This is a genomic window from uncultured Ellagibacter sp. (assembly GCF_934643285.1).
In the GTDB taxonomy this organism is placed as follows: Bacteria; Actinomycetota; Coriobacteriia; order Coriobacteriales; family Eggerthellaceae; genus Ellagibacter.
On sequence record NZ_CAKUBT010000005.1, the window covers coordinates 1 to 57,671 of the forward strand.

General features: G+C 62.1%; 45 protein-coding genes and 1 tRNA gene. 13 read left to right on the forward strand and 33 right to left on the reverse strand.

All coding sequences use genetic code 11. The annotated features are described in order from the left end of the window. Window positions 1-186: 186 nt before the first annotated feature. Window positions 187-1,578: a M18 family aminopeptidase gene (locus tag Q0I65_RS04115; protein WP_296060209.1), complete on the forward strand. Its 1,392-nt coding sequence runs from the start codon at window positions 187-189 to the stop codon at window positions 1,576-1,578. An 81-nt stretch (window positions 1,579-1,659) separates the two neighbouring features. On the opposite strand, the gene Q0I65_RS04120 is transcribed toward Q0I65_RS04115, so the two are convergent. The 4 genes from Q0I65_RS04120 to Q0I65_RS04135 form a co-directional block, all read right to left on the reverse strand. After that, window positions 1,660-3,846 carry a YhgE/Pip domain-containing protein gene (locus tag Q0I65_RS04120; protein WP_296060211.1) on the reverse strand — a complete coding sequence of 729 codons (2,187 nt, stop codon included), beginning with the start codon at window positions 3,844-3,846 and terminating at the stop codon, window positions 1,660-1,662. Beyond that, the gene (locus tag Q0I65_RS04125; RefSeq protein WP_296060412.1) at window positions 3,847-7,053 is read right to left on the reverse strand and encodes a YhgE/Pip family protein; all 3,207 of its coding nucleotides are present in this window, start codon (window positions 7,051-7,053) and stop codon (window positions 3,847-3,849) included. 440 nt (window positions 7,054-7,493) lie between these two features. Further along, a complete protein-coding gene (locus Q0I65_RS04130; RefSeq protein ID WP_296060214.1) occupies window positions 7,494-8,555 on the reverse strand; it encodes a hypothetical protein in 1,062 nt (353 codons plus the stop codon). A gap of 214 nt (window positions 8,556-8,769) precedes the next feature. Next, a complete protein-coding gene (locus tag Q0I65_RS04135; RefSeq protein WP_296060216.1) occupies window positions 8,770-9,213 on the reverse strand; it encodes an Rrf2 family transcriptional regulator in 444 nt (147 codons plus the stop codon). A 182-nt stretch (window positions 9,214-9,395) separates the two neighbouring features. Between Q0I65_RS04135 and sufC the strand changes: the two genes are divergently transcribed. The 7 genes from sufC to Q0I65_RS04170 all read left to right on the forward strand — a co-directional run bounded on the left by sufC (window position 9,396) and on the right by Q0I65_RS04170 (window position 16,886). Further along, the gene (sufC, locus tag Q0I65_RS04140) at window positions 9,396-10,175 is read left to right on the forward strand and encodes a Fe-S cluster assembly ATPase SufC (protein WP_296060218.1); all 780 of its coding nucleotides are present in this window, start codon (window positions 9,396-9,398) and stop codon (window positions 10,173-10,175) included. Window positions 10,176-10,187: 12 nt separating this feature from the next. Continuing rightward, on the forward strand, window positions 10,188-11,600 hold the full coding sequence (sufB, locus tag Q0I65_RS04145) for a Fe-S cluster assembly protein SufB (protein WP_296060220.1): 1,413 nt from the start codon (window positions 10,188-10,190) through the stop codon (window positions 11,598-11,600). Then, entirely contained in the window at window positions 11,600-12,880 is a 1,281-nt protein-coding gene (locus Q0I65_RS04150; protein WP_296060223.1) for a SufD family Fe-S cluster assembly protein, read from the forward strand. Before sufB ends, Q0I65_RS04150 begins: the two co-directional genes overlap by 1 nt. Before the next feature lies 1 nt (window position 12,881). Next, window positions 12,882-14,237, forward strand: coding sequence for a SufS family cysteine desulfurase (locus Q0I65_RS04155; protein WP_296060227.1), 1,356 nt, complete (start codon window positions 12,882-12,884; stop codon window positions 14,235-14,237). Then, entirely contained in the window at window positions 14,230-14,649 is a 420-nt protein-coding gene (sufU, locus tag Q0I65_RS04160; RefSeq protein ID WP_296060230.1) for a Fe-S cluster assembly sulfur transfer protein SufU, read from the forward strand. The genes Q0I65_RS04155 and sufU overlap by 8 nt, the downstream gene beginning before the upstream one ends. 205 nt (window positions 14,650-14,854) lie before the next feature. Next, a complete protein-coding gene (locus Q0I65_RS04165; protein ID WP_296060233.1) occupies window positions 14,855-15,847 on the forward strand; it encodes a bile acid:sodium symporter family protein in 993 nt (330 codons plus the stop codon). Between the two features lie 424 nt (window positions 15,848-16,271). After that, window positions 16,272-16,886, forward strand: coding sequence for a TIGR04100 family radical SAM protein (locus Q0I65_RS04170; RefSeq protein ID WP_296060235.1), 615 nt, complete (start codon window positions 16,272-16,274; stop codon window positions 16,884-16,886). A gap of 95 nt (window positions 16,887-16,981) precedes the next feature. On the opposite strand, the gene Q0I65_RS04175 is transcribed toward Q0I65_RS04170, so the two are convergent. After that, window positions 16,982-17,284 (reverse strand): hypothetical protein, encoded by a 303-nt coding sequence (locus tag Q0I65_RS04175; protein WP_296060238.1) that lies wholly within the window; start codon window positions 17,282-17,284, stop codon window positions 16,982-16,984. An 84-nt stretch (window positions 17,285-17,368) separates the two neighbouring features. Here Q0I65_RS04175 and Q0I65_RS04180 point away from each other — a divergent pair, with 84 nt between their 5' ends. The 3 genes from Q0I65_RS04180 (at window position 17,369) to efp (ending at window position 19,843) form a co-directional block, all read left to right on the forward strand. Further along, complete coding sequence (locus Q0I65_RS04180) at window positions 17,369-18,679, forward strand: DNA repair protein (protein ID WP_296060240.1); 1,311 nt, start codon at window positions 17,369-17,371, stop codon at window positions 18,677-18,679. Then, the gene (locus tag Q0I65_RS04185) at window positions 18,676-18,960 is read left to right on the forward strand and encodes a hypothetical protein (protein WP_296060242.1); all 285 of its coding nucleotides are present in this window, start codon (window positions 18,676-18,678) and stop codon (window positions 18,958-18,960) included. Before Q0I65_RS04180 ends, Q0I65_RS04185 begins: the two co-directional genes overlap by 4 nt. A 322-nt stretch (window positions 18,961-19,282) precedes the next feature. Continuing rightward, window positions 19,283-19,843: an elongation factor P gene (gene efp, locus Q0I65_RS04190; protein ID WP_158050224.1), complete on the forward strand. Its 561-nt coding sequence runs from the start codon at window positions 19,283-19,285 to the stop codon at window positions 19,841-19,843. Window positions 19,844-19,962: 119 nt separating this feature from the next. Here efp and Q0I65_RS04195 read toward each other — a convergent pair whose 3' ends face one another. The 13 genes from Q0I65_RS04195 to Q0I65_RS04255 all read right to left on the reverse strand — a co-directional run bounded on the left by Q0I65_RS04195 (window position 19,963) and on the right by Q0I65_RS04255 (window position 34,382). After that, on the reverse strand, window positions 19,963-21,096 hold the full coding sequence (locus Q0I65_RS04195) for a Xaa-Pro peptidase family protein (RefSeq protein ID WP_296060246.1): 1,134 nt from the start codon (window positions 21,094-21,096) through the stop codon (window positions 19,963-19,965). Between the two features lie 58 nt (window positions 21,097-21,154). After that, the gene (gene aroQ, locus Q0I65_RS04200; RefSeq protein WP_296060249.1) at window positions 21,155-21,652 is read right to left on the reverse strand and encodes a type II 3-dehydroquinate dehydratase; all 498 of its coding nucleotides are present in this window, start codon (window positions 21,650-21,652) and stop codon (window positions 21,155-21,157) included. A gap of 442 nt (window positions 21,653-22,094) precedes the next feature. Next, the gene (gene aroB / locus Q0I65_RS04205; RefSeq protein WP_296060252.1) at window positions 22,095-23,204 is read right to left on the reverse strand and encodes a 3-dehydroquinate synthase; all 1,110 of its coding nucleotides are present in this window, start codon (window positions 23,202-23,204) and stop codon (window positions 22,095-22,097) included. After that, window positions 23,186-23,737 (reverse strand): shikimate kinase, encoded by a 552-nt coding sequence (locus Q0I65_RS04210; RefSeq protein ID WP_296060255.1) that lies wholly within the window; start codon window positions 23,735-23,737, stop codon window positions 23,186-23,188. The genes aroB and Q0I65_RS04210 overlap by 19 nt, the downstream gene beginning before the upstream one ends. After that, on the reverse strand, window positions 23,734-24,909 hold the full coding sequence (gene aroC / locus Q0I65_RS04215; RefSeq protein WP_296060258.1) for a chorismate synthase: 1,176 nt from the start codon (window positions 24,907-24,909) through the stop codon (window positions 23,734-23,736). Before aroC ends, Q0I65_RS04210 begins: the two co-directional genes overlap by 4 nt. 216 nt (window positions 24,910-25,125) lie before the next feature. Beyond that, complete coding sequence (locus tag Q0I65_RS04220; protein ID WP_296060261.1) at window positions 25,126-26,433, reverse strand: LCP family protein; 1,308 nt, start codon at window positions 26,431-26,433, stop codon at window positions 25,126-25,128. A 36-nt stretch (window positions 26,434-26,469) separates the two neighbouring features. Further along, window positions 26,470-27,414, reverse strand: a complete 945-nt coding sequence (locus Q0I65_RS04225; RefSeq protein ID WP_296060263.1) for a shikimate dehydrogenase — start codon at window positions 27,412-27,414, stop codon at window positions 26,470-26,472. Between the two features lie 2 nt (window positions 27,415-27,416). Further along, window positions 27,417-27,950, reverse strand: a complete 534-nt coding sequence (locus tag Q0I65_RS04230; RefSeq protein ID WP_296060266.1) for a YqeG family HAD IIIA-type phosphatase — start codon at window positions 27,948-27,950, stop codon at window positions 27,417-27,419. 33 nt (window positions 27,951-27,983) lie between these two features. Beyond that, on the reverse strand, window positions 27,984-29,156 hold the full coding sequence (gene mltG / locus Q0I65_RS04235) for an endolytic transglycosylase MltG (RefSeq protein ID WP_296060269.1): 1,173 nt from the start codon (window positions 29,154-29,156) through the stop codon (window positions 27,984-27,986). A gap of 3 nt (window positions 29,157-29,159) precedes the next feature. Further along, window positions 29,160-29,588 carry a Holliday junction resolvase RuvX gene (ruvX, locus tag Q0I65_RS04240; RefSeq protein WP_296060271.1) on the reverse strand — a complete coding sequence of 143 codons (429 nt, stop codon included), beginning with the start codon at window positions 29,586-29,588 and terminating at the stop codon, window positions 29,160-29,162. A 3-nt stretch (window positions 29,589-29,591) separates the two neighbouring features. Continuing rightward, window positions 29,592-32,225: an alanine--tRNA ligase gene (alaS, locus tag Q0I65_RS04245; protein ID WP_296060273.1), complete on the reverse strand. Its 2,634-nt coding sequence runs from the start codon at window positions 32,223-32,225 to the stop codon at window positions 29,592-29,594. A gap of 87 nt (window positions 32,226-32,312) precedes the next feature. Beyond that, window positions 32,313-33,632, reverse strand: a complete 1,320-nt coding sequence (locus Q0I65_RS04250) for an AI-2E family transporter (protein WP_296060415.1) — start codon at window positions 33,630-33,632, stop codon at window positions 32,313-32,315. A gap of 12 nt (window positions 33,633-33,644) precedes the next feature. Then, window positions 33,645-34,382, reverse strand: a complete 738-nt coding sequence (locus Q0I65_RS04255; protein ID WP_296060276.1) for a DUF948 domain-containing protein — start codon at window positions 34,380-34,382, stop codon at window positions 33,645-33,647. Window positions 34,383-34,857: 475 nt separating this feature from the next. On the opposite strand from Q0I65_RS04255, the gene Q0I65_RS04260 reads away from it, so the two are divergent. Continuing rightward, window positions 34,858-35,442: an MFS transporter gene (locus tag Q0I65_RS04260; RefSeq protein WP_296060278.1), complete on the forward strand. Its 585-nt coding sequence runs from the start codon at window positions 34,858-34,860 to the stop codon at window positions 35,440-35,442. Window positions 35,443-35,530: 88 nt separating this feature from the next. On the opposite strand, the gene Q0I65_RS04265 is transcribed toward Q0I65_RS04260, so the two are convergent. The 6 genes from Q0I65_RS04265 to Q0I65_RS04290 form a co-directional block, all read right to left on the reverse strand. Then, window positions 35,531-36,310 (reverse strand): ABC transporter ATP-binding protein, encoded by a 780-nt coding sequence (locus Q0I65_RS04265; protein ID WP_296060279.1) that lies wholly within the window; start codon window positions 36,308-36,310, stop codon window positions 35,531-35,533. Further along, window positions 36,303-37,343 (reverse strand): iron ABC transporter permease, encoded by a 1,041-nt coding sequence (locus tag Q0I65_RS04270; protein ID WP_296060418.1) that lies wholly within the window; start codon window positions 37,341-37,343, stop codon window positions 36,303-36,305. Before Q0I65_RS04270 ends, Q0I65_RS04265 begins: the two co-directional genes overlap by 8 nt. 18 nt (window positions 37,344-37,361) lie before the next feature. Then, window positions 37,362-38,363 (reverse strand): ABC transporter substrate-binding protein, encoded by a 1,002-nt coding sequence (locus Q0I65_RS04275; protein WP_296060283.1) that lies wholly within the window; start codon window positions 38,361-38,363, stop codon window positions 37,362-37,364. 128 nt (window positions 38,364-38,491) lie between these two features. After that, window positions 38,492-39,496, reverse strand: coding sequence for a putative heme d1 biosynthesis radical SAM protein NirJ2 (nirJ2, locus tag Q0I65_RS04280; protein WP_296060286.1), 1,005 nt, complete (start codon window positions 39,494-39,496; stop codon window positions 38,492-38,494). A gap of 206 nt (window positions 39,497-39,702) precedes the next feature. After that, window positions 39,703-40,443: a MerR family transcriptional regulator gene (locus Q0I65_RS04285; RefSeq protein ID WP_296060289.1), complete on the reverse strand. Its 741-nt coding sequence runs from the start codon at window positions 40,441-40,443 to the stop codon at window positions 39,703-39,705. Between the two features lie 477 nt (window positions 40,444-40,920). Then, window positions 40,921-42,411: a replication-associated recombination protein A gene (locus Q0I65_RS04290; protein ID WP_296060292.1), complete on the reverse strand. Its 1,491-nt coding sequence runs from the start codon at window positions 42,409-42,411 to the stop codon at window positions 40,921-40,923. A 610-nt stretch (window positions 42,412-43,021) separates the two neighbouring features. Here Q0I65_RS04290 and Q0I65_RS04295 point away from each other — a divergent pair. Continuing rightward, on the forward strand, window positions 43,022-43,417 hold the full coding sequence (locus Q0I65_RS04295; RefSeq protein ID WP_296060295.1) for a hypothetical protein: 396 nt from the start codon (window positions 43,022-43,024) through the stop codon (window positions 43,415-43,417). Window positions 43,418-43,822: 405 nt separating this feature from the next. On the opposite strand, the gene Q0I65_RS04300 is transcribed toward Q0I65_RS04295, so the two are convergent. From Q0I65_RS04300 to Q0I65_RS04340, 9 genes are all read right to left on the reverse strand, one after another. Further along, window positions 43,823-44,635, reverse strand: a complete 813-nt coding sequence (locus Q0I65_RS04300) for a UTP--glucose-1-phosphate uridylyltransferase (protein WP_296060296.1) — start codon at window positions 44,633-44,635, stop codon at window positions 43,823-43,825. Window positions 44,636-44,854: 219 nt separating this feature from the next. Beyond that, window positions 44,855-47,695, reverse strand: coding sequence for a S8 family serine peptidase (locus Q0I65_RS04305; RefSeq protein WP_296060298.1), 2,841 nt, complete (start codon window positions 47,693-47,695; stop codon window positions 44,855-44,857). Between the two features lie 138 nt (window positions 47,696-47,833). Then, complete coding sequence (locus tag Q0I65_RS04310; RefSeq protein ID WP_296060300.1) at window positions 47,834-48,100, reverse strand: hypothetical protein; 267 nt, start codon at window positions 48,098-48,100, stop codon at window positions 47,834-47,836. Window positions 48,101-48,585: 485 nt separating this feature from the next. Beyond that, on the reverse strand, window positions 48,586-49,821 hold the full coding sequence (locus tag Q0I65_RS04315; protein ID WP_296060302.1) for a LysR family transcriptional regulator: 1,236 nt from the start codon (window positions 49,819-49,821) through the stop codon (window positions 48,586-48,588). Between the two features lie 215 nt (window positions 49,822-50,036). Beyond that, window positions 50,037-51,449, reverse strand: a complete 1,413-nt coding sequence (locus Q0I65_RS04320; protein WP_296060305.1) for an SLC13 family permease — start codon at window positions 51,447-51,449, stop codon at window positions 50,037-50,039. A gap of 79 nt (window positions 51,450-51,528) precedes the next feature. Then, window positions 51,529-52,350 (reverse strand): 4Fe-4S dicluster domain-containing protein, encoded by an 822-nt coding sequence (locus Q0I65_RS04325; RefSeq protein WP_296060307.1) that lies wholly within the window; start codon window positions 52,348-52,350, stop codon window positions 51,529-51,531. 19 nt (window positions 52,351-52,369) lie between these two features. Continuing rightward, window positions 52,370-54,976, reverse strand: coding sequence for a molybdopterin-dependent oxidoreductase (locus tag Q0I65_RS04330; protein WP_296060309.1), 2,607 nt, complete (start codon window positions 54,974-54,976; stop codon window positions 52,370-52,372). A gap of 177 nt (window positions 54,977-55,153) precedes the next feature. Further along, window positions 55,154-56,470, reverse strand: a complete 1,317-nt coding sequence (locus Q0I65_RS04335; RefSeq protein ID WP_296060311.1) for an MFS transporter — start codon at window positions 56,468-56,470, stop codon at window positions 55,154-55,156. 1,064 nt (window positions 56,471-57,534) lie between these two features. Beyond that, window positions 57,535-57,610 (reverse strand) — tRNA-Ala (locus tag Q0I65_RS04340). Between the last annotated feature and the right edge of the window lie 61 nt (window positions 57,611-57,671).

Consider the following 57,671-nt stretch of genomic DNA (forward strand, 5'->3'; position numbering starts at 1 on the left):
TCGGGTCGGGTCGGGTCGGGTCGGGTCGGGTCGGGTCGGGTCGGGTCGGGTCGGGTCGGGTCGGGTCGGGTCGGGTCGGGTCTGGTCGGGTCGGGTCTGGTCGGGTCGGGTCGGGTCGGGTCGGGTCGGGTCGGGTCGGGTCGGGTCGTGCTAGACTGGGGCAGACGATTCGAAGGGACGGTCGAAATGACGCAAGAGAACCAAAGCAGCACCGAGCAAACGCCGCAGAGCACCCGCGCAGGCGGCACCAAGCCGATGCCTCAGGACGCCCGCACAGCACAAGAGCTCCTCGACTTCATCGGCGAATGCCCGAGTATGTTCCACACTGCTGCAACAATCGGAAAACGCCTGACCGCAGCGGGGTTCACCTATCTTTCCGAGACCCAGCCGTGGAACATCGAGCAAGGCGGCACATACTACACGACGCGCAACAACTCGAGCGTCATCGCCTTCAAGGTGGGAACCTCGCTCGACAACTACCACTTCCAGATCACCGCATCGCATGGCGACTCGCCCACCTTCAAGGTGAAGTCAAACGCCGAGCTCACAGGGCCAGGCGAATCGCAGCGACTCAATGTGGAGGTGTACGGCGGCGCCGTCGACTACACGTGGTTCGATAGGCCCCTCGGAATTGCGGGCCGCGTGATGGTGAAAAGCGGCAATCGCGTGGAAAGCCTCCTGTACGAATCTGCCGAGCCGCTCGCGCTCATCCCCAGCATGCCGCCGCATATCCAGCGCGACATCAACCAGCAGTTTTCGCCGAATCGCCAGGTCGACCTCTGCCCGCTCTTCTCCGCAGGCGCGCTTGGCAAAACCACCTTCGACGCGATAATCGCCAATGAGCTGGGGATCTCCGAAAGCGACATCGTCGCGCGCGACCTGTTCCTCGTCAACCGCCAGCAGCCGTGCATCTGGGGCGCCGCGGGCGAGTTCGCCTCCTCCCCGAAATTCGACGACCTGGCCTGCGCATACACCGCGCTCGAAGCGTTCCTTGCCGCCGAAAACGATCGCAGCATCTCGGTTTTCGCGTGCTTCGACAACGAGGAGGTCGGCTCGAACACCAAACAGGGCGCCATGTCGACGCTTCTCGCCGACACGCTTTCGCGTCTGAATGCGGCACTGGGCCTCTCCTGCGAGGACCTGCGTTGCGCCATCGCGAAATCGATGCTTGTGAGCTGCGACAACGCGCACGCCGTAAACCCCAACCACCCCGAACGCTTCGACGAGGGCAACCGCGTGTTTCTAAACCGGGGCATCGTGGTGAAAGAAGCGGCGAACCAGAAATACTGCACCGACGCCTTCAGCCGCGCCGCCTTCTGCGCAATCTGCAACGACGCGGAAATCCCCTACCAGGCCTTCGCGAACAGGAGCGACTCGCCAGGCGGGTCCACGTTGGGGAATTTGTCGAACACCCAGGTGAGCATGCATGGCGTCGATGTCGGCCTGCCGCAACTCGCTATGCATTCGAGCTTCGAGACGATCGGCGTCCGCGACGTGACGCTCGCAACCCGCGCGCTCAAGGCGTTCTTCAACGCCGACCTGCGCGTCGACGGCGCGGACAGCATAGAACTCGGCTAGCAGGCGCCACAGTCCGATCGGAATCATGTGCTGCGAGCCCCAGCCAGTCACGACGACCCCAGAGGCCCGCAGCCCAAACGCTTACGCTATCATCTTCGACTCTTCGACCTTCTCCACAAACCAGCTCATGAAGCCTTCGAGCGGCTTGCGCAGCACAAGGCCCAGCAGAAGCGACGGCAGCACGAACAGGAGCAGCATGCCCATCGACGTGTAGTAGTCGCCGTTGTAGATGCCCATCATGGCCGCGCGCATGGCGTTGATGGTGTGCGTCGCCGGCATGAACGGGCTTGCGATCTGGAAGAACTCGGGCAGCACCTGCAGCGGGTACGCACCGCCGCCCGCCGTCACCTGCAAGATGAGGAACAGGACGGCAATCGCCTTGCCCAGGTTCGCGAATGCAAGCACCAACGTGTAGATGAACAGGGAATACACCAAACCCGATACCCAGAAACACAGCATGAACAACAGCGGATGGCTCACCTGCACCCCCAAGAACAACATGTTGCCAAGGCCCACGCAGGTGGTCTGCAAAAGCGACAGCACCGCCACCACGCAGTAGCGCCCGAAGTAGAGCTCGCGCGGCTTGGGGTTGTCGAGCTCGGCGAGCCCTCGCTTGGAGACTGCCGGCTTGATCGCCACCATCATGAGCAGCGAGCCGATCCACAGCGCGAGCGTCGTGTAGAGCGGCGCCATCTGCGAGCCGAAGTTGTCGGCCGGGAACACCGCATGGCGATCGAGCGCTACCGGCGTCGTCACGGCAGAGGCAAGCACCGCGGGGTTCGAGCCGATGACCTCGCGCAGCTTCTCAACGTCGCCGTTCGCAAGGGCCGATCGCAAGTTGCTGCTCAGCGTCGTGAGCTCGCCAGCCGTCGAGGTGAGCTCGTTTTGCGCATCGGCGAGCTTCGCCTTCGCACCGGAGAGCTTGGACGCGACGGAATCCGCATCGCCGCTTATCTCGCCGCCCGCAGCATCGAGCTTCGCGGCGCTGCCCTGAAGCGTGGAAACCATGCTCGACACCGATGCAGAAAGCTCGTCCAAACCCGGCTTGACGTTGTCGTTGAATTCCGTTTTCGCATCGTTGAGGCTGGCCGCAGCCTTGTCCGCGAGCTCTTGGATCTCGGCGCGCTGCGCGACGGCGTCATCGTAGCCCGACTCGATGTTGTCAGCCGCCTGATACAGCGAGTCCGAAAGCTGCTGGAGGAGCGACACCGACTGCTTCAGCTGGGCGATCATGCTCTCGACTAAGGGGGCGTGCTGCCCATCGACGCTATCCTGAATCCCCTCGAGCGCGCTGATGATCGAATTCAAGTCCCCAATCTCGGCCTCCACAACTGCCGCCTGATTGCGTAGGTGCTGCGAAGTGTCGCCCGTCAGATCGCCCACGCTGTCGTACACGTCGCTGATCTGGGCGCTAATGCCCTTGTAGCTCTCGGCGGATGCGGAAATAGCCTGCGAAAGGGAATCTGCCGACGCCGAGAGCGCACTCGCGATGTCGGAGACGCCCGCGCCGCCGTCCTTCGCGATGTCGCCGACCTTCGCCGCCTCGTCGCGTGTCTGCCCGAGCAGCATGCCCGACTGAGAGATAAGCGACTGCGACGAGTCAATGAGCTGGGAATACATTCCCAAAACCGACGCCGCACCCGTCATCTGCCCCGCCATGTTGTCCACATGGTCGGCAAGCGTTCCCACCGCGCCAGAGAGATCGGCGTCTTGGGAATACTTCGAAAGCGACGAGACGATGGAGAGCGCCACATCGGAAAGCGTTTCCAAGAACACCTGGTTCACCTGGTTCGACACCTGATCGGCACCCTGGTCGGTGACCTTCGGCGCAATGGCATTCTTCTTCTCGTTGGCGTAGTAGATGATGTTCGCGTGCTCGACCTCGTCGGAATAGAACGTCATCATGTCGCGGCTGAAGCTTTGGGGAATCACCACGGCAGCGTAGTAACGCCCGGACTGCGCGCCGTCGATCGCGTCCTCTTCAGTTGTGAACGTCCAGTTGAGCTGGTCGTTCGCACGAAGCGCGCTCACCACCTTGTCGCCGACGTTGATCTCGAGCGGAACAAGGTCGCTCTCGTAGCCCTCGTCGGTGTTCGCCACGGCGACGGTGAGGTTGCCGGTGTTGCCGAACGCGTCCCAGCACGCGATGACGTTGTACCACGTGAAAATCGAGGGCAAGAACACGAGCCCGATCACGATGATCACCGTGATCGAGTTGTTGAACAGGTGTTTCATGTCGGTCTTGAAGATGCGCCAGATATTCCTCATCTATCGCACCTCCCCATTCTCATCCGACTTCGATTCAGACGCGGAAGGAGGCGTGGAACCTCCCGCGACAGCGTCGCCACCAGGTGCGGAATTGCTCGCAGCAACCTCGCCACCAGGCACGAAATCGCCCGCAGCGGGGGTATCCCCTGCAGCAGGCACACTGCCGAGTGCGTCGTTTGGCGCCGCATGCGCCCCCGACGTTGCCTTTCCCTTGTGCACAGCGGCATGGGCGCCTGTGGAAGCCTTGTCAGCATCCGGGGCGGCATGCGCGCCTAGAGGAGCGCCGTCCGACCCGGGAATCGCGTGCGCGCCCATAGGAGCCGTGTCGTCATTAGCAGCTTGAGAGCCCGCTACCTGCGGTTTCGCGTTGCCTTCAGAAGGAGCGCCCGCAGCACCCGCGACATCAGCAGCACCCGCGACATCAGCAGCACCCGTGGCACCTGCAGCGCCCGTCGGCTTCCCAGCGACCACAGCACTCGCAACTTCCCCGCGCGCCGTCTTGCCATGGGCGTGCCGGCCGACGACCTCCTTGCTCCCACGCGAGAGCAGCTCGGCCATAAGCGCGTCGAGCGCAGCGCTGTCCTTCTCGTCGAGCGCGCTCGTCCGCGAATAATCAGTCGCAGAGCTTCGCGCCGAAGCCCCACCGGCGGGCGCGCCCACCATGGTAGGCTGCATGAACACCTTGCGCGCCGCGAACAGCGTGCGGACCTCGTCATCGGTCATGGCGTTCAACGACGCCTGACGCTCGATGTTGTCGCGGATGAACTCAACCACCACCAGGAACGTGAGCACGAGCACGAGCCACACGAGCCACAACGTCAAGGCGACGACCTTCTCCATCGCCGTCACCGCAAACACGATGGCGATGACCGCCGGCACCGCGATGCCGACGATGAACGCGCCGCGCTTCAGGCGCGGATACCAGCAGATGAACCGCGCGGCATGGTCGGCAATATGGTGGCGGAAATCCTCGCGGTCGGAAAGCACGCGCACGAGCTGGGCGACGCGGAAACGGCGCTCGGGCAGGTGCACCTCTTCGCCGTTGATGATATCGGAGCGCTCGATCTCGCGCGCGAACATACGGATAAGGTTCGAGAAGTACGGCCTCAGAGCCAGCCCGATCGCCAGGAAGATCGCGAAGAAGATCCCCAAGTGAGCCATAAACGATCCCCATTCAAGGCCGTAGAACCCGGCAATCGTCTCACGCAGGGCGTTGATGCCGTAAGTGAACGGGAAGAACGGGTAGATGAACTGGAAGAACGGCGAGGTCATCTCGATAGGGTACAAACCCGTCGCACCCGGAATCTGCACGAAGATCAAGATGACGCAGATGCCCTTGCCGATATGCTGCAAGGTGGTCGACAGGGTAAGCTGGATAGCCAGGTACGTAAGCGATGCGAGCACCGCCGTCAGGAGGAACAGCGCCACCGACTCGCATTGCACGCCGATGGCGAGGCACCCGACGCAGCACACGATTGCCTGCAGCGACACCATCCCCCCGAAGAACAGGTAGCGCGCGATGTAGCGCTGAGCGGCCGTGAGATTCTCGATGCCCTCGTCGTCCACCTCGATGCGCATGATCACCATGAGCATGAACACGCCAATCCACAGCGACATGTTGATGAACAGTGGCGCCATGCCCGAGCCGTACGCGTTCAGGGGGAAGAGGTACTCGGTCTTCACCTCGGTCGGCGACTGCATGAAGCTCGCCACCTTCTCGGCGTCGATCGTCGTGCCGTCGCCGAAGAAATCGGTGATCGCCGTCGAGGTCTTCAGCGCCACGAGGTCGGTCTTCACTGTGTCGATGCTCGTCTGCAGGTCGGCAAGCACGCCGTCGGTCTGATCGAGCGCGCTTCTCGCCGTCGTGAGCGTCTCGGAAAGCTGGCCTGTGAGCGATATCGCCTGGTCAACAAGCACGCGCTGCGCCGATGCGGCAGCGGCCAAATTCCCCACCGCGACGTTCAAGTTCCCCACGCCCGCGTTGATGGCGGGGAACGTGTCGGAAGAGAGCGTCTCACGATAGGAGTCCACGTTCGAGATGGTAGTTTGCACGGCGGTGTTCACCGAGTCGGACGCCGAAGAGACCGACTCGGCCACGCGGCCCATGTCGGCGCTCATGTCGGAGAGCTCGGAGAGCGATTGCGAGGCGTTCGTGTTCGACTGCTTCAGCCGCTCGATCACCTTCTCGAGGCTCGCCTTGTTGGGATCGCTGTCGTCCATCTGGGCAACGAGCGCCTCCATCTGGGCCACAACCGCCTGGCTCGCCGACACCATGGCGTTACCCTGGGCGATCGCGCCATCGACGCGCCCCTGCGCCTCGGTCACAGAGCCCGCAGCGCCGCCGATGGCCGTGTTTATCTTGGCGGCCGACTGAGAAAGGAAGATCGACCCCGAGTCCATCGCGCCCATCAGGCCCGATGTCAGCTTCGAGACGTCCGTTTGCGTGGTGCCCATGAGCGATTGGACGATGAGCATCTGGCCGCTCAGATCGTCGAGTACCTCGTCCGCATCGGAGAGCAGCGAGGCAGCGTCGGCCACCTTCGCCTGCGACTGGTCGGCCGCGTCGCGAAGCCCCTGGACGGAATCGCGGGCGCCGGAGATAGACTGTTGCGCCTTGTCAACCCCGGCGAGGGCGTTCGTGTGCGCATCGTCGATCTTGCCCTGCGCGACGCCGACTTCCTCGCCAAGCGCGTCGGTGACCGTTTTCGCGACGGTAGCGACGAACGTGGAGTTGATCGTGGTGTCGAGCGTGTTCGCGCCCGTGTCGGTGATCTTCGGCGACACAGGGTTCATCTTCTCGTTCACGTAGTATTCAAGCTGAGGCTGCTGGAAGTCGCCGGAGAGCAGCGTAAGCAGGTCAGAGGAGAAATCGCGAGGCAGCACGAACGCCGCGTAGGCATGCCCCGATTTCACGGCCTCCATGGCGGTGTCGTAATCGACGAAATCCCACCCGAGCTGGTCGTTGTCGTGCAATTGCTCGACGACCATATCGCCAAGGTTGATCTCACCCGTAAGATCGCTCGACGACCCCTCGTCCTCGTTCACCACGCAGACGCGCAGATTGCCGGTGTTGCCGTAGGGGTCCCAAAAACCGACGACGTTGAACCACGTGTAAAGGGAAGGCAAGACGATGAGCGCGAGCACGACGACGATCGACGCCGGTGCTTTCAGAATGCGAAGGAAATCGCGTTTGAGAACGCGCAGCACGTTTTTCAAGCCCGCCCCTCCTTCTATAGTTGAGATTGCGTTTGATTGGCGGCGTTATGGCGCAGCTCTCCCCAGGGAAAGCGCGTTTTCTGCATTGTATAGGGGAATCAGCCCCGCACAAGCGTACAGATAGTCAATTCCACAAGTGTGGCATAACTTTCAAAGGACAAGAACCGGCGAGCACCTTGCAAAGTTGCCCTCCCCCTCTCCCTCCATAGCCACAAGCAACCTGGAGACGTCGCTGCCTCGGGGCGCGTGCACAAATATGCGCGAAGTGCGTACCCTTGGAAGCACCTCCTCATTAAATCAAGAGACTTTACTCTGACGAACTGGGCTTTTTCACGTCGCTGGAATCAGCAGACTAGTTTACGCGCTAGTAGGGTACGCACTTCGCGCATATTTATGCATAGGAACGCCCCGATGCAGTAAAAGCGCACAATTTAGCGCCCGAGAGTTGTCCAATCGATAAAGATGTTGCGCCTCAGGTCGATCTCGCAGCGAATCTCTTTGGGGCTTTTGCTTCGATACGCGACTCCGATTTGCCTTGCGACCATCCTGCGCACCGTATCAAAGTTTGCCTGATCGGATATCTGCCGATAAGTAAGCGGCATGACAGTAAAACCCATTTGTTGAAGCGCGGTCGTCCTGTCGGAGTCCGAAATCGCCGAATCGTAGTCGTCGTGGACCACTTTTCCCTGGCATTCGACGATAAGCGGGCTTGCGCCGTTGGGAACGTCGAACAGCAGGTCGGCGTAGCACGTCGATTTCCCATAGATGCGCCTTGCGCTTGTCGAAAGCGGAATTCGCTCGTTGTTGACGAAGCCCGAAAAGCCCTCGCCGCCCTTGCATCTTTGCGTCGAGAAGAGCATCGAAGCTTGGACCTCGAACGGCGAAGCGGTAACCCCAGTCACGCGTTTCGCGGCGCGCGCGAAACGCCGCCCGCCGCGTTCACTTTTCATGACGTCGGCGAATTGTCCCAATTCGCCCAGCTCAATAAGGGGTTCGCGTCTCCAAAGGTCGGTCTTTCTCCCCGAAGAACTTTTGACTCGCCGCCACCCGAATGACCGGGGAAACAGGTCGGAAGAGTCGATGCTTTCGAGAAGCGCTTCAACAACTGAGCTCGGCCGAAATACCGAAAACGTGCCGCAGAATTCGTACATCGCCATAACAAGATGGTTTTCGTCGACATGTGAGGCAAGATTAAATAGTGAATAGAGAGGACTTGCCGTTGAAATACCGAGGTCTGTTTGCTGTATGCACCCAAATGGCAACTCGTTTGTAACGAGGTGCGATACCGTGCTCACGTTGTTCAGCCGGCGTTTGCGATCAGTCGCTAAAAGATGGACGGGGATACCGAGTATCTCATGGGTGAGTACATGGCTCCTGAAGCCTGCACGATTGTTATCGGTCGCCCTGTCGGGGTAAGGAGGGCACAGCATTAGAACCTGCGGAGGGGTTCGATGAAAGCGAAACGCCGATATGTCGCACAGAATGTCTTCCATGCGCGAACTTTACCAGGTTTGGGGAAAGCGCGCATCACAAGACTTGCGGCGCCGAGCGACGCCATCCCCCTGCGCGGCGTCGAGAATAAGCATACCGCCACGTCATCTCTCAGCCTGCGCGGCGTGCGACACGCAAACGCTCGAGGCGAGCAAGACGCATTCGACACAAGAACGCAGGCGACCCTCCGACGCGCCGCGCCTGCGGGAGAAAACGCTAGCAGCCCTCGATGGCCATGCCGGGCTTGGGCGCGTACTCCAGGAAGTCAGCGAGCGTGGCCGAGTCGACGTACTCCTCGATCACCTGGTCAAGCCCCGCCCAGAAGCGCACCGTCGTGCACTCGCCCTTGCGCGGGCAGCCGATCACGTCGTCCTCGAGCGCGTTGCACGCCACGGGCACCGTGGAGCCCTCGGCCGCGCGCAGCACGTCGCCTGCGCGGATTTCGGACGCCTCGCGGGCAAGCGCGTAGCCGCCGCCTTTGCCCCTCACGCTGCGCACGAGCCCCGCGGCCATGAGCGGACGAACCACCTGCTCAAGGTATTTCAGCGAGATGTCCTCCTCTTCGGCCACTTTGCGCAGGGGAACCTTCCCGTCGGGGCCTTGCTGGGCAATGCGGATCATGAGGCGCATCGCGTAGCGCCCCTTCGTGGTTACCAGCATCGTTTATCCTCACTTCCCCCTCGTGATACGGTTCGCCCTCGGAAAAGCCCGGGTGCGGCCGACTCGATTTCGCATACTTATTCTAGCGCGAAAGGAATCTATTACTTGACATTTTAGCGCGTCGCGGTATTTTATTCCTAGAAAATTCATAGGATTATGCACAGACGAGAGGGGCATATTTCATGGAAACCACTGCAACGAGCCCGCTGCTGAAACTGCAGGGGCTGTCGGCCTCGGTAGGCGACAAACCCATCCTCCACGACATCGACCTGGCGATCGGCGCGCACGAGACGCACGTCATGATGGGCCCGAACGGCGCCGGCAAATCGACGCTCGGCCACGTAATCATGGGCGATCCCGAGTATAGCGTAACTTCGGGCACCGTGACCTTCGACGGGCAAGATATTACGGATCTTTCCCCCGATAAGCGCTCGCGCGCGGGCCTTTTCTTGAGCTTCCAGGCGCCGGTCGAGATTCCCGGCGTGCCGCTGTCGAGCTTCCTGCGCGCCACCGTCGAGGGCCGCGAGGGCTTCAAGATGAAGGGCAAGGAATTCCGCAAGCACGTGCGCGAACTGGCGAAAAGCCTCGACTTCGACACGGCGTATCTCGATCGCGAGCTGGGCGTGGGCTTTTCCGGCGGCGAGAAAAAGAAGCTCGAGATGCTGCAGCTTCTGCTTCTCAAGCCGAAGCTGGCCATCTTGGACGAGACCGACTCCGGCCTCGACGTCGACGCGCTCGGCGTCGTGTCCCGCGGCATCCAGGAGTACCGCAAGACCTGCGACGGCACGCTCATCATCATCACGCACAACACCCGCATCTTGGAGCACGTCGACGTCGATCGCGTGCACGTCATGGTGAAGGGGCATCTGGTGCACGAGGACGATGCCGCGCTCATCGCCGACATCGACGCGCACGGCTTCGAGCGCTTCGAGCAGGCCGCAACCCCCGAAGCCGACGCGTAGGGGGGCCCAACCATGGCAAAGCAACGCACCGAGGTCGCGGACATCGACCGCAGCCTCTACGACTTCTCATACGGCGAGGAGGCGGCGGAAAAACTCGACGCCGGCCTCACTCCCGAAATCGTGCGCGAGATCTCGGCGAAAAAGGACGAGCCCTCTTGGATGCTCGAGCATCGCTTGAAGTCGCTCGAGATCTACCACGAGAGCAGAACCCCTGATTGGGGTCCCTCCATCGCCGGGCTGGACATGGACCACATCGTGACCTACGTCAAGCCCAACACCGACCAAAAAAGCGACTGGGACTCCCTGCCCGACGACGTGAAGAACACCTTCGACCGTCTGGGCATCCCCGAGGCCGAGCGCAGCTACCTGGCCGGCGTCGGCGCGCAGTACGACTCCGAGCTCGTGTACCACAACATGCAGGACACCGCGTCGCGCATGGGCATCGTGTACTCGGGCATCGAGGAAGCGCTGCACGACCCGAAGTGGGAAGAGCTCATCCACGACAAGTTCATGACGCTCATCCCCCCGACCGACCATAAGTTCGCGGCGCTCCATGGCGCGGTGTGGTCGGGCGGCAGCTTCGTGTACGTCCCGAAGGACACCAAGCTCGACTTCCCGCTGCAAAGCTACTTCCGTCTGAACGCGAAGGGCGCGGGCCAGTTCGAGCACACGCTTATCATCGTGGAAGACGGCGCTGACCTGCACTTCATCGAGGGCTGTTCGGCACCTAAGTACAACGTGGCGAACCTGCACGCGGGCGCGGTCGAGCTGTTCGTGGGCAAGAACGCCAAGCTGCGCTATTCGACCATCGAGAACTGGTCGAAGAACATGTACAACCTGAACACCAAGCGCGCGGTGTGCGACGAGGGCGGCCAGATTGAGTGGGTTTCCGGCTCCTTCGGCAGCCACGTGGGCTACCTGTACCCGATGTCGATCCTGAAGGGGCGCAAGTCGCGCTGCACCTTCACCGGCATCACCTTCGCAGGCGCCGGCCAAAACCTCGACACCGGCTGCAAGGTCGTCCTGGCGGCACCCGAGACGACGGCAGCCATCGAGACGAAGTCGATCTCGAAGGGCGGCGGCGTGTCGACGTTCCGCAGCTCGGTCGTGGCGACCCCCGCCGCGGAGAACTCGGTCGCGAGCGTGTCGTGCCAGTCGCTTATGCTGGACGACCACAGCCGCTCCGACACCATCCCCGCGATGGACATCCGCTGCAAGCACGTCGACGTGGGCCACGAGGCAACTATCGGCCGCATCGGCGACGACAAGGTGTTCTACCTGATGAGCCGCGGTATTCCCGAGGAAGAGGCACGCACGATGATCGTGAACGGCTTCGCCGACCCGGTCTCGAAGGAGCTCCCCCTCGAATACGCCGTGGAAATGAACAACCTCATCAAGCTTGAAATGGAAGGGGCGATTGGATAATGAGCGCCCTCACTTTAAATCACGTGAACGCGATGCCCGCAGCAACGTGGCATCAGCTGCATATGAACGAGACGACCGTCGACGTGCCCGAAGGGCTTGAGGCCGCGCGGTCTGCCGTGGTCGAGGCCGACGAGGCGCTCCTCGGCGCGCAGGACGCCTTCGATACGGCGGTGGCAACCGCCCAGGCCGAGCTCGACGCCGCGAACGCGAAGGCCGCGCCCGACGCGCGCGCCATCCTGCAGGCGGTCCGCCCCGACGTAGACCCTCATGACCTGGACATCCCCGCGCTCTCCGTGTTCGAGAAGCGCGCCGTGGAAGAAGAGATGGCGCAAAGCATCGCCGGCACCTTCGAGTGCGCCTTGGGCGATGAGGCCACGTCCTATCTGGAGGAAGTCGGCGGAGCCCGCGAGGGACGCATCGTGCTTGCCACCAAGGCGGGCGCCACGGAGCGCGCCACCATCCGCGTCAACGGCATCGACGGCAAGGCGAACGTGGCCTGCGTCGACATCGTGGCGGCGGAGAACTCCACCATCACGCTCAACGTCGCGTTCGACTCCCCCGACGCCGGCGCAGGCATCATCGGCCTGTACGCCCGCGTGTTCGCCGGCAAGAACGCACGGGTGAACGTGGCAACCATCCACACGCTCGGGCAAGGCTGGATCGCTCTCGACGGCGAAGGATACATCGCCTGCGAGGATGCGCGCATCCAGGTCGACCACCGCGTGCTCGGCGCCGGGCAGTCCTACACCGGGCTTGCCTGCGACCTGCGCGGAGACCGTGCAGACGCCACCATCCGCACGCGCTACCTGGGACACGGCGACGAGCGCCGCGACTTCAACTACATCGTGCGCCATCGCGGCAAGAAGACCACCTGCAACCTCGATGCCAACGGCGTTTTGGCCGACAAGTCCCGCAAGGTGCTGCGCGGCACGATCGATTTGGTGCACGGCTGCAAGGGCGCGGAAGGCACCGAGCGCGAGACGGTGCTCCTTGCCGACGAGAAAGTGGTCAACAAGACCATCCCCACCATCCTGTGCGACGAGGACGACGTGGCGGGCAACCACGGGGCCACGATCGGCCACGTGCGTCCCGAGCAGATGAACTACCTGATGACACGCGGCATTTCCCAGGAAGCTGCCGAGCGGCTGTTCGCGAACGCAACCCTTGAGGAAGCGGCCATCAACGCGCCGGACGCCCAGGTGCGCGCCTCGGTTGCGCGCCTTGCCGCAGAACTGAACGTGCCCTTCGAGCTCGTGGGCGCAGACGAAGAGGCGATGTAACATGAGCCAGACCGATTCCCTTATCGCGCGCGCCGCCGAGCAAGCGGCCAGCGACACCACCGCATGCGCGATCGCCGACGCGGCGCACGCAGCCGCAACCTCCGCCACGGCGAGCGACATCGTATGCGCCGCCAACATCGCGGAGAACCCCTACAAGCGCGACTTCCCGCTTCTGGCGAACCATCCTGACCTGGCGTTTTTGGACAGCGCCGCCACTGCGCAGCGACCCAAGACCGTGCTCGATGCGCAGCGCCGCTTCTACGAGGAGATGAACGCGAACGCGCTTCGCGGCTTGTACCGCCTATCGGTCGAGGCCACCGAGGCCATCGAGGTGGCGCGCCATCGCGTCGCCAAGTTCATCGGCGCGCCCGACTGGCACGACATCGTGCTCACGCGCAACGCGTCCGAATCGCTCAACATCGTGGCGAAGGCCTTCGCCCCCACCGTGCTCAAGCCGGGCGACGAAGTGTGCATCACCATCATGGAGCACCATTCGAACCTTATCCCCTGGCAGCAGGCGTGCCGCGACGCAGGCGCGAAGCTCGTCTACCTCTACCCCGACGAGGACGGCATCATCCAGCCAGAGGAGATGGACAAAAAGATCGGGCCGAAGACGAAGATCCTCTCCGTCGTGCACGTCTCCAACGTGCTCGGCGTGGAAAACCCCGTTGCCGAGCTGGGACGTCGCGTCCATGAGCAGGGCGGCTACTTCGTCATCGACGGCGCGCAATCCACGCCGCACATTCCCGTGAACGTGGAAGAGCTTGGCGCCGACTTCTTCGCGCTTTCCGCCCACAAGATCTTCGGACCCTTCGGTATGGGCGTGCTGTGGGGCAAAGACGAGCTGTTGCGCGCTATGCCGCCTTTCCTGACCGGCGGCGAGATGATCGATTCCGTCACCGAGCAGGACGCCACCTGGGCGCCCGTCCCCGAGAAGTTCGAGGCCGGCACGCAGGACGCGGCGGGAATCTACGCCACTGCCGCAGCGATCGCATACGTGGAGTCGGTCGGACTCGACGTGATCGGCGCTCGCGAGAAGGCGCTCGTGAAATACTGCATGGAGGAAATGGCACAGCTGCCCTACATCGACATCATCGGCAGCCCGCGCCCCGAAGACCACCATGGGGTCATCAGCTTCAACGTGCGCGGCATTCACCCGCACGACGTGGCGAGCATCCTCGATATGGATCAGGTGGCCATCCGCGCAGGTCATCACTGCGCACAGCCCCTGCTCACCTGGCTTGGCGTGGAGAATCTGGCATGCTGCCGCGCGAGCCTCGCCTTCTACAACGACAAGGGCGACGTGGACAAGCTGATCGCCGGCCTGAAGAACGTTTGGAGTACTTTCAATGGGTAATATCTACACCGCGGCGCTCATGGAGCACAATGCGCACCCGGACTACAAATACGACTTGGAAAACGCCACCGACGAGCACGAGGGCGTGAACCCCAGCTGCGGCGATGAGCTGGTCTTGAAGCTGCGCGTGGAAAACGGCGTGATCGAGGAGGCCGCGTTCACAGGCCACGGATGCGCCGTGTCGCAGGCGTCCGCCGACATGATGGCCGACCTCGTGACGGGCGAGACCATCGAGGAGGCGCGCCGTTTGTGCGGGCTGTTCCTGAAGATGGTGAAGGGCGAGGAGCTCACCGAGGACGAGCGCGAGGACCTCGACGAGGCGGCCGAGCTCGAGAGCATCTCCCGCATGCCCGCCCGCGTGAAGTGCGCCGAACTGGGTTGGCGCACCCTTTCCGAGATGATCGGGAACTAGCAAACGGCATCTCTGTCAAAGCCCCGTTGGAAGCTCCCAAGCTGCTAGCGGGGCTTTTCGCGAAATCCGATTGAATAAATAGGGTATTTTTTCAAATTCCTAATTAACAAATCGGTAACAAACCGTTACACTACCGCCTTGTCCTAGTTTCGAGCCGCATCCCAACCGGGTGCGGCTCGTTTGTTTTCGCAGGAAAGGTTTGGAAATGAAAGTACTTGAGAAAATCAGCGACTTCGCCGGCAAATGGATGGCCATCATTGCACTGCTGGTCGCCATTATCGCGATGGCTGTCCCCGAACCGGTTCATGCGATCCTACCTACAAGCTGGGTGAACCCTCTCCTCGGCATCGTTATGTTCGGCATGGGCATGACGCTCAAGCTCTCCGACTTTAAAGTGGTGTTCACCAAGCCGAAGGCTGTGATCACCGGTATCCTGTCGCAATTCATTATCATGCCGCTCATCGCGTGGGTGCTCTGCCTGGTCTTCCAGCTGCCCACCGAGCTCGCCGTGGGCGTCATGCTCGTCGGCTGCTGCCCAGGCGGTACGTCCTCCAACGTCATGACGTACCTGTCCAAGGGCGACGTCGCGCTTTCCGTCGGCATGACCGCGTGCACGACCATCATGGCGCCTGTCGTCACCCCGGCGCTCGTGCTGCTGCTCGCCGGCCAGGCGGTCGATGTGTCCTACGTGAGCATGCTCATGTCCATCGTCCAGGTCGTGCTCGTGCCGATCGCCTTGGGCTTCGTTATCAACGCCGTGGCCTCCAAGGTCGCGCAAGCCTGCTCGAAGGTGCTCCCGCTCGTGTCCGTTATCGCGATTTCCCTCATCATCATGGCAGTCGTGTCCGCTAATGCCGCGAAGCTCATGACGGTCGGCTGGCTGATCATCGCGGTCGTCATGCTGCACAACGTGTGCGGTTACGCGCTCGGCTATGGGGTTGGCCGCGTCCTCGGCCTGTCAAAGGCGCAGATGCGCACCTTGTCCATCGAGGTTGGCATGCAGAATTCCGGTCTTGCAACTTCGCTCGCGACCATGCACTTCGCCACCATGCCGCTTGCCGCCGTGCCTGGCGCTGTGTTCAGCGTGTGGCATAACATCTCCGGCGCGATTTACGCGAACATCCTCGCTCGCACCGCAAGCAACACGAAGGAAGAAGCACCTTCCCCGAAGAAGGCCACTTCTGGCGCAAAGGCGTAAAGGCGTCTACCGCGCAGGGGACACCAGCCCCAACCCGCCTGCCTCGTATTGAGGCGATGCGGGCAGTGACACCAAGTAACGAGAAAACGCCGGCAACCTAACAATTGCCGGCGTTTTTTATCAATCGCGATGCAGCCGTCCAGCTCAACTTCACAATGATTGTCGCCATTCCCCGCAACGGGGAACGTGCCTCGCAGTCGATTACGAATTTGCGCACAAATATGGAGTGGTCGGTGCGTCGACAACACCCCTGCCACTACTCCGACAAGCTTCTCGTTCCCTTTCGGACAAGACTCGATGATTTGACTGTCGACAGCCCTGCTCACCGCGCGGAACTAAGCCTCTCGCGACTTTCCCCTACTCCCAAGGGATGGTTGCGCTAGAGTAGGCGGGAACAACAAGAGCGTCCGAAAGAAGCACCACCGTGAACAAGGACATGACGATCCTCTACCGCGTGCACCACGGGCTGTACGTGAACCTGACCAACCGCTGCTCATGCGCTTGCACCTTCTGCGTGCGCGGGCTTTCCGACAGCGTCGGCGAGGCGGAGAGCCTCTGGCTTTCCCACGAGCCGACCTACGAGGAAGTGATTGCGGCGTTCGATGGGTTCGACATGAGCCGGTTCTCCGAAGTCGTGTTCTGCGGCTTCGGCGAGCCAACCGAGGCATGGGACACGCTTATGCGCGTCGCGCGCTACGTGAAGGAGACGTTTGGGCTGCCCACGCGCATGAACACCAACGGCCTAGGGTCGCTCATCTGCGGACGGGACATCGCGCCGGAGTTCGAGGGGATCATCGACACGGTATCCATCAGCCTGAACGCCCCCGATGCAGTAACATACCAAAAAATCGTGCGCAGCTCGTTCGGCGAGAAGTCGTTCGACGCCGTGATAGATTTCGCACGCGAGGTCAAGCGCTACGTGCCCAACGTGGTCATGACCACCGTCGAGACCACCATCTCGCACGAGGACGAGGAGAAGTGCCGCGCCATCTGCGAAAAGCTCGGCGTGCGCTACCGCATCCGCGCCTGGGCGGGGTAGCGCGCGGCCTCCGCACCTTCCACGGGCTCGCGGCCCACGGCCCCGCAACCTCCCACAGCTTCGGCGCCCTCGCGACCTCCCACAGGCTCACAACTTCACCCGTACGCCTCTACCCACCATCGCACGACGGGCGGCTTGCCGAGCGTTGCGTCAAACACGTGCCGCTCGAGGAAAAGATTGGTCACATGGCTTCCGATGCGCACCCGATAACGCGCGGTCGACACGCCGCGATACGCAGGGCCAAAACTTCCCCGATCGAGCACTTCTGAAATCGGAAACGCCCGCCCATCAGGCCACATGACGATAAGCGGGTCAAATCGCCCCTCGTCGGTAAGACGCATGAACACATCGACATAGCGCTTGTGCGCACGTCTTCGCCGCCCTTCCCCATCTTTCACCCAATCCTCTTGCATAGTCTGTTATTATCGAACATAGGTTCGAAATTTAACAGCGAACAGACTGTGGAGATTGAAGGAGGCGCCTTGGACGGCAGTTCGAACGACGGCGGCAAGACTTACCTGTGCATCGACTTGAAGTCGTTCTACGCATCGGTCGAATGCGCCGACCGCGGGCTTGACCCCTTCACCACAAACCTCGTGGTAGCCGACCCCACCCGCAGCGCCAACACCATCTGTCTTGCCATCACGCCCGCCCTGAAGGCGCAGGGCGTGAAGAACCGCTGCCGCCTCCGCGACATTCCCGACAGCATCGAGTTCACCTGCGCCATGCCGCGCATGAGCCGCTACATGGAGGTGTCCGCCAACATCGTAGGCGCCTATCAACGCTACGTTTCCCCCGACGACATGCACGTATACTCGATCGACGAGTCGTTTGTCGACGCCACCCCGTACCTGAGGCTCTACGGCCTGAGCGCGAAGGCGTTCGCAAGGACGCTTATGGATGCGGCCTTCGAGTGCGCCGGCGTCACAGCCACGGCGGGCATCGGCCCGAACCTCCTCATGGCGAAGGTGGCGCTCGACGTGTGCGCCAAGCACGCCCCCGACGGCATCGGCGTGCTCGACGACATCTCGTGGAAGCGCGAGATTTGGTTCCACCGCCCCATCACCGACATCTGGGGAATCGGCCCCGGCATCGCGCGGCGACTCGAGCGGCGCGGCGTTTTCGACCTCGCGGGCATATGCACCCTGCCGCAAAAATCGATCGTGAAGGAGTTCGGTAAGAACGGGCTGTTCCTACTCGACCACGCGTGGGGTCAGGAACCTTGCACGATTTCCCAGGCCAGGAACTACAAACGGCACGGACATTCCCTCTCGAACGGGCAGGTGCTCATGCGCGACTACCGCTTCGGCGAGGTGCAAACGCTCATCCGCGAGATGGCGCTCGCGTCGTGTTTGGAGCTCACCGAGAAGGGGCTCGCCGCAACGGGCGTCGGCCTCTACGTCGGCTACTCGGCGTCGAACTTCAGCCATCACGCATGGGGCGGCGGACGGGCGCCTTTCATAGGTGCGGGCGGCAGCGCGAAGCTTCCGCAGCCGACCGACTCCGTGTCCCAGGTGACAAGCGCACTGCTCGCGCTCTATGAGGAGCACGTCAATCCCGCACTCGCCATAAGGCGCGTGAACATCTCACTCGGCGAGCTCATCGAGAAGGGCAGCGTGCAGCCATCCCTCTTCGGTGAGCAGGGAAAAGAAGCCAGAGAGGCCGCTCTCGCCCAGACGATGGTGGCCGTGCGGGAGCGGTTTGGGAAAAACGCGGTGCTCGCGGGCACAAGCCTGCTTCCCGAGGCAAATGCACGGGAGAGGAACCTGCAGATCGGAGGCCATCGCGCATGATGGGGACAACATCGGGCGGCGAGCGTCGGGCAGAGAGCCAGACGGCACTCGAAGAGGCAATCAGGGCGGCGGGAATTCCCTCACCCAGTATCTGGGCCGGTATATCCGCCGATGAGCGCGCCTATCGCAAACGCGTACTCGACGACATCGCGCGAAGGGTAGCCGAGGAGGGCATCCACACCGCCATCCCCGGCGACGATCGAGGCAGGCAGTTCATGCCGTTCGCCGCGCTCAAAGGCTACAACGACATCGTGAGAGACTCACAGGAACCCACGAGGTAGTGCCGTGTTGCACATCGAGCAAAGAGTTTCGGAGAAGCAGGGGAAGGGGCTCCGGCGATGGGCGATGGCCCTCGATGCACCGCAAATCGGGCGCGATCGGATAGTGAAGCCGCACGCATCCGGTTAAGTTCGACGGCAAAAGACGTGTTCGGATGAACTTGCGAATCAACCGCGCCCAACCCACTGTTTGATTTTTCTGCAGGTGAGCTGATTTTCGCAAGCGCACAGTGGCGCGCGAGTATAATGGGGCGGTTAGAGCCAACGCGCGCGGTTCGCGCTCTGCGGCCGTGTGTGCAAAGTATAGTGGGAGGAACTGGCAAAGATGGCAATCTCTACCGCCGATTTCAAGAACGGCATGTGCATCGAGTACAACAACAAGCTTTGGACGATCGCTGAATTCCAGCACGTGAAGCCGGGCAAGGGCGGCGCGTTCGTGCGCACCAAGCTTCGCGACATCAAGACCGGCCGCGTGGTCGACTACACCTTCAACTCCGGCACGAAGTTCGACTCCGTGCGCCTGGAGACCAAGAAGATGCAGTACCTCTACAACGACGGCGCCGACTTCAACTTCATGGACCCCGTCACCTTCGAGCAGATGCCCATCTCCGCGGAGACCGTGGGCGATCAGGCCAAGTGGCTCAAGGAAAACGACGAGGTCAGCCTGCTGTACGCTGGCGAGGAGCTCATCTCCATCGAGCCGCAGATGTTCGTCGAGCTCGAAGTGACCGAGACCGAGCCTGGCTTCAAGGGCGACACGGTGCAGGGTTCCACCAAGCCCGCAACGCTCGAGACCGGCGCCACCATCCAGGTCCCGATGTTCGTGAACATCGGCGACGTCCTGCAGGTGGACACCCGCGACGGCCGCTTCATCAAGCGCATGTAGCTCAAAGCAAGCGAACGTATTTTCCGGAAAGCCCGGCAGCTTGAACGCTGTCGGGCTTTCTTGTTATGTGGCGGCTGCGGCAACGGCGCGTGTGCCAAAGACGCGCGGCAGAATCAGCCTTACAGCACAATCATCTCGTGCGTTGATTGGGTGAACACCTCGTAGCCGTTTTCGGTGATCACGCCGAAATCTTCCAGGCGCATGCCGAAGTCGTCCGCCAGGTACACGCCAGGCTCCACCGTGACGACGTTGCCGGGCGCGAGCGGCGCGCCGTTACGAGGCGAAAGCAGCGGCTCCTCGTGGATGTCGACCCCGACGCCATGCCCCAAGCTGTGGCCCATCTTGCCCGCGAAGCCGTGCTCGGCAAGCACGTGCTCGGCCAGCTCGTGCGCTTCCTTGCCCGTCATCCCTGGACGAAGCACGGCCTCCACCTGCTCGTTCGCATCGCGAATAGCAGCATATCCCGCGCGAAGGCGCTCTGACGGCTCGCCGAGGAACACCGTGCGCGTCATGTCGGAGCAATACCCCTGCGCCCGCGCGCCGAAGTCCATAACGACGCACTGCCCCGCTTCGAGCTTCGTAGCGCCTGGGACAGAATGGGGACTTGCACCGTTCGCACCGCACGCAACGATCGAGGGGAACGCCAAACCCTCGGCTCCATGGCGAACCATGAATTCTTCTAGCTCGATCTGCACCTCGCGTTCGGTCATGCCAGGCTTCATAAAGGTGATGATATGGGAAAACGCCGCGTCAGTGATGGCTTGCGCCGCCTTCATGCGAGCAATCTCGTCCGCATCCTTCACGCCGCGAAGGCCCACGATGAAGTTCGACGTCTCGTGCAACTGCACATTGGGAAGCGATTCGGCAAAAGCGCGCTCAAGCGAACGGAAGCCCGAAAGCGCAATCGAGTCCTCGACGCCGAGCGAGTACGATTTGCCCCCCGCGGGTTCGCACACACCGCCGAGCGCGGCCGCTGCGAACTTCGCATGCGAGATGCGCTCATCGTTCACTTCCACGACGCTGCCATGAATGCTCGCCACCTTCTTGCAAGCCTCGGAATAGCGCGAATCGGTATGCAACGTCGCACCGTCGGGCGTGACGAGCATCGCGTGAGCATCCTCCTCGTCGAACACGCCATCGAAGGCCGAAAGCCAATGGACATTCGACGTCTCGCGCACGAAAAACGCGTCGATCTCCGCATAAGCACATGCCTCACGAAGCTTGTTTATCCTGTTCAAGCTTATGTTTTCCATAGTGCAAAGCCTCCAATGGAAAGGGACGCCCGCGAAGGCGCCCTTTATCGTTCGTTCCTTATTTTAACGGCGCAGCGATAACCTCGCCCGCAGGGTAACGCTCTTCGAACCCTTCCCCAAGCCGTTCGCGAGGACCCTCGAGCAGGATGTCGATGGCGTCGCAATAACCCTTGAAGCCGCGCCCCTTCACCTGCGCCACGCACGCCGGCGCGATGACCGAAATATGACGGAACGCCTCGCGCGCATCCACATTGGAGATATGCACCTCGACGCACGGCGTGTCGATGCCGCCCACCGCGTCGCGCAGCGCGTAGGAATAGTGCGTGTGCGCGCCGGGATTGTAGACGATACCGTCGCAGGCCGTATGCGCCTCGTGGATCTTGTCGATGAGGCAGCCCTCGTGGTTCGATTGATAGCACTCTACGGAAACACCCTTGGAAGCACCGTAATCGACCACAAGTTTTTCGAGGTCAGCAAGCGTATTGCTGCCATATACCGCAGGCTCGCGAACACCTAGCATATCCAAGTTCGGCCCATTCACCAGAAGAATCTTCATGCTCTGCTTCCTTTTGTCCTTATCCCGAAATGAAAGACGACTCCGCGCCTTCAACCCCGTCCCTCACGCTGAAAGTTGATTGCGGCCCCTTCAGTCGCTCGGCAGTCCTGCTCGCGCAAACAGCCCATTGGGCTGTTTGGCTCGTGCGGAACTCGCTTTGCGAAGGAACCGCAATCAACTTCTCGAGCCAAGAGCAAATCGACAGCCTGCAACCAAACAAGCGGAAGGCGCACGGCGGCGCTCACAAAGCGAGTTCCTCAAGCGTTGCGAGGACCATCTGAGCGCCCGAGCGTCGCCCAGGCTGCCTTTGGTCCCTCGACCCCTAGCAAGCGGAGAGCGCGCGGCGGCGCTCACAAAGCGAGTTCCGCAGCGCAGCGAGGACTGTCTGAGCGACTGAGCGTCGCCGCGTGCTCTCCGCGGACCCGCAGGTCAACCGCCCAATCTACTTGCTTCGCGCCCAAGCAGCGAGATGTTCGAGGATCACGGCGTCTTCCACTTCCCTCAACTCCCATTGCCCAATGTCAACCGGCAGCACAAACTTCACCACACCGCCGCGCACCTTCTTATCGCGCTTCATCACGGCAAGCATGTCCTCGGGTGCCACCGACCAGGAAAGCGCGGGAAGCCCCAGCTCATCGAGGAGATTGTCCTGCGCGCGCACCACATCGAGCGAGGTGCCCGCAATCGCCGCGCCCAAACGTGCCGCAAAGCGCATGCCTTCCGCAACTGCCGCGCCATGGGAATACGTGCCGTAGCCAGCAAGCGACTCTACCGCATGCCCCAGCGTGTGCCCATAGTTCAGGCACTCGCGCACGCCGCGGCTTTCCGTCTTGTCCTGCGCGACGACGTCGGCTTTGAACACGACGGAGCGCGCGATGGCCTCGGCGGTCACATCGTGGTCGCGCGACGCGAGCGCGGAGGCGTTGTCGCTCAGCCAGAAGAAGAACTCGTCGGAATCGATCACCGACGACTTCGCGATTTCCCCGCAGCCGCATGCCCATTCGCGAGAGGACAACGTGGAGAGCACCTTGGTCGAAGCGCACACGTAGGCTGGCTGCGTGAAGGTGCCTACGAGGTTCTTGCCTGCGGAAAGGTTCACGCCCGTTTTGCCGCCGACCGAGGAGTCGACCATGGCGAGCAGCGACGTCGGCGCCTGCACCACGGTGATACCGCGCATGAAGGTGGATGCGGTGAACCCGGCAAGATCGCCCACCACCCCGCCGCCGAGCGCCACGACCGCGCAGTCGCGACCGAGCTTCAAGCCCGCCATCGCTTCCCAAATCTCACCTGCGACCTCGACAGACTTCGTTTTCTCTCCTGCGGGGACGACGATTTCGCTCACGCGGTAATCCGCAGCACGAAGCGACGCCTTCGCCTCCTCGAGATACAGCGGGGCCACGTTAGTGTCGGATAGAACCAGGATGCGCGGCGCGTTCGCCGTGGCGTCGACGCGGCGCAGGTAGTTCCCCAGCCCGTCGAGCACATCGGCGCCGATGCGCACATCGTAGGGCTGCTCACCGGGGATGTTCACAATCACTTTCGTCGCTGGCACAATACGCCTTCTTTCTCGAGTGCACGCTGAACCTCGCGTGCGATTCGCGGGACGCTCTTGCCCGCCGTGTCGATTTCCACGTCAGCCACGCCCGAATACAGCGGCGCCCGTTCCAGGCAGCGTTTGCGCGCAGCGTCGATATCCTGGAACAACGGACGACTCGACTTGTCGGAGATGCGGCTCGCGGCCTCGTCCACCGTCACCTGAAGGTGCACGACGAACCCCGATTCGGCAAGAATCTCGCGGTTTTCCTCGCGCAGGACGATACCGCCCCCGCACGAGATGACGAGCGGCTCCTCCTTCGAGGCAAGCTCGCGCAGGACATCGGTCTCGATGGCACGGAAAGCATCCTCGCCGCCTTCCGCGAAGATTTCCTTCACGCGCTTGCCCTCGCGGCGCTCGAGGTAGGTGTCCATATCGACCGACGAGATGCCGCAGGTGCGCGCAAGGCGGCGCGCGACGCTCGTTTTCCCCGCGCCCATGAAGCCCACGAAGAACACGGGGCGGGCGAGTTGCATGGGTTCCGCCGTCATCGGGACATCGTCCTCAGGCGTGCCTTGTACGACTTGAGGTTCGCCTTGATATCCGCCATGCAGGAGCCGCCGAACATCTCCTGGTACGCGTTGGCCAGCACAAACGCCACCTCGCCTTCCGCAACCACAGCGGCGGCGGGCACGGCGCACACGTCGGAGCGCTCCTTGGATGCGTCTGCAACCTCCAGCGTGTCCATGTTCACCGTGGCGAGCGGGCGCATGAGCGTGGGAATGGGCTTCATCGCGACGGTCGCCACAAGCGGCAGCCCCGTCGTCATGCCGCCCTCGAGGCCGCCCGCGTTGTTCGACGCGCGCGTGAAGCAATCGCGCTCACGGTCGAGCACGATGGGGTCGTGCACCTCGCTCCCCAAGCGACGAGCGACCTCGAATCCCATCCCGAACTCGACGCCCTTCATCGCCTGGATGGAAAAGAGCGCCTGGCCCAAGCGCGCCGTCAGGCGATCGTCCGCCGTCGCATAGCCGCCAAGCCCGGGAACAAGCCCCGTCGCCACGACGCGGAACGTGCCGCCGATCGTGTCGCGCTCGGCCTTCGCGCGCTCGATTTCCGCAATCATCGCGCGGGTCGCCTGCGCGTTCGGACAGCGGACCTCGCTCGTTTCGATGTCGAGCGGCGTGTAGTTCACGCAGTTGACGAAGGGATTATCCTCGCGGAACTCGGCTTCGCCGATGCGATTCACGTAGGAAAACACCTCGACGCCCAGGTCAGCCAGAAATTCGCGCGCAATGCCAGCTGCCGCCACGCGAGCGGCAGTCGAGCGGGCGCTCGAGCGCTCGAGAATGTTGCGGCAATCGTCGGTGTTCGTCTTTAGGGCACCCACCAGATCGGCATGCCCCGGCCGCGGCGTCACCTCGCGAACCAGCCCCTCAGGCTCCTCACCGAACACGGCCATGCGGTCCGTCCAGTTCTCCCAATCGCGATTGCGGACTGCGAGCGTCACCGGCGAGCCGATGGTTTTCCCAAAACGAATACCCGACGTGACCTGCACGGTGTCGCGCTCGATGGACTGCCTGCCGCCGCGCCCGTAGCCCGATTGGCGACGAGCCAGATCGGAGTTGATCTGAGATTCGGAGACCCGCAAGCCCGCAGGCACGTCCTCGACAATGGCGGTAAGACATGGGCCGTGGCTTTCCCCGGCAAAGACGTATCGCATAGAGAGTCGCTTTCCTATCAAGTTCGTATAGTTTCTGGCACATTGTAGCGCATGAGAACACGAGCGCCCTGTTCAGGCGTATATGCTCAGGATGATTCCAACATGGGGAGCGCGAGCGGCCTTTCGCATGCGCAATCCAGCGCGAGCGTACCCAACGAGGCTTCGCGCCGGCGCACTGTTCGCCGCAGGTTCGCCCTCTGCGCGAGCAGCCCGCTTCTATTTCACGCCAAGCTGCTGGGCGAGCTTGCTCGTCGATCCCGTGATCTCGCTCGCGTCGCCGCCCGCCTCGATGGTCTGCATCATCGTCGCAAGGGCGTTTTCGTCGCAGAACACATACGATGCGCTCTTGTACATGCCGGTGATTGACGGAACCATGCACGACGTCATCGAAAGCTCACCACCATCTTGAAACTGCGTGGCCAGGCTGTACAGGTCGGTGACGGACAGGTCAGTAGTGATGCTGCCCGCAGCCGTCTGTACGATGCCCGGAAGCTTCGCCAGCGGCATCGAGAGAATCTTTTCCGCAAGCGCTGCGATGAGCTTGCGCTGGTTCGCCGTGCGCGTGAAGTCTCCGTCAGCGTAGGCACGGCTGCGCGCGAACACGAGAGCGGTCTCTCCATCCATATGCTGCTCGCCGGCCTCGATGATGATCTTCTTCTGGCCGATGACCGACCCGTCGGCATCGGGATCGTTGATGCGCTGGTCAACCGTCACATCGACCCCGCCCACCGTGTCGACAAGGCCAATCAGGCTGTCGAAATCGACTTCGGCGTAATGCGAGATGTTCACGCCAAGAAGCTCGCTCGCCTCCTTGATGGCAAGCGCGGCGCCGCCGTAGGAATACGCGGCATTGAATTTGCAGTAGCCGTAACCGTCGATGTTGATCATCGTGTCGCGGGGAATCGAGACGAGTGTCGCGGAGTTGGTCGTCGGGTCCACGCGCACGACGATGTTCGTGTCGGAGCGAGCGCCCATGGACTCGTCGTCCACACGGGCATCCGAGCCGATGAGCATCATGTAGAAGGGCTCGTCGAAGCTCGTCGTCTTGACGAGCGCGTCGTTGATCTCGTCGAGCTCGGTCGCGCTTTTCTGCCCTTTGGTGAGCGTATCGTTCACGCTGTTCACCCACAGGGCGGCCGCCGTACCCGCCCCAACGAACACCACGAGCACGGCGAGAACGACCGCAATCGCGATTTTCTTCCCGCGCGAGCCTTTTCGATTCTTCTTTTGGTAATTAGGGTTCGAACGTGAGTATTGCGAGGTGGACGAGGGGTTGCTGCGCTGTGCGCCAGCAGGTTTAACTGCGGCGTACGCCCCTTGCGGGAAGCTTTGGGACCCGCCGTGCGCCGCCGATCCGCCGTTCGCTCGGGGGCCGCCGTGCACCGCCTTCGCGCTGCGCACCCGACCTTCGCTATGCGCCGCGCTCGTCCCGCGCGCTCCGTTTGCCTGGCTCGCGCCGCTTGTCGACTTCGACGCACGCGGCGTCTTTCCCTGGGGGCTGGGCCCTCGATAGTGCTGTGGCATTTCTTCTCCTAACATCCAGTCCCCAGAATTATTCTTCTATACGTTGAAACCGGCAGCGTTCGCCATAATCTCGAACAGCTCGTCGAACGAGAGCTCGCAATCGATGCCCGACACGTCGCACACGGCCTGCACGGTGGCGACCGCCTGCGCAACGAGCATTCCACCGCCATCCGCGAACGTGCACCCTGCAGCCTTGGCACCCGCCGCAAAGGCAGTCTCCCCATGCGCGTAGACGACGTCGAAGGCGCGCTGGCCCTCGCGGAAAAGCGAGATGTCGAACGGCGCCGGATCACCCTCGCGCATCCCGAGCGGCGTCGCATTGATGATAAGGTCGGCTGCGGCGATGGCCTGGGTCGACGTGGTGTAGCTGCCGAACTTGAACGCGGTCTCGTCGTAGGCGGTGAGGAAGCTTCGGTGCCCGTCGACGGCGGCCTGCAGGTCGACCGTCGCATGAGCGAGCGTGCCGAACTCATCCACATACCGGTCGAGCACCTCGCGAGCACGCTCCTTGTCGCGCGAGAGCAAAAGCACCTCGGAAGCGCCCGCGATTGCCGCAGCATGAAGGATGGCGAGCGCCGTGGGCCCCGTGCCGCATATGGCAACCTTCGCGCCATCGAAGGAGAAGCCCGTGCGCTCGAGATACCCCACGCAGCCTCGACCGTCGGTGTTGAAGGCGATGAGCGCGTCGCCCTTCTTCACGAGGATGTTCGCACCGTGCGCAAGCTTCGCCGATGCCGCCCGCGCCGTGGCACCCGCAAGCGCCTCGGGCTTGTACGGCGTCGTGATGTTTACGGAAAGGAAGTCGCGCGCTGCGAGAAACGCCTTAGCCTCTACCGGCGTCGCGCAATCCATCAGGCCATATTCCCACGGGAAACCGAGCTTCCCGTAAACCGCGTTGTACATCACGGGCGACTTCGAGTGAGCCACCGGATGCCCGAGCACGTAGAGCTTCTGCGGAGTGTTGCGAACGTCGTTTTCCATGGTTAGATGCGCACCTCTTCTCCCCGCTCGCATGCAACGGGGGCCTCTGGCTGGGCGTCGCCCATCAGCACACGCTCGAAGTGGCGCAGGAACAGCGTATGGGGCAGGTCCTGCTCGACGAGCGGCTGGATAAGGTACGCCTTGATTCCCACCGTATGGGCACCGAGCACGTCGGTCATAAGCTGATCGCCGATTGCGACCGTGTTCTTGCGCTTCGCCCCGATTTTGCGCATCGCGGTGAAATACGCGGGAGGGCACGGCTTCATCGCCTTGGCAACGATGGGGAGCCCCACCTCGTCCGCGAAGTCGTACACCACCTTGTGCCAGTTGTTGGACAGCAAACAAATCGTCACGCCAGCCTCGCGCGCGCAGCCGAGCCACACGCGGGCATCGCGCGGAATCACCTGCGTGTCGCGGGGGACGAAGGTGTTATCGATGTCGAGCAGCACGTTTTCAAACCCGCATGCAAGGATATCTTTCTCGATAGAGATCTGGGAAAGACGGGAGAAATATCGATCGGGTTTGAAATATGCCATGGACTTCCTTTGCGCGAACTGCCGCAACAGCGCCTATGAGTGCGCGGCGATGGTCGCCTGGTGCTCGTCGTAGGTCTTGTCGAAGAAGTAATCGATGGTACCCTGGTCGTTCGGCCAGAACGAGAAGAAGTAGTAGTCGTCGAAATCGGACGCCGGATTGCAGGCCGCCTGAAGGCTGCCGATGCTCGGAGAACAGATGGGCGTCGGGGGCAGGCCCGCATGGCGGCGCGTGTTGTAGGCGCTGTCCGTGGACCAATCATAGTTGTCGGGGTCGCCGCCGATTTCGTAGGCAGTCGTGGCGTCCGAGCCCAAAAGGCCGTACGTCGGCGCACCGGTGTTCAGCAGGCGGTTGTAGAAGACCGCCGAAACCTTCGCGCGGATATCGGCATCCTCGCTCGCTTCCTTCTCGATAATCGAGGCAAGGATGAGCGTCTGGTACGCGTTGAAGTTCTTGCTGGTGGGATACGAATAATCGAGCGTCGCCACCTCGGTTTGGTACTGCGAGAGCATGGTGCGGATAAGCGAGTCTGCCGTATCGGTTGAGCTCACCGCATACGTTTTCGGGAAGAGGAAGCCCTCGAGCGAGTTCGTGCCCGCATCCTTCAAGAAGGGGAAGTCGCTCGCGTACACGCTCGCGTTGGATGCCTGCGCCTTGAAGTCGTCGGCCGAGATGCGGCCGTTCGTAGCGGAGCTCACGCGGTCGGCGATGTTTGCCAAGGTGAGGCCCTCGGGGATGGTGACCGAGGGGCCCGATAGGCCAGGGCCTGCGGAAAGCGTCTTCGCGAGGTCCTCAAGCGACATGCCGCCCGTCAACGTGTACGTGCCCGGCTGCAGCGAGCCATCGAGGCCGAGATCGGACACCTTCTTCGTGAAGTCGCTTGCAGACGAAACAAGTCCCGCCTCCTGCAGCGATTGGGCAATGGAAGACGTCGACGCGCCGTCGGCGACCTCGACGGTGACCTGCTGGCCGTCGGCAACGAGGTTGCCAGACGTGCAACCGCGAACAAGCGTGGACACGCCGAGGATGAGAAGCAGCGCCACGACGACGATGACCGCGATGAAGGCAATCATCGGCCCCTTCGAACGCTTCGGTTGCAGCGCGCTCGTGTCGTAGGTACGGAACTGGCGATCGCCCATGGAATGCGCAACGCGCGCCCGATGATTCGGACGCGAAGAATAGGTGATTTGGCGTTTGAATGGAGCCATCGGTTACCTTTCGAGATTGCGAGCAGCCCGTTCGTCGAGCCATGCCTGCAGAAACAGACTTGCCGCTATCATATCCACTTTGCCTCGCATGTCCTTCTCGCTTAGGCCCTTTTCACGCAAACTGCGCTTGGCCTCGCGCGAGCTAAGGCGCTCATCTGCGAATTCGTGGGGAATGCCGCAGTTTTTGGAGATGGCGTCGGCCACCTTGCGAATACGCTTCGCCTGCGGACCTTCCTTACCTGCAAGCGTTTTGGGAAGCCCGCACAAAAGCAGCTCGGGCTCCCAGTCCTCGAGCACGCGCTTGAACGGCTTCGCATTGTCCGTCACTTCCCGAGCAGGAAGAACGCAAACGGGGGAAGCCACGCGCTCGCCGGGATCGCACACGGCGATCCCCACGCGGACCTCCCCAATATCGAGAGCAAGTATACGCACAGCTTAGAGCAGCATCTTCCTGGCCGACTCGAGCGCAGCGTCGATGCCGGACACGTCCTTGCCGCCTGCCTGGGCCATCGCAGGCTTTCCGCCGCCGCCGCCCTTGACGCACGGGGCGATCGTCTTGATCACCTCGCCGGCGTTGAAGCCAGCCGCCACAGCCTCGTCGGTGCCTGCAGCCAGAAGCGTAGCCTTCCCTTCGTTGTCGGCGATGAGCACGACAGCGCCCGGGGTTTCCATACGCGCGCGAACGACGTCCCACATGTTGCGCATCGCGCCCGGCTGAGCGATCTTCACGCGGCTGATGATGACGGGGTAGCCGCCCTGCGCCTGCTTGGCAGCCGAAAGAAGCATGTTCACGCCGTCGTCGGAGACGGCGGTCTTCGCGGCCTTGCGAGTCTTCTGGAATTCCTTCAGCGTCTTCACGTTGGCAGCCGTGCGCTCGGAGACGTCGAACAGCGGAACGCGCAGTTCAGCAGCGGTTTCCTTCAGCTCGGTCTCGATTTTGTTCACGTACTCGAGGGCGCCGAAGCTCGTCACCGCCTCGATGCGGCGCAGGTTCGCGCCGACGCCGGTCTCGGAGGTAATCTTCACCAGGCCGATCTCGGCGGTGTTGGCCACATGGCAGCCGCCGCACAGCTCGCGGGAGAACTCGCCGCACTCGACGACGCGCACAACGTCGCCGTACTTCTCGCCGAACAGCGCCGTCACGCCGGATTCGCGGGCGGCGTCGAGCGAGGTCTCGTAGATGTTGGTGGAGACGGCGGACATGATTTCCTCGTTCGCGACGCGCTCGACCTCTGCCAACTGCTCGGGCGTGGTAGCCTCGAAGTGCGTGAAGTCGAAGCGCAAGCGGTCGGGGCCAACGTAGGAACCTGCCTGCTTCACGTGATCGCCCAGCACGCGGCGAAGCGCAGCATGCAGAATATGCGTCGCGGTGTGGTTGCGGGTGATGCGGGCGCGGCGCGCACCGTCGACCGCCGCGGTGACCTCGTCGCCCACGGCGATGGTGCCGGACGCGACCTTCACCTTGTGGCACACAAGGCCCTTCTCGGGAGCCTTCGTATCGAGCACGTCCGCCTCGGCGTTGGCGCCGCGAAGCGTGCCGGTATCGCCGACCTCGCCACCCATCTCGGCGTAGAAGGTAGTCGTATCAAGCACGATTTCGCCTTCTTCACCTGCGGAAAGCTTTTCGACGCGCTCGCCGTTCGCGATGATGGCGACCACCTTCGCCGCGCATTCAAGCTTGTCGTAGCCCACGAATTCCGTAGCGCCGACTTCCTTCAGCACGTCGGCGTGGATGCCGCCGTAGGTGCTCCAAGCCGCCTCGGCGTCCTTCGTGTTGGCGGCGCGGGCACGCTCGCGCTGCTCGTCCATGCAGCGCTCGAATCCCTCCATGTCGACCTTCACGTTTCGGTCGGCGCACATCTCCTCGGTCACCTCGACAGGGAAACCGTAGGTGTCGTGCAGGGTGAACGCTTCCTCGCCCGAAAGCGTGTCGCCCTCGAGCTTGTCGAGCGCTTCCGCGAGAAAGACCTGGCCCTGGCGCAGCGTGGCGCCGAAGCGCTCCTCCTCGGAGAGGATCACGCGGCGAATGAGCTCGCGGTTTTCCACGACCTCGGGATACACCGAGCCCATGAGCTCCACGATCTCGTCGACGTAGTCGTTCAAGAACGGCCCCTCGATGCCAATCATGTGCGCCTTCTGGATGGCGCGGCGGAGCAGGCGGCGCAGCACGTAGCCGCGGCCCTCGTTGGAGGGAAGGATGCCGTCGGCGATCATGAAGGTGACCGAGCGGCTGTGGTCGGCGATGATGCGCAGCGACTTGTCCACCGCCGCGTCCTGCTTGTAGGTCTTGCCCGCCAGGCGCTCGCCCACGCCGACGAGGCTGCGGAGCACGTCGGTGTCGTAGTTGTTGGTAACACCCTGCATGATGGCGGCGATGCGCTCAAGGCCCATGCCGGTGTCGATGTTCTTGGTGAGCAGCGGTGCGAGCGTGCCGTCTTCCTGGCCGTCGAACTGGGTGAACACGCAGTTCCAGAACTCGAGGTAGCGGTCGCAATCGCAGCCGGGCTTGCAGTCGGGGCTGCCGCAGCCGACTTCGGGACCCTGGTCGAAGTAGATCTCGGAGCAGGGACCGCAGGGGCCGGTGGGGCCGGCGCGCCAGAAGTTATCGTCCTCGCCGAGGCGCGAGATGTGGTCCTCGGGAACGCCGAGCGACTTCCATATTTCGATCGTCTCGTCGTCGTCCTCGAACACCGTGAAGTAGAGCTTTTCCGCCGGCAGACCGAGCACCTCGGTGGAGAACTCGAAGGCCCAGGCGCACATCTCGTTCTTGAAGTACTTGCCGAAGCTGAAGTTGCCCATCATCTCGAAGAACGACAGATGGCGCGCGTCGCCGATGTTGTCGATGTCGTTGGTACGCACGCACTTCTGCGCGGTCGTGGTGCCGATGTAGGCCGGGTCAAGCTCCTTCTGGTGGAGGAAGTAGGGCTTGAACTGCACCATGCCGGCGCTCGTCAGAAGCAGCGACGGATCGTCGGGGATGAGGGAGGAGGACGGCATGCGCTTGCATCCCTTCTCCTCAAAGAAGGCGAGGTACTTCTCGCGGATTTCTGCGGTGGTCATGTACTTCATGGTGGTTGTTCTTCCCTTATCACTCAAGAGCGCGTTGCGGTATTGCAGAAGCGCTCGTTTTCACGTTCTCAACAGCGCGAGGCGCCGCTATTTCTTGTCTTCCCTCCCACGCAGACGCTCTCTGATCTTGCGCCTGTTCTCGGCATTTTCGGCGCGTTTCTTCTCGGCGCGCGCGAATTCCGCCGATCCGTCGGGGTGCGGGGACGTAGCATCGGCGATAGGATTCGGCGCATCGCCGTCTTCGCTTGGCGAAGGCGTGCCTAAGAAGAACACGCCGTCCTTCGAGACGAGGCGTCTGCTCGTTCGCTTCTCGAAATAATACACGAAAACGGATTTCGCGACGGCAACGGCGGGAATAGAGGCCAGCATGCCCACAAGCGAGCCCGAAAGCCCACCCATCGCGCCGCCAAGCGCCGAGCCCGCCATGAGGGCGATGAGCGTGAGCGCCGGATGGATGTCGACCGAGTCGGACATGATCTTCGGCGAGATGAACGTGTAGACGAACTGCTGAATCACGATGGTGCCGAGAATGGCGATGACGGCGACGAGCGGGCTCACGAAGATGCCGACGATCGCAGCGAGACCGCCGCCCAGCCAGGGGCCGATAATCGGGATGATGTTTAAGATGCCCGTGATGCCGCCCAAGGCCATCGAGTTGGGAATGCCGAGCACGGCAAAGAGGATTCCGCAGGCCACGCCTATGATTGCGCACTGCAGAAGCGTACCTTTGATATAGCCTCCCATCACGCGCGTAAACGTGATGTGGAGCATCTCGAGGTCCTCGGCGTGCGCGTCGCCCACGAGGCGCCTGCATTCGCGCCCGAGCTGAGGCAGTTGCATGAGGATCCAGAAGGCGACCACAAGCGCGAAGCCGATGGCCATAAGCGCGTTGGCAAGCCCCGTGCCGAACGCGATGGCGCCCGAGGCGCTGTTCTTCGCGAAGTCGCCCGCCCAATCCATGGCGGAGGCCTGCACGTCGGTGACGAATGCGCGGACGGACTCGTCCTCGAGCATATAGGCGTAGCGCGCGTACATGTCGTTTGCCCAGTCGGAGATGCCCTGCACGTAGACGGGGACGTTCTCGATCAAGTTCGCGAACTGTGTGTTCATGCCGACGCCAGGCGAGAACAAAAGGAACGCTACAAGCGCCAGCACCGCGAACATGATCACGTAGCCGATGGCCGTGCCCACCGTTCGGTTGATGCCGATTTCCTCGAGCTTGTTCACCGTGCCGCGCAGGACGAACACGATGATGGTCGTCCAGATGACGATGGCGACAGGCACCGAGAGAATGTTCAATAGCTGCACAACGACCCAGGTGAGCGCGATGGCGCCCACGATAGTCCAAACGTTTAAGAAACGCCTGCGAGCCTTGTCCGTCTTATCCGATTGCTTGTTCTGCGCCACGTCGCTCAAAGCCTACTCCTCCGAAGACGCCGTTTTCTCGGCATCAGATGAGGCGGTGGCACCCGTTTCCGGGGCATAGGTGAAGTACTTGCCCTCGTCGGAAGAGGCGGGCTCGACTACGGGCGCGGGCTCAGGTTGCACGGCGGGCTTGGCTGCGGGGGTCGCGGCGGTCGCGGCTGCGGCGGAAGCGGAAGTCTCCTCGTTAGACGCCTTGCCGGCGACTCGGCCTTTGCCAGCCGCAACTACGGCAGCTGCGGCATCGGCGGTCGCATCGACGAAGTCGCTGACGGGATTAGGCTCGTCAGGCGCGCCCTGCCCTAAGGCAACAGACTCGTCGGACGCCTTTTTCGGCGTGAACTTCCGGCGGACCTTCTTGGTGACGGAGTTGACGAGCTCGAGGGGAGCATTGGTCACCGTATCGACCGCGTTCACGGCACTCGATGCCGAGCTGGTGATTTCCCCCACGTCCTCGAGAATCTGATCGAGGCGCATGACTTCCAGATTCGCGGCGTCGACCGTGAGGGACACGCGATCGACCAGGGGATCGATTTTGTCGCACACAGGCTCAAGCGATGCCGTAATCTTCTCCACGTGCTCGAGCGTGGGCTCGAGTTGCTTCTGCACGCTCGTCACCGTTTCGCGAGTCTTGCGAATCGTCATGACAAGCTCGATGACAAACCACACCAAAACGATGCCGACCAGCACATACACCACCGGCAAAGCAACGTTTATCACGCTGAAGAAATCCATCCGCGCCTCCTTTGTTCCGAAGCCCTAACTATAGCACTTCGCCCGTTCCATCAGGCTCTTTCCGCGGCGTTTTCACCTGCTGTTCATAGGCTTCGCCGGCGGGTTGATTCGCAAGTTCATCCGAACACTTCAATTTCGTTCTCGAACTCATCCGGACACGTCCGGATGAGTTCGAGAATTCCTTTCCGGAGGCGAGGGCCGAGGGCCCTCCCGAGAGAAAGGAAGAAAGATGCAGGGAAAGAAGCAGCGGAAGCGCTACCGCAGGCTGGACAGGCGCGACGAGCCCCAGGGGCTGTCGCCCCAGCAGATAGCGCTGGGCAGGGCCGGCCAGATCGAGGCCTCGCCCTCGACCATATACCGGCATGTTCATCGCCGGCGGACTCAACTACCATGTCGTCTTCGCAACCTGCGCCGTCGCCTCCGCAATTGCCATCGTGTGCACGCGCCTGGTCAAGGTCCCCAATGACGCCGGACCATGGTCCGCCCTGGCAGTTTCAAGATCAGCAGCTTCCTCGATCGCCGTGCCGCCGTCTTCGCGGTGTTTATGTTCCTCGTGGCCTGCGGCTACGCCTCGATCAACACCTACCTCAACAGCTGCGCCATCGACCGCGGTCTGCAATTCTTCGCCCCGCTCACCTTCCTTGCGTACTCCGTGCTCCTTCTCATCACGCATCCGATTACCGGCAAGTTGATGGATCGCCACGGCGAGAACGCAATCCTCTACATCTCGATTGCATGCAACGCGCTTGCGTCTGTGATCTGCGCGTTTGCCTTCAACGGCGGGATGTTCGTCCTCGTCGGCGTCTTCATGGCGCCGGGCTTTGGCACCTGCATGAGCATCGGCCAGGCGGTCTGCGTGAAGATCATCGGCCAGCAGAAGAGTGCGGTGGGTATCTCGACCTTCTTCCTGCTCTGCGACCTCGGCTGTGGCGTTGCGCCCGTGGCCTGGGGTAACGTCCTCGCTGCAACGGATTACACGACGATGTTCCTCATCTGCGCGCTGTGTTCTGTCGCCGCGTTCGTGTACTACGCGCTCGTCCACGGTCGCAAGCGCGGTTAGATCCCCGAAAGCCAAAAAGCCTGAACGATGAATCGTTCAGACAATTCGCCGTACCCGTGCCGATAGCCTGCCGCCTGGCTTGCAAGCGTCAGCACTTTGTGCGCCGCCACAGCGCATACGAACTCCCCAGCTCGCCATGCAGCAGCTCGATGCGCACGTCGAAGGCGTCTTCGACAGCTGCGAGTACCTCGGCCTCATGTGGCGCCCCTTGCGACAGCAGCTTTCCGGCACGCATAACGCAGACCTCGTCGGAGTACTTGAGCGCCAGGTTGATGTCGTGGATCACCGCGACGACAGTCTTGCCGTGCTCCTCCTTGAGCGAGCGCATCAGCTCCATCACCTCGTAGCACGCCGACACGTCGAGAAACGAGATCGGCTCGTCGAAGAGCACCACGGGCGCATCCTGCGCCAGGACCATGGCGATGAAGGCACGCTGACGCTGCCCGCCGGAGAGCTCGGCCACGGGGCGCTCGGCGAGCTCTGCAAGCCCGCATGTCGCAAGCGCCCGGTCAACTGCCTCGTAATCCGCTGCGTCCATCGTCGCGAACATCCCATGGTGCGGAAACCTCCCGCACTCCACAAGCCGCCGCACGCTCATGGGCGGTGCCGCGTGCTCCTGCGCCAGCAAGCTCAGCAGCCGTGCGCGCTCTTTGGAGGAAAGCGCGCTGGCATCGTGCCCCAGCACGCGGATGCTGCCCTCCCAGGGCTTGCAGATGCCGCTTGCCAGCTTGAGCAGCGACGACTTGCCGCAGCCGTTGGGGCCGATGATGCTCGTCACCTTACCTTGCGCGAGCTCGAGGTCCAGCCTGCAGAACAAGGCGCGCTCGCCGTAGCCAAAGCTGACGTCGCTCAGCTGCACGCTAGCCATCGAGGCCCCCCTTCCCACGGCGCAAGATCAGGTAGACGAAGAACGGCCCGCCCAGCAGGGACAAGACGATGCCGACGGGGATCTCGTACGGGGCGAACATGGTGCGGGCGAGCAGGTCGCACAGGCACACCAGCAGCCCACCCAGCAGCGGCGCCATCGCAAGGACGCGGCGGTTATCGTGGCCCACCAGAGCGCGGACCGCGTGCGGGACGATGAGCCCCACGAATCCGACGAGGCCCGCAAAGCTCACCGCACAACCCGCGAGCGCAGCGGCGGACACCAGCGCGGTAAGGCGCGTGCGGCGGACGTTGAGGCCCAGGGAGTGCGCCTGATGCTCGCCCAGCGAGAGCAGGTTGAGCCGCGTGCCCTGCAACAGGCCGAGCACCAGCACCACGCAGATCGCGCAGCCGGGGACGATGACCTCGCTCAGCTTGACGCCGGACAGCCCGCCGACCAGAAAGCCCGAGGCGCTCACGTAGGCGTCCGGGTTCACGATGAGGATCGTGTTCATGCCGGCGGTGAAGATCGCCGTGAACGCCATGCCGGCGAGCACGACGGTGAGGCGTGGCGAGCCCCCAAGGCCTGCCACGGCAAAGATGAGCCCCGCCACGCACAACGCGCCGAGGAAGGCCGCCACGGGAGCGAGCCCAAAGACGTTGGGGAAGGCGCACGCCGCCAGCAGCACGAAGAAACCCGAGCCCGCGTTCACGCCGATGACGTTGGGGCTGGCCAGGGGGTTGTCGAGTGCCGCCTGGATGAGCGCGCCCGCCTGCGCGAGCGCGGCGCCGGCCAGAAGCGCTGCGAGCACGCGCGGCAGGCGGATGTTCCAGATGACGTTTACCGCCGTCTGCTCGGCAGGTGCGCCAAAGGCGAGGGCGAGCACGTCGGGCAGGCCGACGGAGGTCGAGCCGATGACGATGCCGAGCACCGCCACGCATCCCAGCAGCGCTACTGAGGCAACCATGGCCACTGCGAATCGTCCGTCCGCCTGCAAGGCGCGCCCGCGCTTGCCGCGTGAGTTTGTCGTCTGCATCTCCTTCAAGGCCAGGCGCTACTTCTGCTCGCGCGGCGTCTCGTACAGGGCCTCGTACAGCTCTTCGTATGCGTCATCCCAGTTGTCATTGGGCTTGTAGAGGAACAGCTTGGGGTTGAGCGTGATGACGCGGCCCTCCTTGACGGCAGTCAGTTCCTTCCAAGCCGGGTTGGCCGTGGTCTGGTCCTTGAGCGCCTTTTGCGCAGCCTCGCTCGAGTCGCCCATGGGCAGCAGGAAGATGAAGTCGGGGTCGGCCTTGACCAGGGACTCCAGGCTATAGTCGGACAGCAGGCTCTTGTCGGCGTCGGTGATGTTGCTCGCGCCCAGCTCGGCGAGCATGGTGCCCGTCTGTGTCGAGGACGCCTGGACGCGCGTGCCGCCGGAGTACGTGGTCAGCACCGCGACGCTGCCCGCGCTCTTGCCTTCGGCCTTCTTCTTGATGGCGTCGATGTCCTCGGCAACTTCCGTACCGTTGTCCTTGTACGCCTCGGCGTCGCCGGTGATGTCGCAGCAGGTCTTGAGCATGCGCAGGTAGTCGTCGAAGGTGGTGACGTTGAAGTACGCCACGGGGATGCCCGCTGCCTGCAGTGTGTCCTTGAGGTCGGTCTGGGCGACGCCACCGCCGCGACCGGAGCTTGTGCCGGTCAAGATCACGAAGTCCGGGTTGAGCGCGATGATGGACTCCGCATTGAGGGAGGAGAAGTCACCGACCTTCTCCGCCTTTGACTCGATGTGGTAATCGGAGAACGCGTCGCTGGACGCTCCGACGAGGGTGCCGCCCGCCAGCTCCCAGATGTTCGCGAAGCTGCCCATGCCCGCGACGACGCGCTCATGCGTGCTCACGGTCACCTGGTTGCCCAAATCGTCCGTAAAGGTGTAGCCGGCCTGCTGGCTCGTCGCGCCCTGCTGTGTGCCGGCGTTGCCGGAGTTGCTGCCAGAGCAGCCGATCATCGCGCTGCCGCTTGCCGCCAGCGCCAGGGCGCACGCACACGCGCATGCCTTCGTTGCAATCCTCTTCATGTGGTTCTCCTCATCTGATGTGGGCGGCCGATCATGCGGCCGTCGCATCCGTCGCATTTGCTGTCAGCCCCTGCCCCTGCCCCTGTCATCGCAGCGGCAGGGGCAGGGGACGGCCGTCGGGCTCTCGCCTAGGCGCCCTTGCAGCCGAGTTTCTGCCCGTAGGCGCAGTAGTCGTCCTGGGCCATGTAGTCGCCGTCATGGTAGTACGCCGCGCGCGCCCTGCAGCCGCCGCAATGCTCCTTGTGGTCGCACTCGCCGCAGTTGCCGCCGTAAGCCTGCGTGCGCAAACGCTCGAACACGGGGCTCGTCGCCCAGATCTCGTCGAAGGGCTGCTCGCGCACGTCGCCAGCGTCCTCGGTCATGTACGCGCACGGGCGCACGATGCCCTCGCTGCCGACGACGCAGTAGGTGAGGCCGGCCAGGCAGCCGCGCGTGTAGCGGGTGGGGATGCCGAGCTGGTCGGCGACGCGCGTGAACTGCGGCGCGCAGGTGGGCTTGACGTCGATGTCGACCTCTGCGGCCTTGCGCATGATGTCTTGGAGCAGCGCCTCGTTCTCCAGCACCTTGAGGCTCGTCTCCTCGATGTACTTGCCGCGCCCCACGGGGATGAGGAAGAAAATCGAGTGGTTGACCGCGCCGATGCTCTGCGCGAAGTCCGTGATGTCGCAGACCTCGTCGCGGTTCCAGTCGACCACGGTGGTATGGATCTGGAAGTCGAGGCCCGCGCGCTTGCATGCCTCGATGCCCGCGAGGGTGTCGGCGTGGGCGCCTGCGACGCCGCGGAAGGCGTCATGCTTTGCCGCGTCGAGGCTGTCGATGCTGATGCCCATGGAGCACGCGCCGGCTTCCTTGAGCTTTCGCGCGACCTCGTCGGTGATCAGCGTGCCGTTGCTGCCGAACACGGGGCGCAGGCCTTGAGCTGCAGCGTGCGCCACGAGCTCGAAGATGTCGTCGCGCATAAGGGGCTCGCCGCCGCTGAAGATCATGATCTTGAAGCCGGCGCGCGCGATCTGCTCGATCATCGCCTTGCCCTCGGCCGTCGTCAGCTCGCGACTGTCACACTCCGCCGCGTCCTGGTAGCAGTGCTCGCATTTGAGGTTGCACCTGTTGGTTGTCATCCACGATACGATCATCGTCTCTCCTCCCTCGAAACCGATTGAGGATGCTAACGGGCGACGTTGCGTCATGGGCAAGCGCTGCGCGAGAAAAAACTGGCGAGTGATGAGATTTGCCGATTAATGCGCCGAGCTGGGCGAATGACAGGCGATGCAAAGCAACACCCGCCCAAGTGGGACGGGTGCCGGCACGGGATGGCTGTGGTTGTTACGGCTTGGCGCCCCTAACCGCGCAGCGCCTCGAGCGCGTCTTTGAGGAAGCTGAGCGTCCTACGCTGGATGCCCGCGTAGAAGTCGCGGTCGTACTGCTTGGGGCCTTGCGCGCGCTGATTGGCGAGGCGCTTGAGGCCGGCGAGCGCGCCGGACATGCCGCCGAGGCGCTCGAAACGCAAGGCGAGCTCCCGGCCGCGCTCGTCGCCGGGCTGCACGCCATCGTGCATGGCCTCGATGGTGTCGCCCATGAGCTGGTGCCAGCGGCTGACCTCCTCGTGGGTGAGCTCCGGGACGCTGCTCTCGTCGCAGCCCTCGCCGTTGATGGCCAGCCACAGCACGTCCTCGCGGTTCTGCATGTCGCTGATGGCCTGGGCAAAGTCGCTCCAGCGCACGTGCTCGCTTGCAGCGAGCTGCTCTCGGAGGCTGTTGACGGTGCTGATGTTGTGCAGGACCTCGACGCTCTCGCGCTCAAGCTCGTGCATGCGGCTCTCGAGCGCACCGGAGAGCTCCCGGCGGTCGTCGAGCGCCTCCGCCTCCTTGATCTGCGCGAGCGAGAAGCCGAGGTACTTGAGGGTGAGGATGCGGTAGAGGCGTTCCTCGTCCTCGCGGGAGTACAGGCGCTGATTCTGCTCGCTTTTCGAGCTGGGGTGGAGCAGGCCCTTTTGGTCGTAGTACTGGATGGTGCGCACGGTCACGCCCACGCGGCGGGCGATCTCGCCGACGGTCATCAGGTCATCTTCATATACAGGCATGCCGCGTCCTTCTCGCACGTGTGATCATCGGATAATCCAACACCCTATTATCGCGCGTGACGCTACGTCACCGTCAAGCGCGCGGGCGGTGATTGCCGCCGCCTTGCTGCAACCAGATGGCGCCGACGGGCGCGAGCTGCTCGACGCGCTGGGGGTCGAGAAGGTGCCCTACGGAGAGCTCGACTGACGGTCGGGGCGATGGAGGCGGACCGCAGGCGCCGCGGCGAGGGGCCGCTGACGCCTTAGCCCCGCCGGCCCAGGAAACCGAATAGGCAGGGCCCTCCAGCCCGTCCGGATGAGCCCGAAAACCGACCCGGGCGGGCCGGCGGAGCCATGCCCGAAACTCAGCCGGGCGCCCCGGCCGAGGGCCCTCGGGGCCGAACCGGCCTGGAAAAGCGCAGAGCGGGCGTTTGCGCGCCCGTCCCGTTAGCTGTGAAAACGCCGGTTACGGCGCGGGTATTCGGCTACCAATGAAAATCAACCAGCTTCGCCGGCGGGGGCAGGGGCGTCTGCCGGATGTGCCGTTTGGTCGGAGGCGTCCGAAAGCGCCTTGTCCTCGGAGGAGGGCTTCCTTTCAGCAGAAGTAGCAGTCGCGTTGCGCTTCGACCCTCGCGAGGAATTGCCTTCCGCGGCGCGGCTTTCCGCCGTGCGGCCGAGCACCGCCGCGCGGTCGCGAGCGGCGGCATCCGCGCGGTAAGCTTCCCAACCCCGCTCGCTCGGATGGTAGAAGCAGCCGCGCTCCAAGCCATCGGGAAGGTAGCGCTGATCGACCCATCCTTCAGGGTAGTCGTGGGGATATTTGTAGGTTCCGTAGTTCTCGGATCCTGGGCGATGCCTATCGCGCAGGTAGTCGGGCACCTTGCGCGCAGGCCCGCGGCGAACCTCGGCGAGCGCCGCATCGATTCCCGCCTCCGCGGCGTTGCTTTTCGGAGCGAGCGCTAGGTATATCGCCGCCTGTGCCAGGTTAATACGGCATTCCGGGTAGCCGATGACCTCGGCGGACTTGAACGCGGCTTCGGCAATGAGAAATGCTTGAGGGTCGGCGTTGCCCACGTCCTCCGAAGCCTGGATCATCATGCGGCGCGCGATGAACTTCGGGTCTTCCCCACCGTCGATCATGCGCGCGAGCCAATAGAGCGCAGCATCAGGGTCGCTCCCGCGCATCGACTTGATGAACGCGGAGATGACGTCGTAGTGCATGTCTTTGTTCTTGTCGTAGGCGAGCGCGCGGTGGGGCGTTGCGCGGCGCACGACATCGACGCTGATGAGAACAGGCTTTTTGGGAGTGCCGGGCGCCACCATCTGCGAGGCGAGCTCGAGCGTGGTAAGCGAGGCGCGCCCGTCGCCCCCGGCGAGCAGCACGATAGCCGAAAGGGCGTCGTCGGCAAGCGCATAGCGCCCGGCGAGCCCGCGTTCGTCAGCGAGCGCGCGGCGAACGAGCTGCGCGATTTCCCCATCGGTGAGCGAGTGAAGCTCGACCACGCGGGAACGGCTGATGAGCGCTGAGTTCACTTCGAAGAACGGGTTTTCCGTGGTGGCTCCCACCAGCACGACCACGCGGTTTTCGACCGCATGGAGCAGCGCGTCTTGCTGACTGCGGTTGAAGCGGTGGATCTCGTCGACGAACAGGATGGTTCGAAGGCCCTGCATCGTCAGGCGCTTTTCCGCGGCGCTGATCTCGCGGCGCAGGTCGGACACGGTGCCGCCGATGGCGGACACTTCCACAAAGGTTGCCCTCGTGTGCTCGGCGATGACATGCGCAAGCGAGGTTTTCCCCGTGCCCGCGGGCCCGAAGAGGATGACCGAGCTTAAGCTATCGCCCTCGATGGCACTGCGCAACCAGCTGCCAGGACCGACCGCGTCGGTCTGCCCCACGACCTCGTCAAGAGTGCGCGGGCGCATGCGCACCGCAAGCGGCGCCACTTCCGCGCGGCGCTCGTTTTCCATTGCTGTGAATAAGGTTTCCATGCCGCGTATCATATCATGCGAACGTTTGTTTGCCCAGAGGTGAAGAGCGGGAAAAGAAATGGCCCACCGGAAAGGGAGGTCCGGCGGGCCCAAGGAGGGGATTAGACGGTCGGGGTTAGGACCGCCTGCTGCTTTCGAAAGAAGGCAACTGCAGGGTTCTCGAAGGAGGGGGGACCTTCTCACCTGCTGCATGCAGTATACCAACCACCCTTGAACCCCTTATGTTCGACACGTGGGCATCTTATGAATCAACCAGGGCTTTTGTTACGAGTTCGTTTCTTTTGGCGGCTCCAAGGCAAGCACAGAGCGCTCGGAGCCTGCGCGGCTTCGCCTCGCAGCTGCGACCATCGGACAAGCACTGGGCGCGCACAGAGAGCCCTCGCCGCGCATACGCCGCCTTCGCCGCCTGACGGAGCAAGCCCAGAGCGCGGGCGTCCGCTCGCAAAACTTCTCAATGGAAAACAATCTGAGGTGATAGAATGCTGGTACTTGCTTATCGAAAGGAAATCCATGGCAGAAAAGAGCGGTTGCACCCAGATCATCATTATCGCCCTCGGAATCTGTCTCGGCCTCGCGCTGTTCGGTCTCTGTGGCTAGGCAGCTCCGATTCATGATGAGGCGTCTTGGGCCGGCGCTGTTCTCGTGGAGCAACCTGCTCCCCCTTCTTGCCACCCTCGTTTACCTTATCAACAGGTTCGCCTTCTCGCTGGATTGCGTTCTGCCGTACGAATTCGCCAACTATCATCTCGCCGACCTTTGCGGCGGCATTGTTTTCCCCGCTTACGTAAATGTCTTGACCAGGACTGTTTCAGGCAGAGAGATTATCTGCGACCTGGGGTCTTCCCTCCTTCTCTCGGCATTGTGCGCAGTATGTTGGGAAGTCTTAGCTTCGTGCGTCCTGCATTTCGGCACCGCCGATCCTATCGACGCCCTCATGTACTTTCTCGGCGGGCTTGTCTATCTCGCTTTCTACAAGATTCTCCCAAGGGAGGGGAAGGTGGCCTAGCCGCAAGCGCCAGCGAACCCATGCCCTGCCCTTGGCAGCGTATGTCACTTTTTGAGGGAGGGTGTTCCTGACGGAAGCTATTTTTCGAGAGGGGGTCCTGCCAGAAATCGAGCGGTTTTCATCAACGGGAAGCCCTCGGAAGGCGTTTCCCCGCCCCTTGTGACGAGCGAACGAAAGCGGCGCGAAGAGTAAGGCCAGTTCAGCGGGTTTTGCTTCGCGGACGGCTTTCTCCTCCTCGCTCGAATTCTTCCCGAGATGATGAAAACCGCCCGATTTCTGGCAGGTCTCCCCTTTGAAAATGACAAGATTGAAAATTCAAGCTTGAAAAGACCGCCCCTTCTCGAGGAGGTCGCCCGCGCCCGCGGGTGCACCTCACTTGGGAAGGGTATCGCCGCCTGCGAACACTTACCCTTGCTTGCGCTCGAAGAGCACGTTGTTGGTGTGCAGCCAGCTTTCCACTGTGCCAGTGTCGAAGCCGTCTTCGGGATCGATTACGAGCGCGTACATCTCTTCCTCGCGCAGCACCTCGTCGAGCGCGTCGGTCAACTGGATTTCACCGCCCACGCCAGGCTTCACGTCGGCCAGAAGCTCCATGACGCGCGGGCTCAGCAGATAGCGGCCGAACACGGCCAGGTTCGACGGCGCATCCTCAAGCGCCGGCTTCTCCACGAGTGAATCGACCTTCCACACATCGTCGGAGAGCTTCTCGCCAGCGATGATCCCGAAGCGATGCACCTGGTCATCGGGCACGGGCATGACCGCAATCACGCTCGCCCCGCCGTGCTCATCCGACACCTTCTGCATCGCGGGAAGCATCTGGTTGTCGGGCACGATCACATCGCCCAGAAGCACGTAGAACGGCTCGCCCGCCGTCTTCTCGTGCGCGCACCAGATGGCATGCCCCAGCCCGAGCGGCTCCTCCTGGTACACGTAGCTCACATTGTAGTTGCCCACGCGCTCCACCTCGTCAGCGTAAGCATCCTTACCGCGCGCGCGCAGCGTGGCGACCAGGTCGGGGTCGGGCGTGAAGTGGTCCTCAATCGCCTTCTTGGAGCGGCTGTTCACAATGACGACCTCGTCGGCCTTCGACGCCAAGCCCTCCTCCACCACGTACTGGATGACGGGGCGATCAACCACGAGCAGCATCTCTTTCGGCTGCGCCTTCGTGGCGGGAAGGAAGCGCGTGCCCAAACCGGCAGCGGGAATAAGTGCCTTCATAGGAAACCTTTCTTCGCGAGGCAACATACAAGGAAAGCGCCCGCTCGGCGCTTTCCAGAAACTCACGGGACAGATTGTAGCACGAGGCAATTGAGCTGCCCGCGACGGCGGCGAACGCAACCCGAAGGCCACAAAGCCCAAACGCAACCCGGCCCGCTCCCCCGCCTTAGGGGAAGGGAAGCGGGCCGGGAATTAGCCGAAGCAACTCGCCAGCTTCTTCTAGCCTCTCATCGCTTCAACGTTCAGAATGATCTTCGCCATCTGCGCGCGGCTCGCGCTGTCGTGCGGGCAAAGCGACCTGGTGCCGTCGAGATTATCGACGCCCGAGATCACGCCGTTGGCAAGCGCCCACTTGATCGAGCTCGTCGCGAAACTGGAGACATCGGCCCAGTCGGTGATCCCCTCCTCGCTCGGCTCAGCGTCGACCCCGGCAATGCCGCAGCTCTTGGCGTAGCGCATCATAACGACGGCAAGTTCCTCGCGCGTAATCTCGCGGTTGGGCTGCATCTCGCCCTTGCCATCGACACCCGTGAGGATGCCGTTAGCGTAGGCCCAGTTCATAGCCTTCGTGTAGAAAGCGCCGCTTTCCACGTCGGGGAAGGGCGTCTTGTTGACGGAGTTCGCATCCGACGAGTTGTCGGCATCCGTCAGGGAGCCCGTTGGACACGCGCGGTACAGAATGGTCGCAACCTGCGCACGCGTCAGGGCATCATTGGGGCCGAAGTACCCGGTCGGCGTGCCGTCGGCATTCTTGTAGCCGGTCAGGTAGCCGTACTTCGCTGCCTCGTACACGTAATCGGTATACCATTCGGAACCATTGCGTGGCACGTCGATGAACTCGGCAACGTCATAGGTCTGGCGCACGATTTCGAACGTCGCCGTCGCTTTGCCTTCGTAGCGGCCGATGCCGGCAGCGGTGATGGTCGCCGTACCCAGGGTCTCGTTGTCAACGATGGACATCACGTAGTCGACGCTCTGAACGAGCAGCGTATTGCCCAGCATGAGGTTCACCACAGGAATGACCGGCTGGCCCATGTACACGTAGCTCGCGGCAAGCCCAACGAACTTCGCTGAGCTCATGTCGATCTTGCCCTCGGAGGGATCGGGCTCGACCTCGTTCGCCTTCACCTTGAACGTCTTCTCGGCAGTGCCACGGTAATCACCCATGCCGGTGAGAACGACGCGACCCGTGCCGGGAGCGTCGTTGCCCTCCACGACGTAGGTATAGTCGGTGCCCTCGGTCAGCTTCACGCGACCCTGGTAATAGGCGCGCGGCTCGATCACGATCGGCTCGCCCTCGTAGACGTAGGACGATTTCACGTTGTAAATAGCAACATTGGCCATGTCGTAGCAAATCTTGAACGACACGGGAAGGAACCCGACGTAGTCGCCGATTCCCTTGACGAGCGCCGTGGCCTCGCCCACCTTCACGTTGTGAGAATAGGTGACCGTGTAGTCTTTGCCCAGCTCAAGCGTCTTCTCACCATCGCGAATAGTCAGAAGCGGCTCAACGGCATCGCCTGTGTACATCTGGTCGGCGACAGGGTCGGCCGTGCAGCTGCGAATCGACGAGGTGTTGTCATTGTTGAAATTCTTGATCGCGTACTCGACGGCCGCCGCAGCGTCAATCGCGCCATGGCTTCCGCTCACAACGCCGTTGTAGTCGGGCTTGGTGCGGTCGATCGACCCCTTCACCGACGTCGCGGTCTCGTACACCGCTGTCTTTGCCTCGTCAACCGACAGCGAGGGCTCCACGCTCCAAAGAAGCGCAAAGATGCCCGCCACCAGGGGAGACGCCATCGACGTGCCGCTCAGGAAATAATAGGAGCTCTTGGAGTTGTTGTAAGTCGAGTAGATGTTCACGCCCGGCGCGGAGATGTCTTTGAACTCGTTGTAGTCGGACCATTTGACATTGCCGCCGTTCTTATCGAGCGCCGTCACGGAAACGCACGCGTCGAAATCGGAAGGATACGACGCATCGGTGAGTGGGTTGCCCCAGTCGTCGCCATTGCCGCCAGCCGCCACGGTGACGATGTCGTAATCGCTGGCGGCCTTGTTGATGAGAGACTCGAACAGCTTGTCGCCCTCATCGAGCCCGTAGCCGCCGAGGCTCATGTTGATCACATGGAGCCCCTCGACCTTGCCCAGGGACACGAGGTCGAACAGGTACTCGTACGCCTCGGCGAGCGTCGAAGTCTCGCAGCCAGGATCGTTCGAGTCGTCGAAGACCTTGATGGGAAGCACGCGCGCATTGAACGAAGCGCCCGCGATGCCCTTGGCATTGTTCGCCTCCGCGGCAACGATGCCGGCAACGTGCGTGCCGTGTCCGTGAACGTCGCCGTTCGGGTTGTAAGGACTCGTGATGGTTCCGCGCTCAGTGTGGTTGAAGGCGTCCCACATGTTGTCGGTGTCGAGATTGGCCGCAAGGTCCTCGTGGTTCACGTAGGCGCCCGTGTCGAGCACGGCCACGGTGACCGTTCCCTCAGCACGCGCGACGTCCCATGCGTTAAGGACGTTCGAGCCGTTGCTCGCGGAATCCTTCAGGTAGTACTGGCGCGACAGGCCCTCGTCGTTAGTCGTGGTCGCGAGCGGCTCGATGGCCGACTCCCCCGACGTCCCGGCCGACGTCCCAGTGGACAGGGACTCGTCGCTGGGCACGCTGTCAATCAGCTTGTAGGTGTAGTTCTTCTGCGCATAGCTCACGTAAGGCAAGCGGGAAACCGCCTCGATTGCCTGGTCAACCGTGCGATCGGAGGAAACTTCCGCCTTCAGCACCGTACCGATTTTGCCATCATCGATGACGACCTCGCTCGACTCGACGCCCGCCGAGCGCAGCGACTGGACCGAGTCGGTCGTGAAGCCCTCGACGCTCAAACCCGAACGCGCGGTCTTCGCCTCGTCAAGAACGACGAGAATCTCGCCGCCACCTTCCCCCGCGGCGACTTCATCTGCGAAAGCAGTTGCCTGCGCCGGGAAAACCGGGAGCAAGCCCACCGCGAGCACTGCCGATACCGCAAGGCTTACAACGCCCCTGGCGCGCTCCGCCAACGATAATCTCATGCGTGTTCTCCTGTTCACTCATCTGAATCGTCTCGCACGGGCGAGCCCCGCCCCGAAAAGACGGAGCCCGCCCGATGTATCTCATTGCCGCAAGAACCGATTATACGGTCCCTTCCCTGAGCTTTTGGTTCTCAGCTCCTAAAACTTGTTGTCTATCAGCAGCTTGTATGTCGTCACCAGCACCTTCGCTGCCTCGACGCGAGCGGTCTCGCCGTCGGGGTTGTCCGCGAACGTCGTCTCGTTGGCGGCTGCACCGTCAGGCTCCTCGCCGTTCACCATGCGATAGAGCACGAGCGCAAGCTGGCCGCGTGTGAGCGAATCATAGGCGCCAAACATAATCGGGGCGCCGCCGTCCTCGGGGGTGTATCCGCCCATGAGCCCCAGGTCAACCGCCTCATAGACCACGAAGGAGAACCATTCGCCCGAGCGCGGCACATTCTTCAGTTGAGATAATTATATGGGATTTAGTTTATTTTGAAAGAGGGATATAGTGAATCAAGAATTATTAGAAACCGCATGTTTCCCACTTAGCAAAAAGCGGATCCAACCCTTCCAGCGGACGATGCCCCCCAGCACGCGACGCCCTCCTGGCTCCGCCGTCTCCGCACGCAACCCCGCCAAGGCGATCCATCTTCTCGATTACTTCCTAACGAAGGAGGTCGCGGGATCGCGTGCGGAGATGGGCGGCAAAGCAAAGCGAATCTCCCAGCCCCCGCCCCATCCGCAGAAGGCGGATCGCCCGCCCCCCTGCCACACTCTCGTCATACCCCAAGCCCCCGCCACTTCGTGGTCAACTGGACGAGTTGTGCGCCGCGACGAGAACGGATTCTCGCAAAAAAGCAACGGGGACAGGGCGGGATGAAGCACCCGACCCCTGCCACAGCAGCGCCCTAGACTTCCATCTCGCGGAAAAGCGACATGAGATCCTTTTGGGAGTGAACCCCCGCCTTCTTGTAAATGCTGTAGATATGGCTTTTCACCGTGGCGGTTCCAATGGAAAGCTCCTCGGCAATCGGTCGCGCCGTCTTGCCAGCGAGAAGCGGCACCAGAATCTCGCCCTCACGCTGGGAAAGTTTGTACTTGCCGCAAAAACGTTTGCACAGCGAATCCATTGTCGAGGCGGAACGCGCCTCTTCAGCGCTCACCAACGTGATCTCGCTCGGCACAAGCGAGATATAGGGGGATGAGGCAAATTTCGAATAATAGGCGTTCAACTGCGCAAACAGCCTCTTTACCACAGGGCTTTCCATCACATCGCGCTTGGCGACGAACCCGACTTCGAGATAGTACGGTTCCTTCATCGGCACGACGACCGTCCCCTGCGCGCCGCTATCGACGATATGGTGGAACGCAGGAACGACCGTAATCGCCTGCCCCTTTTGAACCACCTGGTAGCGAAAGAGGCTATCCGCCGTCACCATGTAAATCGACGCCTTGCCGAACACCTTCTCGCACACGCGTTGGATATCGCCGCCCGAAACAACAAGGGGATATGACAAGATATCCGACTTGCTCAGAGAGGTCTTGCCCGCGAGGTCGGAGTCCGCAGGAACCATAACTTCGTCGTAGCTCTCAAGATACGGTTGGAACGCGAATCCCCTCGCGTACAATCGCTCGAGCAACTCCGAGTTGCGCTCCGTGTCCGTGCTGAAAAGACACAGCAAGCCTAACGCAAGGGCATCTTGCTGCGCCTCATCGGCAGCAAGAAGGGAATCGGCTATCTCTTCGTTGTCGCACTGGAAGAAGCGCGCGCTGGCGAAAGCTTCCTCGATGCTGTCCGTCAAAGGCGAAAAAAGCGCCGCATCGAAGGCGATGTTGTTTAGATAGAGGAGAAGGAGATCGCTCGTGCCGTTTTCCAAATCGCTCGACTGAATCCTCGCAACGCGCGCCTTCATCTCCTGCTCAAGCGCGAGAATCTCCTTGGCGTCATCGAGAAGGGCCTCGCCGAAACGCGTCAGGGCCATACCGTTGGGCTTCTTAGAGAAAAGCGTGCACCCCAGCTCCGATTCGAGGACGGAGATCGAGCGGCTCATCCCCTGCGGGGAAATGAAATCAGCGGCAGCGGCGGCCCCGATCGACCCCTTTTCCGCAACGTCAACGAAATGCTTCAAGTACGTTGTCTGCATAGCTCCCCCTCAGTAAAACACCAAAGGCCATCTTACTATGAAAGCAAAGACGAGCGACAAAAACGAGTCAGGGCGCAGCTCGCATCTGAACTGCGCCCTTAATCCAGATTAGGTTGAAGCAACCCGGGTCAAATCAGGCAGACCCGTGGGAATGCCAAGGCAGATTGGGAAAGCCAAGCTCTGGCCAAGCCAGTCAGCCAAGGTTGGCCGAATCGCTAGGCGAGGCCCATCAAAGCTGCCGTCGCAGGAGTGAGCGTGACCGTGATGATCACCATCACCAAACTGGGCGCCCAACCAACTTTCACCATGTCGCCGAAGGAGAAGTACTTGCGGTTGCTGGAGTAGGACAATAGCGGCACGCCATCGAGCGGAAGCATGAGGGCGATCGCCGACCACCAGGCCACCATCGCGCAGGTTGCGGCAATCGAGCCACCCATTCCGCCGATGATCGTCGCGAACGGCACGGCGATCAGGCCGGCGCACGCGGGACCTGCGGGGATGACGTTGTGCAGGATGCAGCCGATCACGGACAGAACGACCATAGTCACCACGAGCGGCCATGCGGTCATCGGCGCCATCACGGTGCTCACGACCCATTCCATAGCACCCGTGATGGAAAGCGCCGCCACGAGAACGTTCACAGCCATCATGAGCAGCATCATGCCCCAAGGGCTGTCAGTCAGGAAGTCGTCGAAGCGGATGGCCTCGATGCCGGGGAAGAACATGAAGCCGAGGGCGATAAGGCTCACGACCGTGATGTTGATCTCGGGAATCCAGGAGCTCGCAATCCACACGACAAGCGTGATCAGCATGACAGCGATGCCACCGACCTCATGGCGAGGAAGTTTCGGCAGCTCCTCGGCGCGCTTGACGCCGGAATCAACTGCGCTTTGGGAGAGCGCTTCGGGCTTGAAGATCTTGATGAGCGCGAACCAGCCCGCAGGGATGGTGATGACTGCCAGGGGCACACCGAACGCCATCCACTGGATGAAGCTGATAGACACGCCGAAGTTCTGCTCGATGAGCGTCATGGCGAGCACATTGATGATGCAGCCCGAAGGCGTCATGGCACCGCCGATTGCCGCCGCCCACGGAATGCCAATAGCGATGCATTTCGCGAACGCCGACTTGCCTCCGGTGGGTGTGTTGTTCGCATCGAGCACGCCGTAGGCAATCGGAAGCATAACGGCACACAGGGGCAGGTTGTCCATGAGCGTCGAGATCAGCGCCGTGACCACCATGAAGCCAAGCAGCACGCGGGAAGAGCTCGTGCCCGCCCACTTCAAGATCATGCCCGTGAGGCGCGTCGCGATGGACGAGCGGCCCACGAAGCATGCGAACGCGAAGCAGCACAGGTAGAAGATAATCGCGTTGTTAATCGATGCCGACCACGTTTGGTCAGGCGTCAATATTCCGAGCAACGGCAGCAAGCCGACCATTGCCCAGCCGGTAATCGCGATCGGCATGACCTCGGTGACCCAGAAGATAATGGACACGAGGAAGATGACGAGAGCGAGTTTCCCCTGGCCAGTAAGGCCATCGGGCGTTGGAGCAACAGCCACTAGCCCGATAACGATCAATCCAACAAGCACGATCAGGAAACGAACGAGAGCGCTTTTCTGCTTCATCGCGCATCGCCTCCCATCGTTTGCGAAGCCCAAGTAACCCCTTTGCACATAACTATCCTCCTTGTTTAACCGATTGGTTTTATGCCAGCGATTTCATGAACACGTCGTCGAACACGACATCGTCTGAGGTCGAGTCGGCGTCGAGGGTTGCGGGCTCGTAGCCTTCAGCCTCGATGTGCACCTTGCAGCGAGATTTCGCCGAGCCCTCGTACTTGAAGTCACCGAACTCGTCGGTCTCAAGCTCGGCAACCTGGTTGCCCGATTCGTCGACGATCTGCACCTTCGCGCCGATGAGAACCTCGTTCGCCTCGCGATCGGCGACCGTTCCGGCGATAAAGCGCTCAGCAGGGCGGTTGATGTAGAGCACGTGCGACCCCTTGCCTTCGAGGGCCTCAGCGACCTGCGCATCATCGAGCTCGTCGGCGAAATCTTCCACATCGCCATAGCGCAGGGCACCCGTTGCGCACGCATCGACGCAGCGCGGAGCCTCCCAGCCATCGTCGAGCAGATGCGCGCAGCCCGTGCACTTTTGCGGCAGGTCGAGCGCCTCGTTGTAGTAAATCATCCCAAGTGGGCACGCATCGACCAGCTCGCGATGGCCGCGAGCCTTCTCGGGATCGATGAGGACAATGCCGTCCTCGCGGCGATATACCGACCCGTCGGAGACAGCGTTCATGCACTCGGCGTTATCACACATGCCGCAAAACGTCGGCGTGTAATCGACCGAGACAACGGGCACCCGCCCGCGCTCCTTCTGATCGACCTTGCACCAAAACTGACCCGTCATCGGCTGCGGCGCGGCAATCGGGCGCCAGTCGTTGTCGCAGTGCTCGTCCTTGCAGGCGATCTGGCAGTTGAAGCACCCGTTGCAGCGGTCCAGATCGACAATGATCGATTTCATGTGATTCTCCCCCATCCTCTTACTGAGCCACGATGTAATCGCGCACGTCAGCGCCGTATTCCGGCTGGTAATTGCTGCGATTGAAGGCTTCGGGATACTTCTTGGCAAGCTCGAACACATCGACCTTCTTCACGCCTGCCAAGTAACCGCTCGTGACCTCGCCGCTCGCGTTCTTCGACGTGGTGTGCGTCGGGCAGATAAGGTTGATGTCGCCGCCGCGGTCAAGGCCGCCGATCCCGGCAACAATAACGTCGCTGTTGGCGCCATGGTCCATGTACACCACGCTCTCGCGCACGCGCTCGGTCACACGCACGCCGCCCAAAACCTCGCCGCGCTCGTTGAACACGCTCACGACATCGCCCGACTTCACGCCAAGACGCTCGGCGTCGCGGGGATTCAACCACACGGGCTCGTACGCATAGCCATCAGGGCCGACAACCTTGCAGGTCTCGATTTCGCGGAACCATTCCACGTCGTCGAACTCGGCATGCACGCGCCAACGCGGATGGTTCGACTCCACGAGGAACGGGTACTTCTTCGCGCGCTCACTCGACAGGCGATCGTCGTGGCCGTCTCCCGACTCGATCCAGTGGGCAACCGGCCCGCGCATCTTGTCGTCGGGGAAGTGCTCGGCGAGGCCGGTCGAGTAGAACTCGATCTTGCCAGACGGCGTCGTCATGGGGAACATCTCGGGCGACGACGCGAAGCCGGAAAGCCCCGTCATCATGCCTTCCCAATTCTCAACCGTCGGAATGAGCTGGTACTTGCGCTCCTTGAACGCCTCCCAGTCGCGTTCCTCCTCGGCGATGCCGCACGCCTCGTAACCTTCGCGAATCTGGTCCTCGGTGCTCTTGCCCTTGGTGAGCCGCTGCCAAAGGTTCTCGTAGCGCCCGCCGTACACTTCGAGCGCGCGAGCGACGCCCTGCACCGCTTCCCAGTCGGTCCGAGCCTCGCCAACGTGCTCGATGGCCTGCTCCTCGTAGATGACCGAGTTCCATTGCCCGCTATCGGCATCGGTGCCGAAGTCGGACGACTCGAATTTCGTGGTGATGGGAAGCACGATGTCAGCGAAGCGAGCGTCGTCCTCGAACCACGGCGCCTGCACGACGTAGCATTCCAGATTGTCGCTGCGCAATGCGTCGTAGTACTCGTTGCCGCCGTTCAGGCTGGTGGAGAAGGCGGGGTTGTCCGACCAGAGCATCTTGATGCCAGGCACGCCCTCGGGCGGGAACTCGAGCTTCTCGAACTGGTCGGGGCGATCGTTGGACGCGGTGCCATGCCCGTACCAGCTGAACTTCTCGCCGCGAAGCGCTTTGTGGATATGGCACTTCGCGATCTGATGATCGGGATTCGAGCCGATCACCCATCCGTTGAAGCACGCGCCCGTCGACGGAGCGACCTTCGAGGGAGGAATCGGGCTGCAGGATTGCATACCGAAAAGCGTCCACTCGATGAACTTGATCGTCGTGCGACCGGGGAGGCCGATTCCCTGCATGCACATGAGGTACACCTCGAGGCGCGCAGGCTCGGTCGCGAAAGCGGCGCGGATGAACGACCCACCGTTGCAGTGGCCGATCGAGACGTTGTGACGCGCCCAGTAGCGAGCGAGCGCCTTGATCTTGTACGCCGGAACGCCGCAGATGGGCTCCGCCCATTCGGGCGACTTCGCAACCCCATCTTCCTTCCCCAGCACGTAGTACTCGAACCAATCGAAGCCGATGGAGTGGGTGTCGACGTATTCCTTCTCGTAGGTTCCTTCCGTCATCCACACGTACGCGATGGCAAGCTGGAGCGCCGCATCGGTGTTCGGCAGGACGGGAATCCACTTGTCGGCATGCACGACCGCCGTGTAGTTCGCATCGGGGGCGATCGCGATATGCTTCACGCCGCAATCATCGAACCAGAAGGCAAGCTTGCTCGCCAGCTGGCCGCCCCAAGCAGACGTGGTCGTCTCGAGGTCGCAACCCCAGTACAGCATGGCGTCAGAATGCTGGGCGATATCCTGCGCCGTGTTGGTTGAGAAGGTGTTCTGCCCGACCGGGTCCATTCCCCATGCGTGCTTGGCGCCCCAGTACCAGCCTTCCCAGCTGTCGGGGTTGCGCGCCTGCACGGTGTAGCCGCCGCACAAGTCGAGCATCGTGGTCTGGCAGCCATGGCAGCAGTGCACCGCCTTGCTTTCCCCATGGCCGTCGGCCTGGCAGAGAATCGCGTAGGGACCGAACTCATCGTGAACGCGCTTCACCTCGGCGGCGATGAGCTTGCAAGCCTCGTCCCAGCTGATGCGGACGTACTTGCTCGTGCCACGGTTCTGCGTGTTCCGCTCGCCTTCCGGATCCCAATCGATGCGCTTCATGGGGAACGGGATGCGGTTCTTGGAATACGTGCGGCGCTTGTACACAAGCGGGAACGGCGGCGTCGGGGTCTTCATGCCCGGCTCGAACGTCTTGCCGCCCCTGCCCTCAAGAACCCAATAGTTCAGCTCTTCTTTGGTGTAATCGTTTTCGAAGCTCATGGGGCGAATGCGGACGAGCTTGCCGTCCTTCACATCCGCTGCAACCATGTTCGCACCGCCACCGCATGCCTCAAGACCGAGGTTGTGGACGACGGTTTTGTCTGAAGTCTTCATACGATTCGATACCTCCTCATTTTCCTCACTCGTTTTATCGGCAGCGTCGCTTCGTCAAGCCACGTGCCATACAGCTATGCGCATATTGCCTCGATGGAACTTTTGTTTCGGCCCGACGCAGGGGAAGGCCGGGCCGATGTGTGGAGTCGCCTCTTCTGGAGGGATAGCAGCCTGGAGCTACGCGTTGGCTTCCACCTCCGCAGCGTCCTGAGCCGCGCGCTCGGCAACGCGCACCTCATGGGTTTTGCGGTCGGATTTCACGAACACGATCACCAGAACCGCTGCAAGAAGGGCAAGCGGAGTTAGCACGAACTGGGCATTCGCCTGATAGCCGATGGAAGTGACGATCGGCGAGACGATGTAGCCGCCAACGACCTGGGCAACGCCGGTCGCAAATGCCATGGTGGCGAGCACAAGGTCGGTCTTCTTCGGCTCGGGAACCAAGACCGGCGCGATTGCGCGGGTACCCGTCGGGACAAGGGCTCCGGCGATGCCCATAAGGATGCAAGCGATCCAGGGGCCGGTCATGTCGGCGCCGTCGGTGTAGAAGAAGAAGAACACGCACACCGCAACGATCAGGTAGCCGCCCGCGACCATCCATTTGCGGAAGTTGAACTTGTCCGCGACGATGCCGAAGACGATGCCAAGCGGAATGGTGATGATGGCCGTCCAGTTAGGCAGCATGGACGAGTCGAAAACGCTCAGGCCCTTCATGTTCTGCAGGAACGTTGGATACAGCGTGTTGATGTTTGCCACGTAGACGAACACCCACACGAAGAAGCACGCGCAGACCATGAAGCCGGCGAGCATGAAGTTCTTGCCAGGGCGCTTGCGGCGCGCGGGATCGCCGTCGACGAGCTCGTTTTCCGGAATCGCCGGCATCTTGCAGCTCACGAGCAGCCAGACGATCGAGATGATTTCCATCGCGATGGACACATACCAAATGGGCTGCCAGGAGAACGCGATCGCAGCGCCGCCCGCCGCCTCGTAAATCATCGGGGCGGTGAAGAACGCGATGACGACGCCCATGGGGGTCCACTGAGACCAAATGCCCATCACGACGCCTTGGTCCTTCAACGGGAAAAGTCGCGGCATGATGTTCGGACCGATGACGCAAATAAGGCCGTATGCCACGCCCTCAAGCGTTCGCCCTACCAGGAAAATCGCCGTGTCGCCGGAGAAAGCGCAGATGAGCGAGCCGATAAGCTGGATGACCGAGGTGACGACGATCGAGAACTTCACGCCGAAACGCTGCATGACGAGCATGCCGGGGAACGCAAGAAGCATGCCCGCGATAGAGAAGACGCCCATGATCTGGGATAGCATGTCCACCGACATTCCCAGGTCGGCGCCAATGTATTGGATTGCCGGTGCAGCCTTGAACTGGTTGAACGTCGCCGTGAAGCCCAAGAAGAACAGCGCAGCGAAGCATATCCATCGCTCGCTTGGTTTCAGCTGGCGACTTTGCACGCCAAATGTTGATACTGATGACATGATTCCCCCTCAAAACAACAATCGAATCCCCTTTTGCCTTATCGCCCCTGTGCGATTCGGCTTCTTGATTGTTGCAGGGATAAGCCGGGGAATCCATAAATGAAGGTTGAGGTTCCGTCTCAACAAATGTTGCGACCTCATACTCGCATAGCGGAATGCCATACCCGAACTGGGGCGACAAGATGAGATGAATCACCCTGCATCTGCCCCACGCGGAGACGGGGCGAAGCACACGACCCCGCCCACATCCCCGCCATATCCCATGCCCCCGCCACTTCGTGGTCAACTGGACGAGTTGTGCGCTGCTATTTCTCAGAATAATCCAACTTGCTTTGAGCTGACCTGGGGCTTTGCTTTAGAAGGATGCCCCAAGCCGTCGCGAAGGGGGGAATCGGGCGAAAAAACGTCGCACAACTCGTCCGGTTGGCCACGAACTTGCCTCTCTGCTCCCGAAAGACCCTCCGGAGGGGTCGCGTCCCGATTTGCCGGGCATCGAGGGCCATCGCTGGAAGGCCGCGTCCCGGTCCGCGGCGCATCGAGGGCCGTCGCCGGATCCCTTCCCCCGCTGCCTCGCCGAAACTTTTTGAGGCGCGGCGATGAGAATGCCTTCTTCTTCGGAATCAGCTCGTCGTGGACAAAAATTATCGATATGTGAGGAGTTAGTTTTGGAAAACTTGACTTAGAGAAAACTGACCCGGGCAAACGAGAAGCCTCGCTGGGCCGTCCTCCCCCGGCGCCCTTTTCAAACTCACATATCGACGATTCCTGTCCACGATGCGGAGTTTTCAGCAAAGAAGGGAGGACCTGTCGCATCTCGCCGCACTAAGCGGCAGTATCACGAGCGGCATTTCACGATTGGAAAACGCTCCCGCGAAAAACTTCACGCGTCCTAAAATGCGTACAGAGGGAAGAAAAGCCTGCTAAGAGTCTGCTTTCCGATAGCAGAGCAATTGAAAAGCAAGGCCGCACTAGAGGATGCGCGTCCTGTCCTGTAGGCCGCTTGGCCCCAGATGGGGGCAATAAAAAAACAGGCCGGAATTGCTTCCGACCTGCTTGAGTTCCCATGGTGGAGATGAAGGGATTCGAACCCTCGGCCCCCACGTTGCGAACGTGATGCTCTCCCAGCTGAGCTACATCCCCACGGGTTTTGCGCTCTTGGCGCGTCGATAAATAATGACGGATGTTGCGCAGATTGTCAAAT

Coding starts and splice junctions, on each gene's coding strand:
- Q0I65_RS04270 (WP_296060418.1), bottom strand. CDS start 37,343: ATGCAGACGACAAACTCACGCGGCAAGCGCGGGCGCGCCTTGCAGGCG.
- Q0I65_RS04260 (WP_296060278.1), top strand. CDS start 34,858: ATGGTCCGCCCTGGCAGTTTCAAGATCAGCAGCTTCCTCGATCGCCGT.
- alaS (WP_296060273.1), bottom strand. CDS start 32,225: ATGAAGTACATGACCACCGCAGAAATCCGCGAGAAGTACCTCGCCTTC.
- Q0I65_RS04275 (WP_296060283.1), bottom strand. CDS start 38,363: ATGAAGAGGATTGCAACGAAGGCATGCGCGTGTGCGTGCGCCCTGGCG.
- Q0I65_RS04300 (WP_296060296.1), bottom strand. CDS start 44,635: ATGAAGGCACTTATTCCCGCTGCCGGTTTGGGCACGCGCTTCCTTCCC.
- efp (WP_158050224.1), top strand. CDS start 19,283: ATGGCAATCTCTACCGCCGATTTCAAGAACGGCATGTGCATCGAGTAC.
- Q0I65_RS04335 (WP_296060311.1), bottom strand. CDS start 56,470: ATGTCATCAGTATCAACATTTGGCGTGCAAAGTCGCCAGCTGAAACCA.
- Q0I65_RS04135 (WP_296060216.1), bottom strand. CDS start 9,213: ATGCTGGTAACCACGAAGGGGCGCTACGCGATGCGCCTCATGATCCGC.
- Q0I65_RS04320 (WP_296060305.1), bottom strand. CDS start 51,449: ATGAAGCAGAAAAGCGCTCTCGTTCGTTTCCTGATCGTGCTTGTTGGA.
- Q0I65_RS04225 (WP_296060263.1), bottom strand. CDS start 27,414: ATGGAAAACGACGTTCGCAACACTCCGCAGAAGCTCTACGTGCTCGGG.
- aroC (WP_296060258.1), bottom strand. CDS start 24,909: ATGCGATACGTCTTTGCCGGGGAAAGCCACGGCCCATGTCTTACCGCC.
- Q0I65_RS04290 (WP_296060292.1), bottom strand. CDS start 42,411: ATGGAAACCTTATTCACAGCAATGGAAAACGAGCGCCGCGCGGAAGTG.
- Q0I65_RS04155 (WP_296060227.1), top strand. CDS start 12,882: ATGAGCCAGACCGATTCCCTTATCGCGCGCGCCGCCGAGCAAGCGGCC.
- sufU (WP_296060230.1), top strand. CDS start 14,230: ATGGGTAATATCTACACCGCGGCGCTCATGGAGCACAATGCGCACCCG.
- Q0I65_RS04130 (WP_296060214.1), bottom strand. CDS start 8,555: ATGGAAGACATTCTGTGCGACATATCGGCGTTTCGCTTTCATCGAACC.
- Q0I65_RS04120 (WP_296060211.1), bottom strand. CDS start 3,846: ATGAGGAATATCTGGCGCATCTTCAAGACCGACATGAAACACCTGTTC.
- Q0I65_RS04115 (WP_296060209.1), top strand. CDS start 187: ATGACGCAAGAGAACCAAAGCAGCACCGAGCAAACGCCGCAGAGCACC.
- Q0I65_RS04165 (WP_296060233.1), top strand. CDS start 14,855: ATGAAAGTACTTGAGAAAATCAGCGACTTCGCCGGCAAATGGATGGCC.
- sufB (WP_296060220.1), top strand. CDS start 10,188: ATGGCAAAGCAACGCACCGAGGTCGCGGACATCGACCGCAGCCTCTAC.
- Q0I65_RS04255 (WP_296060276.1), bottom strand. CDS start 34,382: ATGGATTTCTTCAGCGTGATAAACGTTGCTTTGCCGGTGGTGTATGTG.
- Q0I65_RS04305 (WP_296060298.1), bottom strand. CDS start 47,695: ATGAGATTATCGTTGGCGGAGCGCGCCAGGGGCGTTGTAAGCCTTGCG.
- Q0I65_RS04210 (WP_296060255.1), bottom strand. CDS start 23,737: ATGACGGCGGAACCCATGCAACTCGCCCGCCCCGTGTTCTTCGTGGGC.
- Q0I65_RS04150 (WP_296060223.1), top strand. CDS start 11,600: ATGAGCGCCCTCACTTTAAATCACGTGAACGCGATGCCCGCAGCAACG.
- Q0I65_RS04330 (WP_296060309.1), bottom strand. CDS start 54,976: ATGAAGACTTCAGACAAAACCGTCGTCCACAACCTCGGTCTTGAGGCA.
- Q0I65_RS04230 (WP_296060266.1), bottom strand. CDS start 27,950: ATGGCATATTTCAAACCCGATCGATATTTCTCCCGTCTTTCCCAGATC.
- Q0I65_RS04220 (WP_296060261.1), bottom strand. CDS start 26,433: ATGCCACAGCACTATCGAGGGCCCAGCCCCCAGGGAAAGACGCCGCGT.
- sufC (WP_296060218.1), top strand. CDS start 9,396: ATGGAAACCACTGCAACGAGCCCGCTGCTGAAACTGCAGGGGCTGTCG.
- Q0I65_RS04185 (WP_296060242.1), top strand. CDS start 18,676: ATGATGGGGACAACATCGGGCGGCGAGCGTCGGGCAGAGAGCCAGACG.
- mltG (WP_296060269.1), bottom strand. CDS start 29,156: ATGGCTCCATTCAAACGCCAAATCACCTATTCTTCGCGTCCGAATCAT.
- Q0I65_RS04325 (WP_296060307.1), bottom strand. CDS start 52,350: ATGAAATCGATCATTGTCGATCTGGACCGCTGCAACGGGTGCTTCAAC.
- Q0I65_RS04295 (WP_296060295.1), top strand. CDS start 43,022: ATGATGAGGCGTCTTGGGCCGGCGCTGTTCTCGTGGAGCAACCTGCTC.
- nirJ2 (WP_296060286.1), bottom strand. CDS start 39,496: ATGATCGTATCGTGGATGACAACCAACAGGTGCAACCTCAAATGCGAG.
- Q0I65_RS04315 (WP_296060302.1), bottom strand. CDS start 49,821: ATGCAGACAACGTACTTGAAGCATTTCGTTGACGTTGCGGAAAAGGGG.
- Q0I65_RS04265 (WP_296060279.1), bottom strand. CDS start 36,310: ATGGCTAGCGTGCAGCTGAGCGACGTCAGCTTTGGCTACGGCGAGCGC.
- Q0I65_RS04195 (WP_296060246.1), bottom strand. CDS start 21,096: ATGGAAAACATAAGCTTGAACAGGATAAACAAGCTTCGTGAGGCATGT.
- aroQ (WP_296060249.1), bottom strand. CDS start 21,652: ATGAAGATTCTTCTGGTGAATGGGCCGAACTTGGATATGCTAGGTGTT.
- Q0I65_RS04285 (WP_296060289.1), bottom strand. CDS start 40,443: ATGCCTGTATATGAAGATGACCTGATGACCGTCGGCGAGATCGCCCGC.